Here is a 54,265-nt window from a genome sequence, read left to right on the forward strand (position 1 = left end):
TCAAGGTGCGGGGTCTTCTCGGCGGGCGCGTTTCCGCGGCCGCCCTCACGGCGGTTGTCGCGGCGACCACCCTCGTTGCCACCGGACCCGCCGCCACGGCGCTGTTGACCTGGCATCAGCAGCCTTCCTTTTCTCTCGTGACGGGGATTGTCAGAACTCGAGCCCGGCTTCGCGGGCAGCGTCGGCAAGCGCGGCTACCCGCCCCGCGTACCGGTTGCCACCGCGGTCGAAGACGACCTTGGAGATGCCAGCGGCCTTGGCCCGCTCGGCGAGCAGGGTGCCGACCTTGCCGGCCAGGGCGCTCTTGTCGCCCTCCGTGCCGCGCACCGAGGCGTCCAGGGTCGAGGCCGACGCCAGGGTGTGCCCCTTGGTGTCGTCCACGATCTGGGCGACGATGTGCCGCAGCGAGCGGGTGACGACCAGGCGCGGACGCTCGGGGGTGCCGTTGACGCTCTTGCGGACCCGGAAGTGCCGACGCGCACGCCCGACGGCACGCTTGGCGGCGACGCCGCGGCGGCGCTTGAGCAGCGTGGCGCTCACTTCTTACCTGCCTTTCCGGCCTTACGTCGGATGACCTCGCCCTGGTACTTGACACCCTTGCCCTTGTAGGGCTCCGGCGGGCGAATCTTCCGGATGTTGGCGGCGACCTCACCGACCTGCTGCTTGTCGATGCCGGCCACGTGGAACAGCGTCGGCTTCTCCACCGTGAAGGTGATGCCGTCCGGCGCGGGGACCACGACCGGGTGCGAGAACCCGAGCGCGAACTCGAGGTCCTTGCCCTTGGCGGTGACCCGGTAACCGGTGCCGGAGATCTCCAGGCTCTTGCGGTAGCCCTCGGTGACTCCGACGATCATGTTGGCGACCAGGGTACGGCTCAGGCCGTGCAGTTCCTTGGCCTTGCGCTCGTCGTTCGGGCGGTTGACGCTCAGCTGCCCGTCCTCGGCCCGCTCGATGGAGATCGGCTCGGCCAGAGTGTGCGACAGCTCGCCCTTGGGGCCCTTGACCTTGACGGTCCGGCCGTCGATCGTCACGTCGACGCCGGATGGTACCGGGATCGACTTACGTCCAATACGCGACATTTCTACCTGTCTCCCGTTACCAGACGAAGGCGAGGACTTCCCCGCCAACGCTCCGCTTGCGGGCCTGCCGGTCGGTGAGCAGCCCCTGGGACGTCGAAATGATCGCCACGCCCAGCCCGCCGAGCACCCGCGGGAGCCCGTCCGACTTGGCGTACACCCGCAGACCGGGCTTGGAGACGCGCTTGATGCCGGCCAGGCTCCGCTCCCGGTTCTGGCCGTACTTCAGCTCGACGACCAGTCGCTTGCCGACGGCACCCTCTTCGGGCTCCTCGACCGACCAGGTGGCGATGTAACCCTCGGTCTTGAGGACCTCGGCGATGTTCGCCTTGATCTTCGAGTAGGGCATCGTCACCCGGTCGTGATACGCCTGGTTGGCGTTACGCAGACGCGTGAGCATGTCTGCGATCGGGTCGGTCATCGTCATGAAACTCGTCAACCTTTCTCGCCGGGGTTCCCGCGGCTTCGTCAGCGCAGGCCTACGGCGAAGAGACAGTCCAGCTAACGCGCGGGGCGCGCCGGGCTATTACCAGGAAGCCTTGGACACGCCGGGCAGCTCACCGCGGTGGGCCATCTCCCGGATGCACACCCGGCAGAGCCCGAACTTGCGGTAGACCGCCTTGGGACGCCCGCACCGCTGGCAGCGGGTGTACGCGCGAACCGAGAACTTCGGCTTCGCGGCCGCCTTGAGGATCAGCGCCTTCTTGGCCATCTCAGTTCTCCTTGAACGGGAAGCCCAGGAGCTTGAGCAGCGCCCGGCCCTCGTCGTCGGTCGTGGCGGTCGTGACCACCGTGATGTCCATGCCCCGCTGGCGATCGATCTTGTCCTGGTCGATCTCGTGGAACACCGACTGCTCGGTCAGACCGAACGTGTAGTTGCCGTGCCCGTCGAGCTTGCGCCCGTCGAGGCCGCGGAAGTCACGGATACGCGGCAGCGCGATGGACAGCAGCCGGTCCAGGAACTCCCACATCCGGTCGCCGCGCAGGGTGACCTTCGCGCCGATCGGCATTCCCTCCCGCAGCTTGAACTGCGCGATGGACTTCTTCGCCCGCCGGACCAGCGGCTTCTGGCCGGTGATCGTGGCCAGGTCGCGGACCGCGCCGTCGATGAGCTTGGCGTCGCGAGCAGCCTCGCCGACACCCATGTTCACGACGATCTTCACCAGCCGCGGCACCTGCATCGGGTTGCCGTAGTCGTACTGCTCGCGCAGCTTGGCCACGATCTCGTTGCGGTACCGCTCCTTGAGTCGCGGCATGGTCTTGGTTTCGGTAGCCGTGGTCATCACAGGTCCTTACCGGTGCTACGCGCGATGCGGACCTTCTGGCCATTCTCGTCGATGCGGTAACCGACGCGGGTCGGCTTACCGTCGGAGTCCAGGACCATCACGTTCGACACGTGGATCGGGGCCTCCTGGGTGACGATGCCACCGGTCTTGGCGCCACGCTGAGTGGTGCTGATGCGGGTGTGCTTCTTGATCCGGTTCACGCCCTCGACCAGGACCTTGTCCTGCCGCGGGTAGGCCGCGATGACCTTGCCCTTGGCACCCTTGTCCTTGCCGGCGATGACGACGACCGTGTCGCCCTTCTTGACCTTCACGGTCACAACACCTCCGGCGCGAGAGAGATGATCTTCATGAACCGCTTGTCCCGCAGCTCACGACCGACCGGGCCGAAAATGCGGGTGCCCCGCGGGTCCCCACCGTCCTTGATGATGACGGCGGCGTTCTCGTCGAAGCGGATGTACGAACCGTCCGGCCGGCGCTTCTCCTTGGCCGTACGCACGACGACCGCCTTGACGACGTCGCCCTTCTTCACACCAGCACCGGGGATCGCGTCCTTGACGGTGGCGACGATGACGTCGCCGATGCTCGCGTAGCGCCGACCGGAGCCACCGAGAACTCGGATGCACAGGATCTCCCGGGCACCCGTGTTGTCGGCGACGCGCAGTCGCGACTCCTGCTGAATCACGTCTATCTCCTATGTCTGCCGGTTCTCCGGCCGCCGGAGCGGCCGGAGCCTGGCGGAACCTGCGCCCGACCGATCCGGCCGAGCTCGAGCCTTCGCTACTTGGCCTTCTCGAGGATCTCCACGAGCCGCCACCGCTTGGTGGCGGACAGCGGACGGGTCTCCATGATCAGGACCCGGTCGCCGATGCCCGCAGAGTTCTGCTCGTCGTGGACCTTGAGCTTGCTGGTCCGGCGCATGATCTTGCCGTACAGCGCGTGCTTGACACGGTCCTCGACCTCGACCACGACGGTCTTGTCCATCTTGTCGCTGACCACCAGGCCCTCGCGGACCTTACGGCGTCCCCGCACGAGCTCCGCGCCCGCGGTCGTCGTGTTCTCGCTCATGAAGCCACCTCAGTCGGCGCGGCCGAGAGCCCCAGCTCACGCTCACGCATGATCGTGTAGATCCGGGCGATCTCCCGACGGATGACCTGCAGCCGCCGGTTGTTGTCCAGCTGCCCGGTTGCGGCCTGCACGCGGAGGTTGAACAGCTCCGCCTTGGCCTCACGCAGCTTCGTGACCAGCTCCTCCTCGGAGAGCTCACGCAGCTCGGAGGGCTTGACGCCCGCTGCCATCAGGATTCACCCACTTCGCGCGTCACAATCCGGCACTTCATCGGGAGCTTGTGGATCGCGCGACGCATCGCCTCTCGCGCAATCTGCTCGTTCGGGAAGGACATCTCGAAGAGAACCCGTCCCGGCTTGACGTTGGCGACCCACCACTCCGGCGAGCCCTTACCGGAACCCATCCGGGTTTCGGCCGGCTTCTTGGTGAGGGACTGGTCCGGGAAAATGGTGATCCAGACCTTGCCGCCACGCTTGATGTGGCGGGTCATCGCGATACGCGCCGACTCGATCTGCCGGTTGGTCACGTACGCCGGCTCGAGAGCCTGGATCCCGAACTCGCCGAACACCACCCGGTTGCCGCCCTTGGACGCGCCGCTACGGTCCGGGTGGTGCGGCTTGCGGAAGCCCTTCGGGGGCTTGCGCGGCATCAGCATCTGTCAGCCCTCCTGCTGCGTTTCTGCCGCGGCGGCGACGGCGGACGTGTCCACCGGCTCGCCACTCGGCGTCTCGGCCTGCTGCGCGACGGTCGTCGCGGCAGCCCGGCCGGCCTCGGTGCCACCGGAGGTCGTACCGGACGAGCCGGAGCGACCACGACGCGGCCGCTCGGGGCGGTCACCGCGATCCCGGCGCGGGCGCGACGGCGCCTCGGCCGGAGTCTCCCGACCCGGCACCGCGTCACCCTTGTAGATCCAGACCTTCACGCCGATGCGGCCGAAGGTGGTACGGGCCTCGAAGAAGCCGTACTCGATGTTGGCCCGCAGCGTGTGCAGCGGAACCCGACCCTCGCGGTAGAACTCCGTGCGGCTCATCTCGGCGCCGCCGAGGCGACCCGAGACCTGCACCCGGATGCCCTTGCACATCGGGTTCTTCATCGCCGACTGCATCGCCTTGCGCATCGCCCGACGGAAGCTGACCCGGCTCGAGAGCTGCTCGGCCACGCCCTGGGCAACCAGCTGCGCGTCCGACTCGGGGTTCTTCACCTCGATGATGTTCAGCTGCACCTGCTTGCCGGTGAGCTTCTCCAGCTCGCCGCGGATCCGGTCGGCCTCCGCACCCTTACGGCCGATGACGATGCCCGGCCGGGCGGTGTGGATGTCGACGCGGACCCGGTCGCGGGTGCGCTCGATGTCGACCTTGGAAATGCCGGCGCGCTCCAGGCCCTTGGACATCATCCGGCGGATCTTGACATCCTCGCCGATGTAGTCCTTGTAGAGCTTGTCCGCGAACCAGCGGGACTTCCAGTCGGTCGAGATGCCGAGGCGGAACCCGTGCGGGTGAACCTTCTGACCCATTACTCGGCGCCCTCCGTGTTGCTCTGCGTCTCGGCCGGTGCGTTCTGCGCCGCCGGTGCCGCCTTCTTCGCCGACTTCTTCGGCGCGGCCGGCGCCACCGCCTCGACCGCCACCGTGATGTGGCAGGTGCGCTTACGGATCCGGTACGCCCGGCCCTGCGCCCGCGGCTGGAACCGCTTCATGGTCGGGCCCTCGTCCACGAACGCCTCGCTGACGAGCAACGCGTCGGGGTCCAGCCGCTCGTTGTTCTCCGCGTTGGCGATCGCACTCGCGAGCACCTTGTACACCTGCTCGCTCGCAGCCTGCGGCGCGAACTGCAGCACCGTGAGAGCCTCCTTCGCGGGCAGGCCGCGGACGAGGTTGACCACCCGGCGCGCCTTCATCGGCGAGATGCGCACGTATCGCGCAACCGCCCGCGCGCCCGGAAGCACCGGAGCGTCGCCCTTTCCTGGCATCGCTGTAACCCCTTGATCCTCTATCCGTATGCCCGCGGCGTCAGCGCCGGCGGCTCTTCCGGTCGTCCTTCTCGTGACCCTTGAACGTGCGGGTCAGCGCGAACTCGCCGAGCTTGTGCCCGACCATCGCCTCGGTCACGAACACCGGGACGTGCTTACGTCCGTCGTGCACCGCGATCGTGTGCCCGAGCATCTCCGGGATGATCGTCGAGCGCCGCGACCAGGTCTTGATGACGTTCTTCGAGCCCTTTTCGTTCTGCGTCTCCACCTTCTTGAGCAGGTGGTCGTCGATGAACGGGCCCTTCTTCAGGCTGCGAGGCATGTCTTATCTCCCTCAGCCGCGCTTACGCGTGGCGTAGCGACGGCGGACGATCAGCCGGTCACTCGGCTGGCCCTTACGACGGGTGCGGCCCTCGGGCTTACCCTGCGGGTTGACCGGGTGGCGACCACCGGAGGTCTTGCCCTCGCCACCACCGTGCGGGTGGTCGACCGGGTTCATGGCCACACCACGGACGGTCGGGCGCTTGCCCTTCCACCGCATCCGGCCGGCCTTACCCCAGTTGATGTTCGACTGGTCGGCGTTGCCGATCTCGCCGATGCTGGCCCGGCACCGCACGTCCACGCGCCGGATCTCACCCGACGGCATACGCAGGGTGGCGTACACGCCCTCCCGGCCGAGCAGCTGGATGCCGACGCCGGCCGAGCGGGCCAGCTTGGCCCCGCCACCCGGACGCAGCTCCACGTTGTGGATGGTGGTACCGACCGGGATGTTGCGCAGCGGCAGGTTGTTGCCCGGCTTGATGTCGGCGCCCGGACCGGACTCGACCCGGTCGCCCTGCTTCAGGTCCTTCGGCGCGATGATGTACCGCTTCTCGCCGTCGGCGTAGTGCAGCAGCGCGATGCGCGCGGTGCGGTTCGGGTCGTACTCGATGTGCGCGACCTTGGCCGGCACGCCGTCCTTGTCGACCCGCTTGAAGTCGATGATCCGGTACTGCCGCTTGTGGCCGCCGCCCTGGTGCCGGGCGGTGATCCGCCCGTGGGCGTTACGCCCACCCTTCTTCGGCAGCGGTGCCAGCAGCGACTTCTCAGGCGTCGACCGGGTGATCTCGGCGAAGTCGGCGACGCTGGAGCCACGCCGGCCCGGCGTCGTCGGCTTGTACTTACGGATAGCCATTGTCTACACCCCTCAGCTGACCGGGCCGCCGAAGGCGTCGATACGGTCGCCCTCAGCCAGCTTCACCATCGCGCGCTTGGTGTTCTTGCGCTTGCCGAACCCGGTGCGGGTCCGCTTGCGCTTGCCCTCGCGGTTGAGCGTGTTGACCGTCAGGACACGGACGTTGAAGATCTGCTCGATAGCGATCTTGATCGCGGTCTTGTTCGCGTCCGGGTGCACCAGGAAGGTGTACCAGTTCCGGTTCAGCTCGCTGTAGCTCTTCTCCGAGACGACCGGCGCGACGATGATGTCGCGCGGGTCGGCGATCGTGCTCACTTGCCACCCTCCTCGGTGGTCTCGGCGGGAACGCCCAGGAACTCGTCCAGGGCCTCCTTGGTGAAGACCACGTCGTCGGCCACCAACACGTCGTACGTGTTGAGCTGACCGGCCTCGATCAGGTGCACCCGCGGCTCGTTGCGCAGCGACACCCAGTTCAGCTCGTCGACGCTGCTCAGCACGACCAGCACCCGACGGGCCTGGGTCACCTTCGTGAGCGCGGCCAGAGCGGCCTTGGTCGACGGCTTCTCGCCCGAGACGAACGCCTCGACGACGTGCACCTGCCCGGCGCGGGCCCGGTCCGAGAGGGCGCCACGCAGCGCGGCAGCCTTCATCTTCTTCGGGGTCCGCTGGCTGTAGTCGCGCGGCACGGGGCCGTGCACGACGCCACCGCCGGCGAACTGCGGCGCGCGGATCGAGCCCTGCCGGGCCCGACCGGTGCCCTTCTGCTTGTAGGGCTTCTTGCCGCCGCCGGCGACCTCGCCCCGGGTCTTGGTCTTGTGCGTGCCCTGCCGGGCCGCGGCCAGCTGTGCCACCACGACCTGGTGCATCAGCGGCACGTTGGCCTGCACGTCGAAGATGTCGCCGGGCAGCTCGACCGAGCCGGTCTTGGTGCCTTCGGAGTTCAAGACGTCAACGGTGGTCACTTGGCCGCACCGCCCTTCTTCGCCTTCGTCTTGGCCGCGGTGCGGACCAGGACCAGCGCGCCCTTGGGGCCGGGAATGGCGCCGCGGACGAGCAGGAGGTTGTTCTCGGTGTCGACCGCCTGGACGGTCAGGTTCTGCACGGTGTAGCGCACGCCGCCCATGCGACCCGCCATCCGGGTGCCCTTGAAGACCCGGCCCGGGGTGGCGCAGGCGCCGATGGAGCCCGGCGAGCGGTGCTTGCGCTCGACACCGTGGCTGGCGCGCAGACCGTGGAAGCCGTGCCGCTTCATCGGGCCGGCGTAGCCCTTGCCCTTGGTCTTGCCGGTGACGTCGATCGAGATGCCGGCCGGGAACTCCTCGACCGTGATCTCCTGACCGAGCGAGTAGTCGGCGGCGTCGGAGGTGCGCAGCTCGACGATGTGCCGGCGCGGCGCCACGTCAGCCTTCGCGTAGTGCCCACGCAGCGGCTTCTTGGCCTTGCGCGGGTCGATCGTGCCGTACGCCAGCTGGACCGCGGAGTAACCGTCCTTGTCGGCGTCACGAACCTGGCTGATGACGCACGGGCCGGCCTGAACCACGGTCACCGGAACAACCTTGTTGTTGTCCCAGACCTGGGTCATGCCGAGCTTCGCGCCCAGGATCCCCTTAACTTGCCTGTCCATGTGTCCGGTCCCTACAGCTTGATCTCGATGTCGACGCCAGCCGGCAGGTCGAGGCGCATGAGCGAGTCGACCGTCTTCGGGGTCGGGTCGATGATGTCGATCAGCCGCTTGTGCGTACGCATCTCGAAGTGCTCGCGCGAGTCCTTGTACTTGTGCGGCGAGCGGATGACGCAGAAACGGTTGATCTCCGTGGGCAGCGGCACCGGGCCCGCGACCTGCGCCCCGGTACGCGTCACCGTCTCGACGATCTTCCGCGCCGAGGAGTCGACGACCTCGTGGTCATAGGCCTTGAGCCGGATGCGGATCTTCTGTCCCGCCATGGTGGCTTCTGTTCCTTCTCTCGATGCCGCTGTGTTGCGGGTGTCCTGTACCGGCTGGTACAGACCCTCTTCGCCCACCCCCGCGGTCGGGCGTGTCGCGTTCTGTGGCCCAGCTCTGCCCCGACCTTCCGGAGCGATCCTGACCGCGGTGGGTCGAGGCGCCGATCGCACTACCGCGACCTGAACGCCGCGCGAGGGTGGTTGACGGGTGAACCGCCAACCACCCCACGCCCGACTGTCCTGCCTACCCGGAGGTTCGACGTGAATCGAACGCGGGCAGCGAACTGTCGTTACGCAACCTGACTAGTATGCCGCACGACCGGCGGCGGGTCTAATCGGGGTTACCCAGCTCACTTGATGATCTTGGTGACGCGACCAGCGCCGACCGTACGGCCACCCTCCCGGATCGCGAACTTGAGGTTTTCCTCCATCGCGATGGGCTGGATCAGCTTCACGGTCATCGTGGTGTTGTCGCCAGGCATGACCATCTCGGTGCCCTCGGGGAGGGTGACGACACCGGTGACGTCCGTGGTCCGGAAGTAGAACTGCGGACGGTAGTTCTGGAAGAACGGAGTGTGCCGGCCACCCTCCTCCTTGGAGAGGATGTAGACGGTCGCCTCGAACTCGGTGTGCGGGGTCGTGGTGCCCGGCTTGATGACCACCATGCCGCGCTCGACGTCCTCGCGCTTGATGCCACGCAGCAGCAGACCGACGTTCTCACCCGCGCGGGCCTCGTCGAGCAGCTTGCGGAACATCTCGATGCCGGTGCAGACCGTCTTCTGCGACTTCTCGCGGATACCGACGATCTCCACCTCCTCGTTCGGCTTGAGGATGCCGCGCTCCGCGCGACCGGTGACGACGGTGCCACGACCGGTGATCGTGAAGACGTCCTCGATCGGCATCAGGAACGGCTTCTCGGTCTCGCGCTCCGGCTGCGGGATCGCGGTGTCGACAGCGTTCATCAGCTCCAGCAGGCGACCGGTCCACTCCGGGTCACCCTCGAGGGCCTTGAGCGCCGAGACACGCACGACCGGCAGGTCGTCGCCCGGGTACTCCTGCGACGAGAGCAGCTCGCGAACCTCGAGCTCGACGAGCTCCAGCAGCTCCTCGTCGTCGACCATGTCGCTCTTGTTCAGCGCCACGACGATGTACGGCACGCCGACCTGGCGGGCCAGCAGCACGTGCTCGCGGGTCTGCGGCATCGGGCCGTCGGTCGCGGCGACCACCAGGATCGCGCCGTCCATCTGGGCGGCACCGGTGATCATGTTCTTGATGTAGTCGGCGTGACCGGGGCAGTCGACGTGCGCGTAGTGCCGCGCCTCGGTCTGGTACTCGACGTGCGCGATCGAGATCGTGATGCCGCGGGCCTTCTCCTCCGGCGCCTTGTCGATCTCGTCGAACGGGGTGTACGGGTTCAGGTCCGGGTACTGGTCGTGCAGGACCTTCGTGATGGCCGCCGTCAGCGTCGTCTTACCGTGGTCGATGTGACCAATGGTGCCGATGTTGACGTGCGGCTTAGTCCGCTCGAACTTCGCCTTCGCCACTGGTGTCCTCCTGTGGACTTCTTGGTTCGTTCGCCCCGGTACGCCACGAGTGGCGCTTAGGACTCTGTCGACAGCCTTTCCGGCCTGACGGCCGGGAAGCTTTTGTGGGTTCTGCGGCGATGAAGCCTACAGGCCCGGAATTCACCCAATCCGACCGAGGTGGTCGCGGTCGGGGAAACCTCCCGCGACCACCGTCGGATCAACTCAGGCGGACGTCACTCACCCGTCGCCTTGGCGATGATCTCCTTGGCCACCGAGGCCGGAACCTCGGCGTAGGAGTCGAACTGCATGCTGTAGCTAGCCCGGCCCTGGGTCTTCGACCGCAGGTCGCCGACGTAGCCGAACATCTCCGACAGCGGCACCAGAGCCCGGACGACGCGGGCGCCGCTGCGCTCCTCCATCGCCTGGATGATGCCACGGCGGGAGTTGAGGTCGCCGATGACGTCACCCATGTTCTCCTCAGGAGTGGTGACCTCAACAGCCATCATCGGCTCGAGCAGCGCGGGATCGGCCTTGCGGGCCGCGTCCTTCATCACCATCGAGCCGGCGATCTTGAACGCCATTTCCGACGAGTCGACCTCGTGGTACTGGCCGTCGAGCAGCGTCAGCTTGACGCCCACCAGCGGGAAGCCGGCGAGGATGCCGTACTGCATGGCGTCCTGCGCACCCGCGTCCACCGAGGGGATGAACTCCCGGGGGATACGGCCACCGGTGACCGCGTTGGCGAACTCGTAGGTCGGCGCGTCGTTGCCCAGCGGCAGCGGCTCCAGGCTGACGATCACCCGGGCGTACTGGCCGGAACCACCGGTCTGCTTCTTGTGGGTGTACTCGACCTTCTCCACCTTGCGGCGGATGGTCTCGCGGTACGCCACCTGCGGCTTACCGATGTTCGCCTCGACGTTGAACTCGCGGCGCATCCGGTCGACCAGGATGTCCAGGTGCAGCTCGCCCATGCCGGAGATGACCGTCTGACCGGTCTGGTCGTCCAGCTTGACGCGGAAGGTCGGGTCCTCCTCGGCCAGCCGCTGGATGGCGGTGCTGAGCTTCTCCTGGTCGGCCTTGGTCTTCGGCTCGATGGCCACCTCGATGACCGGCTCCGGGAAGGTCATCGACTCCAGGATGACCGGGTTCGCCGGGTCGGCCAGGGTGTCACCGGTGGTGGTCTGCTTCAGACCCTGCACCGCGATGATGTCGCCGGCCTTCGCGGTGCTGCGCTCTTCCCGCTTGTTGGCGTGCATCTGGTAGATCTTGCCGATCCGCTCCTTGCGGTCCTTGGTGGAGTTGACCACCTGGGAGCCGGACTCGAGCGTGCCGGAGTAGATCCGCACGTAGGTGAGCTTGCCGAGGTGCTTGTCCGTCTGGATCTTGAAGGCCAGGCCGGAGAACGGCTCGGACACCGACGGCTTGCGCTGCATCGGGGTCTCGCCGTCGGTGGCCGTACCCTCGATCGCCGGAATGTCCAGCGGCGACGGCAGGTACGCGACGACCGCGTCCAGCATCGGCTGGATGCCCTTGTTCTTGAAGGCGGTACCGGTGAGGACCGGGTTGGCCTTGCCGGCGATGGTGGCCCGACGGATGGCGGCCTTGATCTCCTCGACGGAGATCTCCTCGCCCTCCAGGTACTTCTCCATCACCGCGTCGTCGACGTCGGCCAGGGTCTCCATCAGCTTCTCGCGCCACTCGGCGGCGGAGTCGGCCAGCTCGGCCGGGATCTCCTCGACCGCGTAGTCCTCACCCTTCTGGGTCTCGCCACGCCAGGTGAGGGCGCGCATCTCGACCAGGTCGACCACGCCGATGAAGTCGCTCTCGGCGCCGATCGGGATCTGAAGCACCAGCGGAGTGGCGTTCAGCCGGTCGATCATCATCTGCACGCAGCGGAAGAAGTCCGCGCCGGTGCGGTCGAGCTTGTTGACGAAACACATCCGGGGGACGTTGTACTTGTCCGCCTGACGCCAGACGTTCTCCGTCTGCGGCTCCACGCCGGCCACACCGTCGTAGACCGCGACCGCACCATCCAGCACCCGAAGCGACCGCTCCACCTCGACGGTGAAGTCGACGTGGCCGGGCGTGTCGATGATCTGGATCGTGTGGCCCTTCCACTCGCACTTCGTGGCGGCGGAAGTGATGGTGATACCGCGCTCCTGCTCCTGCTCCATCCAGTCCATGACGGCGCCGCCCTCATGAACCTCACCGATCTTGTACGTGATACCGGTGTAGAACAGGATTCGCTCGGTGGTAGTGGTCTTACCGGCATCGATGTGCGCCATGATGCCGATGTTGCGTACGTTGGCGAGCGCGTCTGCGGCGGCCACTTCAATCCCTACTTATCGTCGTCTCGACACAACTGGTGGCGGCCCCGGCGCCGATCGGGCGCCGGGACCTCAGGTGTTACCAGCGGTAGTGCGCGAAGGCCTTGTTGGACTCCGCCATCTTGTGGGTGTCCTCACGCCGCTTGACGGCGGCACCGAGGCCGTTGCTCGCGTCCAGCAGCTCGTTCATCAGCCGCTCGACCATGGTCTTCTCGCGCCGGGCGCGGGAGTAGGTGACCAGCCAGCGCAGCCCCAGGGTGGTCGCCCGGGCCGGACGGACCTCGACCGGAACCTGGTAGGTCGCGCCACCGACACGGCGGCTGCGGACCTCGAGGGTCGGCTTGACGTTGTCCATCGCGCGCTTGAGCGTGACGACCGGGTCGGTGCCGCTCTTCTCGCGGCAGCCCTCCAGGGCGGCGTAGACGATGCGCTCGGCGAGCTGACGCTTGCCGCGAAGCAGGATCTTGTTTACCAGCTGGGTGACCAGCGGCGAGTTGTACACCGGGTCAGCGACCAGCGGCTTACGCGGGGCAGGTCCCTTACGCGGCATGTCAGCTCTTCTCCTTCTTCGCGCCGTAACGGCTGCGCGCCTGCTTGCGGTTGCGGACACCCTGGGTGTCCAGCGAGCCGCGGACGATCTTGTAACGCACGCCGGGGAGGTCCTTCACACGGCCACCGCGGACGAGCACGATCGAGTGCTCCTGCAGGTTGTGCCCGACGCCTGGGATGTAGGCGGTCACCTCGACCTGGCTGCTGAGCTTGACACGAGCAACCTTGCGCAGCGCCGAGTTCGGCTTCTTCGGGGTGGTGGTGTACACGCGGGTGCACACGCCGCGCCGCTGGGGGGAACCCTTCAGCGCCGGGGTCTTGGTCTTGGTGGTCTTCGCCTGGCGGCCCTTTCGGACCAGCTGTTGGATCGTGGGCACCGGGTTTCTCCGCTCCCTTCGGCCGCTGTCGCGACCGCGCCGTCTGCCGTAGCCGACCTGATGACCGGCTCTCCTACATTCCGACCAGGGCCACCTCGCGGAGGTCCCGGCACCCGCGGTCGGGCGTGTCGCCCGCCCACGGTCCCGGTTCCGCACGCTTGTGAGCGCAGCCCCGGGGGTCTGTCACCGGCACACGGGACCGTGCGCCGGATCTTTGGCTCATTCGTGGCGCCTTCCGGAAACCGGAGGCCGGATCCAGCGCACGCACGATTTGCCCGGGCTGGCCCGGGCACAAGGGGAAAGAGTACCTACCACAGCCGCGCAGGTCAAAACGGGAGACCTGCCGAACTTCTCACCGCTCGGCAACCGGCTCCGTCGCTCCACCCGCCCGTGATGGGCACCTACGGATACAAGTGTACCGGCTCCACCGGAAACCACCCGCCGAGCCCCCGAGCCGGGGCCGGCAGTCTGACGCGCCGCATCAGCCGCTGTGATCAGGCATCCTGCTCAGGCCAGCGTCAGCAGGAGGGCCAGGCCCACGCCGAGCAGGCTCAACAGCAACCCGACGCCGCCGCAGCTGATCCCGGCGATTGCGAGACCACGGCCGGTGAAGCGCACCGCCGGCGCCGGTGCCGGCCGCCGGATCTGCCGTACGCCCAGCAGGCCGGCCACCAGGGCGCCGGCCCCGGTGAGGCCGCCGAGGGTGGCGAAGGACCCGGCCGCCCAGACACCGTTCAGCCCACCGCCCACCGAACCCACGCAGATGACCAGGAACGACACCAGGATGGAGATGACGCCCGCGACCAGGGAGCCGACCGCCAGGCCCGAGGTGACCGGCGGCACATCCAGGTGCACCATCGCGAACGGAGTGCCCGGTACGGGCTCCACCCGACTCGGCGGTCGGGGCCGCTCCTGCGGCGGCGGGACCGGGCCACCACCACCGTGCCCCGGGCCGGGCCCCCACCCCCCGGGTGCCCCCACACCCGGCCCACCCGACGGCCCGGACGGCACAGCCCCGAACGGCGCCCCGGACGGACCGGATCCGAACGACGGCGCGGAGGGGGCAGGCCCGAACGGCGGCCCAGAGGGTGCCGACCCGAACGGCGGTGCGGAGGGTGCGGACCCGAACGGAGGCGCGGACGGTACGGGTCCGTACGGGGCAGCTGGAGACGGCGGGTACCCGGCGGAGAAGTCTGCCCCGGTCGGTCCCGGTGGTGCCCACCTGTCCGGTTCCGGTGCACCGGCCTCCGAGTGCCCGGCGGTGGGCTGAGCGGGTTCGCCGCTCTCGGGACGCGCCGGTTCCGTCACGGGAATCCTCCTCATCGGCCGCGTCCACCGCCGCGCGGCAGACACCGTCAGGCTACCGTCGCCGGTCAGCCCACCGGCCTGCGGCGCGAGAGCGAGCTCAGTCCACGTTCGGCGCGAAGTCGTGCCCGTAGGGTGCCTCGGCGAGCCGAATCACGCCGATCACCAACGCGACGACCACGCTGACCGCGACCAACCCCAGGCCCGTCCAGGCCAGGGTCTCGCCCCGCCGCAGCCAGGCCGCGCCGGTCAGAAACCCCCCTGAGGCGTACGCCTCGCGGCGCGCCTGCCGGGCCAACTGGAGCGCCACCGTGGCCGGTACCACTCCCCCGATGAACAGTCCGGTCAGCGCACCCATCAGCCCGAGCGCGAAGACAGCCCGCGCCTTCGTGGCCCGGACCGGGTCCGGGTCGAACGGGTGCCGGGGCGGCCCGGGCGGTGAAGCGACCGGCATCGGTCCGGCGGCGGTCGTCATGCCTCCATCATGCCCCGCCCATGGCGGATCGGTAGGAGCATGACCGCCGCCACCGACGACGAGGCCCCCGGCGGGTTGCCGGGGGCCTCGTCGTCAGAGCGAACAACTCAGCGGTACGACCCGAAGTCGAAGTCGTCCAGCGGAACCGCCTGGCCGCTGGCCGGCCCGAAACCGTAGTCGGTCTCCGGGTAGCCGGTCATCGAGTAGACCTTGGCCTTCGCCTCCTCGGTCGGCTCGACCCGGACGTTGCGGTACTTGCTGATGCCGGTACCGGCCGGGATGAGCTTACCGATGATCACGTTCTCCTTGAGACCGATCAGCGAGTCGCTGCGGGCGTGGATCGCCGCGTCGGTCAGCACCCGGGTGGTCTCCTGGAAGGAGGCCGCCGAGAGCCAGGAGTCGGTGGCCAGCGAGGCCTTGGTGATACCCATCAGCACCGGACGGCCAGCCGCGGGCTCGCCGCCCTCGGAGACGAGTCGGCGGTTCTCCGACTCGAACAGCGCCCGGTCGACGAGCACACCCGGCAGGAACTCGGTCGAGCCGGAGTCGATGACCGTCACCCGCTTGAGCATCTGGCGGATGATGATCTCGATGTGCTTGTCGTGGATGAGCACACCCTGCGAGCGGTAGACCTCCTGGACCTCCTGGGTCAGGTGGACCTGGACCGCCCGCGGGCCGAGGATGCGCAGCAGCTCGTGCGGGTCGATGGTGCCCTCGGTGAGCTTCTCGCCGACCTCGACGTGGTCGCCGTCGTGCGCCCGCAGCCGGACCCGCTTCGAGATCTTGTCGTACACGATCTCGTCGCTGCCGTCGTCCGGGATGACGACGATCTTGCGCGACCGCTCGCCGTCCTCGATCCGGATCCGGCCCGGGGTGTCGGCGATCGGCGCCTTGCCCTTCGGGATCCGGGCCTCGAAGATCTCCTGGACACGGGGCAGACCCTGGGTGATGTCCTCACCCGCGACACCACCGGTGTGGAAGGTACGCATCGTCAGCTGCGTACCCGGCTCACCGATCGACTGGGCGGCGATGATGCCGACCGCCTCGCCGACGTCCACGATCTTGCCGGTCGGCAGCGAACGGCCGTAGCACGCACCGCAGACGCCCAGCTTCGACTCGCAGGTGAGCACGCTGCGCACCCGGACGGTCTCCACCCCGGCGGCGACGATCTTGTCGACCAGGATCGAGTTGATGTCCGAGCCCCGCTCGGCGACGACGGTGCCGTCCGGCCCCTTGATGTCGTCGGCCAAAGTACGGGCGTGCACGCTGGTCTCCGCGTGCTCGTGCACCACGAGCCGGCCGTCGAGCTGCTGACCGATCTGCATCGGGATGGCCCGGTCGGTGCCGCAGTCCTCCTCGCGGATGATGACGTCCTGCGAGACGTCCACCAGACGACGGGTCAGGTAACCCGAGTCGGCGGTACGCAGGGCGGTGTCCGCGAGACCCTTACGGGCACCGTGCGTGGAGATGAAGTACTCCAGCACGGACAGACCCTCCCGGTAGCTGGCCTTGATCGGCCGCGGGATGATCTCACCCTTCGGGTTGGCCACCAGACCACGGATCGCCGCGATCTGCCGGAGCTGGAGCAGGTTACCGCGAGCACCCGAGTTGATCATCTTCCACAGCGGGTTCTCCTGCGGCAGCGCGGTGTCCATCTCCTTGGCGACCTCGTTGGTCGCCTTGGTCCAGATCTCGATGAGCTCGCCGCGACGCTCCTCGGCGGTCATCAGACCACGCTGGTACTGCTTGTCGATCCGGTCGGCTTCCTTCTCGTACTTCTCCAGGATCTCCCGCTTGCGCGGCGGAGCGATGACGTCCTCCATGCCGATGGTCACGCCGGACCAGGTGGCCCAGTGGAAACCGGCCTCCTTGAGCCCGTCGAGGGTGGCCGCCAGGGCCACCTTCGGGAACCGCTCGGCGAGGTCGTTGACGATCGCGGAGAGCTGACCCTTGCGGATCTCGTAGTTCACGTACCGGTAGCCCTGCGGCAGGGTCTCGTTGAACAGCACCCGGCCGAGCGTGGTCTCCACGGTCAGCGGCTCACCCTGGGTCCAGCCCTCGGGCGCGGTCCACGGCTGCGCGCCGGCACCGTTGTCGACCTCGACCACACCCTGGAGCCGGATCTTGACCGGCGCCTGCAGGTGCAGCTCGCCGTTGTCGTACGCCATCCGCGCCTCGGCGTCCGAGCTGAACGCCCGGCCCTCGCCACGCTCACCGGTGGTGAGGTGGGTCAGGTGGTACAGGCCGATGACCATGTCCTGGGTGGGCATGGTGACCGGCTTGCCGTCGGCCGGCTTGAGGATGTTGTTCGACGACAGCATCAGGATCCGCGCCTCGGCCTGGGCCTCGGCGGACAGCGGCACGTGCACCGCCATCTGGTCACCGTCGAAGTCAGCGTTGAACGCGGTGCAGACCAGCGGGTGGATCTGGATGGCCTTGCCCTCGACCAGCTGCGGCTCGAAGGCCTGGATGCCCAGGCGGTGCAGGGTCGGCGCCCGGTTGAGCAGCACCGGGTGCTCGCCGATGACCTCTTCCAGCACGTCCCACACGACCGGCCGCTGCCGCTCGACCATCCGCTTGGCGGACTTGATGTTCTGCGCGTGGTTGAGGTCGACCAGCCGCTTCATCACGAACGGCTTGAACAGCTCCAGCGCCATCTGCTTGGGCAGGCCGCACTGGTGCAGCTTGAGCTTCGGGCCGACCACGATGACCGAACGGCCGGAGTAGTCGACGCGCTTGCCCAGCAGGTTCTGGCGGAACCGACCCTGCTTACCCTTGAGCATGTCGGACAGCGACTTCAGCGGACGGTTACCCGGGCCGGTGACCGGCCGGCCCCGACGGCCGTTGTCGAACAGCGCGTCGACGGCCTCCTGGAGCATCCGCTTCTCGTTGTTGACGATGATCTCGGGCGCGCCGAGGTCGATCAGCCGCTTGAGCCGGTTGTTCCGGTTGATCACCCGGCGGTAGAGGTCGTTCAGGTCGCTGGTCGCGAACCGGCCACCGTCGAGCTGCACCATCGGACGCAGGTCCGGCGGGATCACCGGTACGCAGTCCAGCACCATGCCGAGCGGCGAGTTCCGGGTGTTCTGGAACGCCGCCACGACCTTCAGCCGCTTGAGCGCCCGGATCTTCCGCTGGCCCTTGCCGGTACGGATGGTCTCCCGCAGGCTCTCCGCCTCGGCGTCGAGGTCCATGTTCTGCACCAGGGCCTTGATCGCCTCGGCGCCCATGCCACCGGTGAAGTACTCGCCGAACCGGTCGCGCAGCTCGCGGTAGAGCAGCTCGTCGGTGACCAGCTGCTTCGGCTCCAGCTTGCGGAAGGTGTCCAGCACCTCGTCCAGGCGGTCGATCTCGCGCTGGGCCCGGTCGCGGATCTGGCGCATCTCGCGCTCTCCGCCTTCCTTGACCTTGCGCCGGACGTCCGCCTTCGCGCCCTCGGCCTCCAGCTCGGCCAGGTCGGCCTCGAGCTTGGCGGCCCGCTTCTCGATCTCCGAGTCGCGGCTGTTCTCCGACTGCCGCTTCTCGGCCAGGATCTCGTTCTCGATGGTCGAGAGGTCACGGTGACGCGACTCGGCGTCCACGCTCGTCACGACGTACGAGGCGAAGTAAATGATCTTTTCGAGGTCCTTTGGGGCGAGGTCCAGCAGGTAGCCCAGCCGGCTCGGCACGCCCTTGAAGTACCAGATGTGGGTCACCGGGGCGGCCAGCTCGATGTGGCCCATCCGCTCCCGGCGGACCTTCGAGCGGGTCACCTCGACGCCGCAGCGCTCACAGATGATGCCCTTGAAGCGGACCCGCTTGTACTTACCGCAGTAGCACTCCCAGTCCCGCTGCGGACCGAAGATCTTCTCGCAGAAGAGACCGTCCTTCTCCGGCTTGAGGGTACGGTAGTTGATCGTCTCGGGCTTCTTGACCTCGCCGTGCGACCACTGACGGATGTCGTCCGCGGTCGCCAGCCCAATTCGCAACTCGTCGAAAAAGTTGACGTCGAGCACGTTCAATTCCCTCACACGTCGCTTGTTGCGTCAGCAGCTCACCGGGTTCGGCTTCGGGGCGGGGCGACCCTCGCAGGGATCAACCTGACCGCCTGGAGTGGGTTGCCCCGCCCCGAAGCCCCAACGTCACACTTCCTCGACCGAGCTCGGCTCACGCCGGGAAAGGTCGATGCCCAGTTCCTCCGCAGCCCGGAACACCTCGTCGTCGGTCTCGCGCATCTCCAGGGCCACGCCGTCGCTGGAGAGCACCTCAACGTTGAGGCACAGCGACTGCAGCTCCTTGAGCAGCACCTTGAACGACTCCGGAATGCCCGGCTCGGGGATGTTCTCGCCCTTGACGATGGCCTCGTAGACCTTCACTCGGCCGAGGACGTCGTCGGACTTGATCGTCAGCAGCTCCTGCAGGGCGTACGCGGCTCCGTACGCCTGCATGGCCCAGCACTCCATCTCACCGAAACGCTGGCCACCGAACTGCGCCTTACCACCCAGCGGCTGCTGCGTGATCATCGAGTACGGGCCGGTCGACCGAGCGTGGATCTTGTCGTCGACCAGGTGGTTGAGCTTCAGGATGTAGATGTAACCGACGGCGATCGGGTCGGGCAACGGCTCGCCGGAGCGGCCGTCGAACAGCTGCGCCTTTCCGGTGGCACCGATCAGCTGCTTGCCGTCCCGGTTGGGCAGGGTCGACGCGAGCAGACCGGAGATCTCCTCCTCGCGGGCACCGTCGAAGACCGGAGTGGCCACGTTGGTGTCCGGCTCCGAGGAGTCCGCGCCGATGCTCTGCAGCTGGCGCTTCCACTCGGCGTCGTCGCCCTCGACCTTCCAACCGGTCTTGGCCACCCAGCCCAGGTGGGTCTCCAGCACCTGGCCGATGTTCATTCGGCTCGGCACACCCAGCGGGTTGAGCACGATGTCGACCGGGGTGCCATCCTCCAGGAACGGCATGTCCTCGACCGGCAGGATCTTGGAGATGACGCCCTTGTTGCCGTGCCGGCCGGCGAGCTTGTCACCGTCCTGGATCTTCCGCTTCTGGGCGACGTAGACCCGGACCAGCTCGTTGACGCCCGGCGGCAACTCGTCGCCGTCCTCGCGGGAGAAGGTACGCACACCGATGACCGTGCCGGTCTCGCCGTGCGGCACCTTCAGCGAGGTGTCCCGGACCTCACGCGCCTTCTCACCGAAGATCGCGCGCAGCAGCCGCTCCTCCGGGGTCAGCTCGGTCTCACCCTTCGGGGTGACCTTGCCGACCAGGATGTCGCCGGGGACGACCTCGGCACCGATCCGGATGATCCCGCGCTCGTCGAGGTCGGCGAGCATCTCCTCGCTGACGTTCGGGATGTCGCGGGTGATCTCCTCCGGGCCGAGCTTGGTGTCCCGGGCGTCGACCTCGTGCTCCTCGATGTGGATCGAGGTGAGCACGTCCTGCTGCACGAGGCGCTGCGACAGGATGATCGCGTCCTCGTAGTTGTGGCCCTCCCAGCACATGAACGCCACGAGCAGGTTGCGCCCGAGCGCCATCTCGCCTTCGTCGGTGCACGGACCGTCGGCGATGACCTGGCCGGCCTCGACCCGGTCGCCCTCGAAGACCACCGGCTTCTGGTTGACGCAGGAGCCGGCGTTGGAGCGGCGGAACTTGTGCAGCAGGTACGTCCGGCGGTGGCCGTCGTCCTGGTGGACGGTGATGTAGTCGGCGCAGAGGTCCTCGACCACGCCACCGACCTCGGCCACGACCACGTCACCGGCGTCGACGGCGGCACGGTACTCCATGCCGGTGCCGACGAGCGGGGACTCGGCCTTGACCAGCGGCACCGCCTGGCGCTGCATGTTCGCGCCCATCAGGGCACGGTTGGCGTCGTCGTGCTCGAGGAACGGGATCATCGCGGTCGCGACCGAGGTCATCTGCCGCGGTGACACGTCCATGTAGTCCACGGCGCCCGGCGCGACGTCTTCGGTCTCGCCGCCCTTACGACGGACCAGGACGCGGTCCTCGGCGAACGTGCCGTCGGCCCGCAGCGGCGCGTTGGCCTGCGCCTTGACGAACCGGTCCTCCTCGTCCGCGGTCAGGTAGTCGATCTGGTCGGTGACCCGACCGTCGATGACCTTCCGGTACGGCGTCTCGATGAAGCCGAACGGGTTGACCCGGGCGAAGGTGGACAGGGCGCCGATCAGGCCGATGTTCGGGCCTTCCGGCGTCTCGATCGGGCACATCCGGCCGTAGTGGGACGGGTGCACGTCGCGGACCTCGAAGCCGGCCCGCTCCCGGGACAGACCACCCGGGCCGAGCGCGCTCAGCCGGCGCCGGTGGGTCAGGCCCGCCAGCGGGTTGGTCTGGTCCATGAACTGGGACAGCTGCGAGGTGCCGAAGAACTCCCGGATCGCGGCCACCACCGGGCGGATGTTGATCAGGGTCTGCGGCGTGATCGCCTCGACGTCCTGAGTCGTCATCCGCTCGCGGACCACCCGCTCCATCCGGGACAGGCCGACCCGAACCTGGTTCTGGATCAGCTCACCCACGGTACGCAGCCGCCGGTTGCCGAAGTGGTCGATGTCGTCGGCCTCGTAGCCCTCCTCACCGGCGTGCAGCCGGCAGAGGTACTCCACGGTGGCGACGATGTCGTCCTCGGTCAGCGTGCCGGTGGTGATCGGCACGTCCACTTCGAGCTTCTTGTTGAACTTGTACCGACCGACCTTGGCTACGTCGTACCGCTTCGGGTTGAAGAAGAGGTTGTCGAGCAGGGTCTGGGCGTTCTCGCGGGTCGGCGGCTCGCCAGGGCGCAGCTTCCGGTAGATGTCGAGTAGCGCCTCGTCCTGGCCGGCGATGTGGTCCTTCTCGAGCGTGGTCATCATCAGCTCGGACCAGCCGAACTTCTCACGGATCCGCTCGGCGGACCACCCGATGGCCTTCAGCAGCACCGTGACGGCCTGCCGACGCTTGCGGTCGATGCGGACACCGACCGTGTCGCGCTTGTCGATGTCGAACTCCAGCCAGGCACCCCGACTCGGGATGACCTTCACGCTGGAGAGGTCGCGGTCGGAGGTCTTGTCCGGCTGCTTGTCGAAGTAGACGCCCGGCGAACGGACGAGCTGGCTGACCACCACCCGCTCGGTGCCGTTGATGATGAAGGTGCCCTTCGGCGTCATCATCGGGAAGTCACCCATGAACACCGTCTGGCTCTTGATCTCGCCGGTGGTGTTGTTGGTGAACTCCGCGGTCACGAACAGTGGCGCGCAGTAGGTGAGGTCCTTCTCCTTGCACTCCTCGATCGAGGCCTTGACCTCGTCGAAGCGCGGTGCCGAGAAGGAAAGCGACATGGTGCCGGAAAAGTCCTCAATGGGACTGATCTCGTCGAGGATTTCCGCGAGACCCGAGCGTGCGTGCGGGTCGTCCGCCGACCGGCCCTGCCAAGCCTCGTTGCCGACGAGCCAGTCGAAGGACTCGTTCTGAATGGCGAGGAGGTTGGGGACCTCGAGGTGTTCGGTGATCCGGCCGAAGGAAACTCGGCGGGGAGCGAATGCGCTCGACGTACGACTGGTCTTCGCAGGGCGGGAAGCTGCCAAGATGCGTCCTTCCGAGGACCGGTGCTGCAGAACGGCTGGTACGCGTGCACTCCAATGGCCCCACCAGAAAATATCCATAACCGGACATTTCCGAGCAGGGGTCAAGTCGGAAGGCAGCGCAAACTAGCAGTGTAGCCGAGAGGCTAACCGCTGTCCAGCCCATCCCGCAGGACGTTGCGGATCTGGCCGCGGGACCCTGTGAACCGGGTCGTACCGGGCCGCTCGGAACGCAACGTTCCTGCCGGGCCGCTCGGGTGTCGGCGGCAGTGGCGCTGCCGTGATCTACCCACGCGGTGGCCGTCGCAAGCGCGGAAGGTCTTGCTATGCCAGCGTGCCTGTCAGCCCATGGTTGCGTCAAGGGCCGAGATTGCCATCCGCTGCTCTTTCCCTACCGACGGGACGGCCGTCTGACGTGCCCACGGCTCCCCACGCCGGTTCCACGCCTGCTCATGCCCGCTGCGCCCGCGTCCACCTGCACTGCGGGCGGCGATCCGTCAGATCGGATCGCCGCCCGCCGCGACATGGTGTGCCCCGGCTCACGTGAGCCGGGGCGGCCAGGTGGTGCTCAGGTCACTTGAGGGTGACCTTGGCGCCCTCACCCTCCAGCTTGGCCTTGGCCTTGTCCGCGGTCTCCTTGTTGACCTTCTCCAGGACAGCCTTGGGGGCCGACTCGACCAGGTCCTTGGCCTCCTTGAGGCCCAGGCCGGTCAGCTCACGCACGACCTTGATGACCTGGATCTTCTTGCCACCGTCGGCGTCGAGGACGACGTCGAACTCGTCCTTCTCCGGCTCGGCCTCGGCAGCAGCGCCACCGGCGGCCGGACCCGCCATCATCATCGCGGCCGGGGCGGCGGCGGTGACCTCGAAGGTCTCCTCGAACTGCTTCACGAACTCGGAGAGCTCGATCAGCGTCATCTCCTTGAACGCGTCGAGCAGCTCTTCGGTGCTGAGCTTCGCCATGTCTGGCGTCCTTTCCTAAAAGGTTTAACTAAGAACGTGGGTGCGCCGTACGACCTCAGGCCGCCTCGGCGCCTTCCTTCTCGCGCTTGTCCTGCAGGGCGGCCGCCAGACGGGCGGTCTTCGACAGCGGGGCCTGGAACAGGGCCGCAGCCTTGCTCAGGTTGCCCTTCATCGCGCCGGCCAGCTTGGCCAGCAGCACCTCGCGGGACTCCAGGTCGGCGAGCTTCGTGACCTCGGCCGCAGAAATGGCCTTGCCCTCGAAGACACCGCCCTTGATGACGAGCTTCGGGTTGGCCTTCGCGAAGTCGCGAAGCCCCTTCGCCGCCTCGACGACGTCGCCCGAAACGAAAGTCAGCGCGGTAGGACCGGTGAACAGCTCGTCGAGGCCGGAGATGCCCGCGTCCGCCGCAGCACGCTTGGCCAGCGTGTTCTTGGCAACCGTGTAGCTGGTCTCCTTACCGAGCGAGCGCCGCAGCTGGGTGAGCTGGGAAACCGTCAGGCCGCGGTACTCGGTCAGCACGGTGGCACCCGCGCTGCGGAAGCTTTCGGTCAGCTCAGCAACAGCCGTGGCCTTGTCGGCCCGGATCGGCTTGTCCGCCATGTCCCTCCTCTCTCGTTGCTCGAGGCTGGTCGCCAGCACAGGCGGGTGCCTGCGACTGGAGCGAGGGCATCGCAAGAACAGAAAAGCCCCGGCGCAGGGCGCACGGGGCGAGATGGGCAACGCTCACCGTAGTCGGCGGACCACGGGATGCTGCCGATTTTCGCTTGCCGCCCTGCGCGGGTCGCCCGTCTTCGCGGAACCTTCGACCGTGCCGGAGCACGGTGACCAGCGGTCTCTGGGTGGAACTTCACGCACGACGAAGTCGCGCGACGTCAACAGACTACGCGACCCCACCCGCAGTCGCCAAATCGCCCCCCGCCTGTGCGACGAGGGCCGCTGGCTGGCGTCGCCGTATCGCCGAAACGGCGGGGTCAGCCGCCACGGGACACCACCGTTTCGACGTAGCGGAGTCGATCACCGCGCTGACCACCACGCGCGGGCGCCGGCGACGACGGAAGGGCCCCGCCACGTACGCGGCGGGGCCCTTCCGGTGCGTCGTGCTCAGCTGTCGGCCGAGCCTTCCTGCAGGTTCTTCACCAGGTTCGGGTCGACCGGGACACCCGGGCCCATGGTGGTGGTCAGGGTGACCTTCTTGAGGTACTTGCCCTTCGCCGCGGACGGCTTGGCCCGCAGCACCTCGTCCAGCACGGCCGCGTAGTTGTCGACCAGCTGGGCCTCGCTGAAGGAGGCCTTGCCGATGATCAGGTGGAGGTTCGAGTGCTTGTCCACCCGGAAGGTGATCTTGCCGCCCTTGATGTCGGCCACCGCCTTGGTGACGTCCATGGTCACCGTGCCGGTCTTCGGGTTCGGCATCAGGCCGCGCGGGCCCAGGATCCGCGCGATCCGGCCGATCTTGGCCATCTGGTCCGGCGTGGCGATGGCCGCGTCGAAGTCCAGCCAACCACCCTGAATCCGAGCGACCAGCTCGTCGGTGCCCACCTCGTCGGCACCGGCGGCGACGGCCTCCTCGGCCTTCGCGCCGGCGGCGAACACGATCACGCGGGCGGTCTTACCGGTGCCGTGCGGCAGGTTGACCGTGCCGCGGACCATCTGGTCCGCCTTGCGGGGGTCGACGCCGAGGCGCATGGCGACCTCGACCGTGGCGTCGAACTTGGTGGCGGTGGTCTCCTTGGCCAGCTTCACGGCCTCGGCGGGGGTGTAGAGCTTCGACCGGTCGATGACCTCGGCGGCCTTGCGGTAGCTCTTGCTGCGCTGCATTTCTGTCTACTCCTGTGGTTTCTGGCGGGCCGCGATGCTCGCGCGCCCTCCCACGATCCGTACGGGTCGGTGGTGGCCGAGGTCAGTCGGTGACGTTGAGGCCCATCGACCGGGCGGTGCCGGCGATGATCTTCTCAGCCTGGTCGAGGTCGTTGGCGTTGAGGTCAGCCATCTTCTTCTCAGCGATCTCCCGCACCTGGGCGCGGGACACCGAGCCGACCTTCTCCTTGTGCGGGACGCCCGAGCCCTTCTGCACACCGGCGGCCTTGATCAGCAGCCGGGCGGCGGGCGGGGTCTTCAGCACGAAGGTGAAGGACCGGTCCTCGTACACGCTGATCTCGGCGGGGACGATGTCGCCCCGCTGCGACTCGGTCTGCGCGTTGTAGGACTTGCAGAACTCCATGATGTTCACGCCGTGCTGACCGAGCGCGGGGCCGACCGGCGGCGCCGGAGTGGCCTGGCCCGCCGGCAGCTGAAGCGTGAACGTCTTGACGAGCTTCTTCTTCGGAGGCATGTCTCTTCCTGGGGCTTGGAACTGGGAATGGTTCGCACCGACACCACCACCGGGGCGCGCACGGTCAGCGCGGGACGGTAGCAGCGACGTTCTAGGGTAGCGCAGGCCGGGACCGGCGCACCCACGGAGGTTGACCGGCGGGGCGAAGCGGACAGAAAACAACCGCTGGCAACGGCCCGGAAGCCGTCACCAGCGGTCGTTGAATCAGATCTTGGCGACCTGGTTGAAGTTCAGCTCCACCGGCGTCTCGCGGCCGAAGATCGACACCAGCACCTTGAGCTTCTGCTGGTCGGCGTTGATCTCGCTGATCGTGGCCGGCAGCGAGGCGAAGGCACCGTCGGTGACGGTGACCGAGTCGCCGACCTCGAAGTCGAGGACCTTGATCTCCGGCTTGGCCTTCTTCTGCTCGGTCTCCACCGCCGGCGCCAGCCACTTGAGCACCTCGTCGAGGCTCAGCGGCGCCGGGCGGTCGGCCCGGTCCGTGGCCCCGACGAAGCCGGTGACGCCCGGCGTGTTGCGTACGCAGGAGTACGACTCGGCGGTCAACTCCATCCGGACCAGGATGTAGCCGGGGAAGACCTTGGCCTGCACCTGGGACCGCTTGCCGTTCTTGACCTCGACCTCTTCCCGGGTCGGCACCTCGACCTGGTAGATGTAGTCCTCCATGTCGAGGGACGTGATCCGGGTTTCGAGGTTGGTCTTGACCTTGTTCTCGTAACCGGCGTACGAGTGCACCACGTACCAGTCGCCGGGCGCGTAGCGCAGCTTCTGGCGCAGCTCGGCGACCGGGTCGTAGTCCTCGTCGGGCGCGGGCTCGGTCATCGCGAACTCCGGCTCGCTGGCGGCCTCGACCGACTCGTCGCCAGCCGCCGTCGCCACCGTGGACTGCTCGTCCGGGGTCTCGGCGGTCTCGTCGTACTCAGGCACGCTCGCTCACTTCCGTCACTATCGGCACAGTCAGCCGGTCAGCTGGGGTTGCCGAAGACCCACAGCACGCCCTTCGCGAAAGCGAAGTCAAGGAGGGCGACGATCGCCAGCATCATCGACACGAACGCGATCACCACGCCCGTGTAGGTCAGCAACTCCTTGCGGGTCGGCCAGATGACCTTACGCAGTTCCGCCACGACCTCGCGGATGAAACGCGCGATGCGGCCGAACAGGCCCACCTTCTCGCCATCGGCACGCGTCTTCGACCGGCTGTCAGCGGATTCCGCCTTCGCTCGCTCCCGGGTGGCGGTGCCGCCCCGGGTTACCGGCTCGTCCGCGTCGGTGGCGTCGTCGTCGGCGCCGTCACTGACGACCTCGTCGTTCAGGCGCTCGTCGTCGGCGTCCTCGCCGCGCCGCTTGTTGTCGGCCACTTCGCCCTCCGTCGCGGGATATCGGGGTCGCACGCGGTTCGCGTGCGCGGCGTTTGGTCACGCCAGCCGGACCCAACCGTCCCGGGACGGGCCGCGGCCGGCGGATCAGCCGGAAGGCCCGATGCCTCGGAACCTCCCCGCCGATGCCACCACCACGGGCCGGACGCCACCTTTCGGTGGCGCGACCCACGGAACGGTCAGGCCTGAGGCGCAGGGGTGACAGGACTTGAACCTGCAGCCTGCGGTTTTGGAGACCGCTGCTCTGCCAATTGAGCTACACCCCTATGCGGCAACGCTCGTCCCTCCCGGTCACACGACCAGGCAGGAGTCACTTGCCCCACGGCGGACCAGTGTACGGGTACGGACCCGAGTTTCCCAACCGGTCTGGCCATCGCGCCCTTCGGTGCAGGTCAGCCCGCTGTTCGTACGGTGGCACGCGCCATCGACAGCACCTTGTCCCCCTGACAGGTGGCGGTGATGTCGAGCCTGGTCAGACCGTCCTCGGTCACCTCGCGGACCACCGCGGTCACCACGATCTCGGTGCCGGAATCGTCGTCGGGAACCACCACCGGCCGGGTGAACCGGACCCCGTAGTCGACGACCGCGTCGGGCGCGCCGGCCCAGGTGGTGACCGCGCGACCGACCAGCGCCATGGTGAACATGCCGTGCGCGATCACCCCGGGCAGGCCGACCTTGGTGGCCAACCGGTCGCTCCAGTGGATCGTGTTGAAGTCGCCCGAGGCGCCCGCGTAGCGGATCAGGTCCGCCCGGGTCACCCGGAACGTCTGGGTGGGCAGTTCCATCTCAGGCCTCCCCGCGTACGACGAGCTTCATCCAGGCGGTGACCACCGGCTCGCCGGCGGTCGTGGTGACCTCGGTCCGGCTGGTCACGAAGACGTGCCCCCCGCGGCCGGTGATCTCCTCGATGGCGTTGACACAGACCAACTCGTCGCCGGCCACCACCGGACGGGTGTACGCGAACCGCTGGTCGCCGTGGACGACCCGGGTGTAGTCGATGGCGAGGTCCGGATCCTCGATCATCTGCTGGTTGGCCGCCATGGTGAGCACGATCGGGAAGGTCGGTGGCGCGACCACGTCCGGGTGGCCCAGCGCACGGGCGGCTTCCGGGTCGTGGTAGGCGGCATCGGTGGCCCCGATAGCGCGCGCGAACTCACGAATCTTTTCGCGGCCCACCTGATAGGGGGCGGTCGGCGGATAAGTCCGGCCGACGAAGGACTGGTCCAGGGACATGCCGCCGAACCTACACGCAGACCAAGATCGCCGATCCACGCGGTCTGGGGGCGGCGGAAAGCCGCGCCCGCCGCGTGAACCGGCGATCGTGATGGTTCAAAAGGGTGCCGGGCGTGGCCCGGCGACGCTCAGCGCGTCTCGCGGTGAACGGTGTGCCGACCGTCCCGGGGGCAGAACTTCTTCAGCTCGATGCGGTCCGGGTCGTTACGGCGGTTCTTGCGCGTGATGTAGTTGCGCTCCTTGCACTCCACACACGCCAAAGTGATCTTCGGCCGGACATCGGTCGCCTTCGCCACGGCGGAGTGCCTTCCTCGCTAACGGATACAACTACGGCGTCAAAGCCTACGTGCCGCCGGGGCGGACACGCAAAGCGGGCGCCTGTGGCGCCCGTCCCACTGACCACCGGGTTCACCCCGGCGGCGGAGAGTAGCGGTGGCCGGACTTGAACCGGCGACACAGCGATTATGAGCCGCTTGCTCTGCCATCTGAGCTACACCGCCGTGGTGGGCCCAGCCGGACCCTCTGAGCCCCCTTACGGAATCGAACCGTAGACCTTCTCCTTACCATGGAGACGCTCTGCCGACTGAGCTAAGGGGGCCTGCGCGATCACTCGGTGGCCGCGCAGAGGTAAGAGTACACGGCCATCCCCTGCTGGTGAAATCGGATCCCCGGTGCCGGCGTACGCGCAGCTCAGGGCACTGCGCGCAGGCGCGGAAGCTCCCGGTTGGAGATCGAGTCGGGGTCAACCTGGGCGCCGAACCAGGCCTCCAGCCGCTCGTACGGCAGGGGCCGGCTGAACAGGAATCCCTGCCCGATCTCGCAGCCGATGTCCTGGAGCAGCTCCAGGGTCAGCTCGCTCTCCACCCCTTCGGCCACCACGGTCAGGCCGAACTGCTGGGAGAGGGTGACCACGGCGTTGACGATAGCCAGGTCCCCCGGGTCGGTCGCCATGCCCTGCACGAAGGAGCGGTCCACCTTCACCTCGTGCACGGGGAGCCGGCGCAGGTGGGCCAGCGACGAGCTGCCGGTGCCGAAGTCGTCCACCGACAGCCGTACGCCCAGATCACGCAGTCGACGCAGGCTCGGGATCGGCCGGTCGGTGCCGTCGAGGACCCCGGCCTCCTCGATCTCCAGCGTCAGCAACTGCGGCGGGACGTCGTACTCCGCCAGGAGTTCGCGGACCTGCTCGGGGAAGTGTTCGTCGTTGAGCGTACGCGCGGACAGATTGACCGCGACGGCGAGCGACTGGCCGCCGTGCGCCCAGTCGCGGCTGTGCCGCAGCCCTTCCCGGAGCACGAACTCGGTGAGCCGACCGAGCTGGCCGGTGTGCTCGGCGACCGCGACGAAGTCCGCCGGGGCGACCGTGCCGTGCGTCGGATGCTCCCAGCGGGCCAGGCACTCCACCCCGACGAGTCGGCGGTCCCGCAGCGTCACCTTGGGCTGGTAGTAGATCTCCAGCTCGCCGTTGTCGAGGGCGCTGCGCAGGTCACCGGCGAGGCCGAGGCGGCGCAGCGAACGCGACTCCAGCGCCGGGTTGTACAGCTGCACGCTGCCCGGTACCGACTTCGCGGCGGTCGCCGCCACGTCGACCCGTTGCAGCAGGGTCGCCGGGTCACTGCCATGATCCGGGTGTACGACGACCCCGACGGCGGTGTCCACGTCGAGGGTGAGCGCGTCGAAGACCATCTCGTCGCGGATCTGCTCGCGAAGCTGGCCGGCCAACTCCACCGCCGCTTCGGCGCTCTCCAGTCGCAGGGTCACCAAGAACTCGTCGCCACCGGCCCGACCGACCAGGGCGGCCGACGGCACGCAGCCGCGCAGCCGGTTGGCGACCTCCGTCAGCACCTTGTCACCGGCGGCATGCCCCAGCGACTCGTTGACCTGACGCAGCCGGTCCACGTCGAAGAGCAGCAGCGCGACCACCTCGCCGGGGGCCCGGATCCGGACCGCCTCGGCGAGCGCGCCGAGGATCCGACGCCGGTTGGGCAGCTTGGTGAGCCCGTCGTGGTACGCGTCGTGGCGCAACCGGTCGACCAGCCGGGAGTTCTCCAGTGCGACCGCGGCGTGGGCGCTCACCGTCTGCAGGACCGGCACGTCCGCCGGGCGGAACGAGTTGACGTCGCCGAGGCGGTTCGCCACCTCCAGGGTGCCGATGACCGCCTTGCCCGACCGCAGCGGTACCACGATCACGTCCTTGGCCACCCGCCCCAACGACTCCCGCAACTCCGGGTCGGCGCCGAACCGGCTGCCGACCGCCACCGTCGCCTGGCGGGTCACTGCCGCGTCCCGCAGCGCCTGCGGGGTGAGCGCCGAGTCGAGCAGACCGGACTTGCCCTCCTGGGCGGTGAGCAGCACCTCCGGGTGCCGCCCCTGGGCAGGCAGCCACAGCGTCGCGTACTCGGCCTGCATGAGACTGCGGATGCGGACCAGCAGGGCGTCGATGAGGTTGCCGTCCGACCCGCTCTCGGTGATCGCCTTGGTCAGCTCGTACATCTCGGTCAGCGTGCGGTGCTGCCGGATGACCTGCGTGTACGTGTCGTAGACGAGCGCGAACGCCACGGCGAGACCGGCGAAGAGGAAGACCGCCCACGGCGTGCTCTCCAGGCCGATGATGATCAGGATGCCGACGGAGAGGTTGATCGCCACGGTGAGCGACATCGGCGGAACCGCCCGGATCAACTCCCGGCCGGACTGCCAGCCCTGCACGACGGAGATCACCGCAACCACCGCGATGAACCCGACGAGGGCGTGCGTACCGATCGCCGCGAGCAGCAACCCCCAGGTGGCGGGCCCGGCACCCTCCGGCGTCGGCAGGACCGTGTAGACCATCGTCGCCAGGGCGGTCGCCGCCGCCGCGAGGGCCACGTTGAACCAGAGCTTCGGCGGCAGCAGCTTGCGGCGCACCTGCACCACGAGCGTGGCCACGGTGTACGCCAGCACCACCGACAGCGGTGGCAGCACAAAGAGCGCGACGACGAGCGGAATCTCGGTGAACGTGGTGCCGAGCGCCTGCCGACGCACCACCACGTTGATGGTGGGGATGGCGGCAATGATCATCGCCACCGTGAGCAGCAGCGTGAGCAGCCAGTCACCCAGGGCGGGCCGAACGGTCAGGCCCAGCAGGAGTGAGAAGAGGACCGCACAGAGCGCGAGCGGAGCCGTTATCAGCCAGGCCCGTTCGGTACGTCCGCGAGAAGAGCCAGACCTCGACGGCGTCATGGCTCTCCTCGCGACGTGGGGTGCTTGAGGTGTAGAGCCCGAGTCAGGACGGGACGCGCGTCAGCGCACCAGCGTGCCCAACACCGGCATCATCCATTCGATGCCGTGGGTCCGGACCTCGAACTCGCTGGCGACGCCGACCGCGACCACCAGGCCGGAGACGAGCAGAAGGGAGCCGAGTAGCCGGCCCAGACGGTGAGCAGACATGAGCGCTCCTGGCGGGGTGACGAATGTGCGTAACGGGGCTCTCCGATGGTGCCACAGCCAGCGGGGCGGTGGAAAGCTCGCAAACCCGATGTTGGTCGGGTTGCCGCTTGACATCAGCTGCACGTGCACGGCCGCACCACATCCGACCAGGTCAAGGCCACCCCGACGACAGCCGGCCGGAAGAACACGCTATCCGCGCATACGCCACTTAGGTGGCTTAGCGGGTCTAGCGGACCAACCGCGCCACCCCTGCCGTCACTGGCCGGCAGCGTCCTATAACACCGCCGAAAGCACCCAGTCAACGCCCCCCGACGGCCGCCTCCCCGACCGCCGCCCGCACCACGACCAGAGTAGGCGCGACATACCAATTCAGTCACCCCCATGAATGGATGATTCAGCCAGTCAGTCCGCACCGAAGCCGCTGAGACGGCCGCGAACATCTGCCGACGCCCAGCAAGGACCCCTCGCCCGACGCTCGGAGCCGGCCGCCGCAGTGAAATGTCGGATCACGAACGGCACCGATCATGGTCGCCACCAACAGACCGATGGCCGGCATCGACAGCCCGACCTGCGGCTGCCCGATCGAGGGGCAGTGCGACCGCGAGCAGCAAACGGGTCAGGCACGATTAACCAGTGACCGCCACGATCACCAGCTACCGGGACCTGTTCGCCAACGTCCGCAAACGCCCGAGGATGTGGCTCATCCGCGAAGACTTCGCCTGCGTCGTGGCCTTCATCGAAGGGTGCAACCAGGCGAACGCAGGAACCTTGCTGAGCGGCTTCCAACCGTGGTTGGTGACTCAAGCCAGCGGCCTCGACAACCACGTCTGGTGGAGCATCGTCGCCCACCTGACCCATCCCACCGGGCCCAAGGCCCTCGACAACATGGACGGCGACCTCGACGCCCGTGCCGTCGAGACCCTGTTCGACCTCCTCGACGAGTTCCTGGAACTACGCGACGAGCACGACGGCCTGAACCGCATCTTCACTGCGCACGGAGAGTGACGCCGCCTCCACGACCAGAACGGTTGCAGCGCCACCGACACGCCCACCATCCCGTGGCCCAGAGCCGCCAGCCGGACCCAGCCCCCACCTCGCCCCTGAACCTACGAGTGGATATGCCAGTGACGTAAGGAACTTGCTGGCAGACCCTGTACGAATGCACGATGCCCTCGCTCGCCTCCAGGACGCCGCCGCCCTGTGGAGCGTGCACCCGAGCACGGCGGCCGACGTGATCGACACCGCCTGCGACTGCCTCGTTGTCGGTATCGACAGTCCGACCCTTCGGATCGTCGCCGGGATCTCGCCGACGAGAGGCAACGAAAGCGACGAGCTGCGGCGCTGGCTCGAAGGCGCCCTCACGGAACTCTCGCTGACCTACTACCCGGAGGGCAGCCGAGAGGGCGAAGAGGCGGCACTGCGGGTCATGGCCCGCCGGCTGCTCGCACAGACCATCGCGCCTCGCGACCTCACATCCTGGGCGTACCGATTCATCACCTGGGACGGCACTCCACTGGCAGCCGACCTGATCGCCCTCGACAACGCCTACGACTACGTCGACTCGGTCTACAACGGGCACCCGTACACCAGCACAACCAGCGCAGACCTCGACGCGGACGTCATCGCCGAAGCCCGCCGCCTCATCAACGACACCACAGCGCTGAGCTACTGAACGACGCTTCCGACTACCGCGTCAGCCCAAGCCCGGACTACCTGCTAATCCCGACCTGTCTCCCACAGACACCGACCGCCCGCGCCCGACAGAGGTGATCAACGAAAACGGCCCCCGATCAGCATCTCTGCTGGTCAGGGGCCGTTTCTGCACCTGGTGGCGGGTAGAGGATTCGAACCTCTGTAGCTTTCGCGACGGATTTACAGAGCGCCAACCGCAAGCCTCTGACCAGCCCGAACGCCTTCCAACCCTGAGACGGTGACACAGATGCGACACAGCACGCCTGTCTACTCCTCGTATCGCCGACGCCGCCAAACCATGTCCGCGCCCGAGCGGATCACTTCCGCTAGGTCGTTCGCGGAACGGACGTAGGCAACAGCAGCGCCAGCCTCTGGCGCCGTCGTGCCGTGAGCGACCTCGTTCCGAAGCCTCCGAAGCGAGTCGAGAGCACCGGCTGTCTCGTCCGAAATAGCGCCCTGCTCATGCAAAGCCCTGATCACGGGCAAGTACGACGACCCACTGCCGAATGGCCTGCGGAGGTTCGCTGGAAGGAGATCCGCCGCAATGCTCGCCATGATCTCCCCTAGCAGCGACCACGATGCCACCACCGAGTACGACGGGTTCTCGCCTGCCCGAAGTGCGATCTCCTTGAAGCCAGCTTCTAGCCGGTCAGTCTCGGCGCTACTAGGTGCCCCCGGCCCGCCCACCTCCTCATCCGCCACTGCCCTAGTTGCCTCGGCCTCAATGGCTCGATCTACCTGGCGTTCGGCTTCTCCGAACTCTGCCGCGAAGCTTCCCGCGCTAACCGAGCGAAGTTGCTCCATGCGCTTCATGATTGGCTTGCGCAGCACCAGAACTATGACCAGTACCGAGACTGGCCAAGCCAGATGACCGACAAGGGCGGCAGCGAGTTGAAACCCATCCACGGCATGCATGTTGTCGGAGGGAGTCAACTCGCGTTGTCGCTCCCCCGGTCGAGCAGCGCGGCGGCTATCTCGCCCATGCTGGTGACCACCGCCTCCGCCCCGGCAAGCCGGAAGGCGTCGACCTTCGCCGGCCGATTCGCATAACCGATCACCGCGACCCCGGCGGCCCGCGCCCCCTCGATGTCTGAGAGCGAGTCACCGATCAGTACGCACCGGGCCGGTAGCTCGCCGAGGGAGCGCACGGCTTGCGGCAACGCCGACCTCGCCGGACGTGGCCTACCCGCCCGGTTCCTGGCGGGATACCGGGCGGTGGACACGGCCCCGGTGCCTGAGCAGGTAACCACCGGGTACCGGCACCGGGTCCACGACCTGGCCGCCATCCTCGCCGAGTGGGAAGACCCCGCCGTCGTCACCCTCACCGAGGAAGCCGGACGGGTCCGGCGGGCCGCCGCCGAGCAGGTCGAGACGGAGCTACGCTGAGACGACGGGTTACTGCCTACTCTCCTCGTCCGCAGTATCGGCCCCCTCGTGGTTGGCAGCGTCAGGCTCCCAAGCGGGATCCTCGCTGTCGTCCAGAGGTACGTCGTCTGGCCTCGCTGTCATGGCGTCACCTACCCCCAGAACTGTGGTGAAGAGAGTGGTGCTGACGGCGGACCAGGGGAGCCGTCTATCGCGGCGATAGATCTTTACATCCCATTTCTGAGCCAACGCATATTCAACGGATCGCTCAATTCGGCCAACAGTACTGTTTGCGGCCTGCCTGCGAGTGACGCCGCCGCGTTGGAAGTAGGCTGCGCTGTCCTTTGTGGCTCTCCAGATGAAGTTATATACCGCACCGAGCGCGAACGATTCAAGCGCCTCTGCAAGGACATCACGTGTCCGATCCCCCGGAGAGAATTCGAAATTGTATTCCTCCATGCATAGCTCTAGGTAGGCGAGGGCTTCTTCGAGCATCACTCGATCCCATTCGCTCGCCCATCCCATCTGCCAGGCGTCCGGCCAGGGGCGGGCCAACGCGCCCTTGATTCCCTTGACCAGAGTTGCGTTTACGGAGCCGGTTGGACCTTGGCCTCGCGCGGTCCATCGGACGCGATCGACGTAAACCCCGGGTTGTTCATCGCCCTCGCTATCGACGACCCAGCCGAACGCCTTTGGTGGGGTTGAAGGATGGACGTAGATCTTTCCGGAATTCCAAAGTTCTGTCAGTCTGCTGCGGCCATCCTTAGGGCGGGCAGAGAAGGGGCTGCTCCCGCTCCAGGAGTCGAGTGGTATGGAGCACGTGTAGTTCTCGTCCATAGGGTTCCGAAAGAGCGCTAAGAGGGTGACCACCTCTCGGAGGCTTAGTTGTTCGATCTCTAGCGGATCCAGATCTCTGTACCCAAAACGGGCATTGACCTCATCGACAAGTCGTTGCTGGCGTTCGGCTGCGGCTAGCTTTTCTGCCTCTTCCTTCGCCGAGCGGCATTTTTTGCACACAACGTGGGTGAACGCAGCAGATCGCCGGTTCTGATCGAACTCGCTACGGCTCGCTGCAATCATCGCGATTCCGCAATTTTCGCAAGGCGTCTCAGGGTCGCGTGCTATAGCGATCTCTCGAAGTCTTTGCGTGAGGGTGATCTGCGAAATTCCGGCGCTAGCAGTTACCTCTCTAACGGGACGTTTCCAACTGCCGTCGGCATCTACTTCCCAATAGCTCCTGGCGATATCCCTGTCGGTCGGATCCTCGCTGAGGAAATCAAGTTCAACAGCAAGGCGAGTCTCGTCGGCGGTCACTGGACCACCTTACGAGAGTCGGCACCTGCAAGGAAGGTGCGACCGTTCATCTCTATGCGTACCGATCGCCGGGCAGCAGGTCAGACGATATCTGGGCTTGTGTGATCACCTGCCCAGGACCGATGAAGCGGCGGGCAACCAGGAGTCCCGCTTCGTGCGCCTCAGTGCCCGCGTGGCTTGCCGAGGCATCCGCGATTAGCCACGGCGTAAAGTCGTGCTCGAATGCGTCAACCGCACCCTTCAAGACGCAGCTTTCGGTAGCGATACCGCAGAAGTAGAACTCTTCCCATCCACGCTGCTTGAATAGCGCCACCCCCTCAGGAGTGAACGGGCTATAAATCCTCTTGTCAAGCGTTACGCCCTGATCTACGTAGGGACGCAACTCGGGTACCAAATCAATGTCGGGTGAAGATTGGAGCCGTTGCCAGCCAAAGAAGCGCTCGAAGGGGCTGCCGGGATAGTTGAGGTACCGGGTGAAGAGTGTGTCGCCACCAGCTGCCTGCCAGCGGCGTACTAGGTCGATAACGACGGGAACGATGTGCAATGACTGCTCTCGCACGAAGCCGTTTTGCATGTCCGTTACGACAAGTACCGGCCGACCCGATGTCATTGGCTCAACCTCGATCCGTATCACGGAGGGTTTCGATGGCTTGGTCTAGGGCTGGCATTAGGTCACACGTCCGCAGAATTGCTCGGCGCATTGCCTGATGCTGTCCGGTCTCCCGTAGGCGGGAAACAGTGAGTCGGGAGCGTACTGCCCGAAGGTAGCGCCATCCATGTTCCGGCGGCACCTGTGGATCGCGCCCCTGCTCGACCTGTCGGGCGATCGCGTCGCTATACGCCCACATGGATTGAATCGCAAGCTCGCAGGCGATCAACTCGGCTTCCGTTAGGGAGCGCTCGGCTGAGATCGGGTGATACACGACGCCAGACCATGAGGCGTAGCCTACTGAGATTCCCCGTACGCCGAATGATTCGATGCCTACATGGTCGTACGTTTCGGATAGCAACGACTGCTCGATCAGTTCTGCATGCGACAAGTGTTCGTCATCCATGGTTCGGCCACGGTGCAGCAGCACCTTCGGTGTCGACATGATGCGTAGCGCCGTTTCTAGCAACTCAGCCGGCCACGCTGATTCAACGACCCACTGAGCGCCGAGAACATACACCGCTGACTCGTCTTCGGCAGGCGCGATTGGTGCGAGGTAATCGATTGCCCATTTGATGTTGTCGCCGTACGACACTTCCCGCCACGCTGCGAGTGCCGCGATCGTGGACAACTGGACATGCTCGACAAGGTGAAAGATTGCCGACCCGCACGGCCAGACGTAGAGGATGCAATCGCCTTCCGGGTGATCGACGGGTGCCGAGTAGCAGGTGTGCCACTGGTCCACGGCCGGAGTACAGCCAGCGCTTTCGCGTAGCCGGGCAGCGCCCTCAGCGCCGACGAACGCTGTCACGAACTTGTGGGATCGCGCCGTGAAGTGCGGCCGATCCTCGGCGCTGCCGGTCAACTCGCCGAACAGGTCGTGAGGCTTTGCGTCGTATGCCAGGCAGTAGAGCTGGCGGTATATGGGGTCGGTGACAGCTACGCGCCCGGTCTCGTGGCGGTACATCGCTTTCTCGATGGCCTCAACCGTGGGCGTCTCGCGGATGCCGCGCTGTTGGCCTACGCGGTGCAGCTCCCGCGCGGCGCGCTTGCGCGACTCCCAGCCGACCGCCTTCCGGCGGTTGACCAGCACAAGATTGGGCTTGAACTGCCGAGGGACCTCATTGGACATGGGTCGTGTCCTTCGTGTCCGTGCGTAGGACCTGCCTGGATCGCTGCCCGGCGGGCAGTCTCATTGGCAGGCGAGCAAGGTGCCGCCGCAGACGGGAGCCGAGGACAGGAGGCACCAGTGATCCGACCTAGCCGGTGGTGCCTCGGCGCGGCCTCTCGGCCTGCCACTTCCGGATGGTCTCAGGCTGCCACGCCGGAGACCGGCCGAACATCCGGTCAGGCGCGGGCGCCTGACCGCGTGAGACGTAAGAAGCCCAGGTTGCGCGACTGATCGGGGCACCTACCGACGCGAGGTAGGTGCGTACGTGGTCCGTCGTCCACCAGTCGGCGGGCAGGTCAGCGTCAGTCATCAGTACAAGCCTACGTGGTACGGGTGCTTGCGCGAATACAACGTGGCGTTGTAGCGTCACGAATACAACGCCACGTTGTATCCCGTCAGTTGGGGTCCGGGGAAGGCAGTGCGTAACAGCACTGCGCGCCTACGTCCCCCTGTGCGGTTGGTCATTGAGAACTTCAGAGCAGAAGCGCCGCGTTTGATCTGGCTTGCGGTATTCCCGCATTGATCCACACGGTGGCCGACCTCGGTAGATCCCGAGCGAGCGGGCCGAGCGGGCCGGATTTTGGCGCGCGGAACGTCTTCTGCCTCTCTGCACTCGCCCCGGGGTGGGGTGTCGCGCTGGTTCTGATGCGCTGCCTCACCCCGGGTCCCCCGTCTTGATCCCGCTTGTGGAGGTGAGCCGTCATGACCGTGAGCGTCTTCGCTGCCGTTCGAGTGACCACCAAGAACAGCGCCGTGTGGCGTACCTGCAACCGGTGCGGCCGGCTCGCCCCGCTGGCACCCAATGAGCGTCACTGCCGGTCCTGCCCGCCAGCCGTGCGCTCTCGCCGTTCTGGAAGGAACCGATCGAAGTGATTACCAACCTGTCCGCCGTCACCGCTGAGCCGACCGCCGCCGACCTGGCCGCGATCGAGTCGGAGTGGCCGCTGATCGCCGCCGAGCTGGACGTGTTGGACGCGCAGATAACCCTGCTCTACGCCGAAGACCACGGCGGCCCGACCGCCCTGGACTGGCGCAGGCTGCGTCGGGCGGAGTCCCGTGTCACGCGGGCCGCCGCCGACCTGGCGACCCGTTCCGCCGACCCGCACCGCGCGGCCTGATGTCGCGTATCCGCGCCGCGTTCCACGACCCGGACGGGACGCGGTACGGCATCCCGACGTTCTGGTGGAAGGGTGCCCCGCCGGGCTACGCCACCCGCCGTCAACTCCGCGCCGCCGGGCTGCGGCCCGCCGGTCAGCCGGTGGCCGCGCAAATCCTGTGGCGCGGCGTCGGTGGCACCCGCACCGCCTACCTGTACCGGCTGGACCTGGCCCGGCCGAAGCGCACCGCCACCCCCGCCCAGCAGCGCGCGATCGCCGCCGCCCTGACGGCCCGCCGGACCTGCCGCGTCTGCGGTGAGGTGCGGCCCTACTACATCCCGCGCTCGCTCGGCGAGTGCGTCGACTGTGCCTATCCGATGGAGGAAGCCGCATGACCCGCACCTACACCCATCCATCCGTCCTTGACGGCATCGCCGCCGGTGCGCCGTGGGCCGATCCGACCATGGACCCCGCTGACATCGACTGGACGGCACGCCGCGCCGCCGCCGCGATCCCGTTTCCGCTGGTGGATGGGCGGCCGGTCAACCCGTACGGGCCGACCGGCATCCGGTACGGCCGTAACGAACTCGGCCATTGGGGTGAGCAGCAGTGCGCCGACGCCATCGTCACCGCTGTCGACACCGAGGGCACGCGGTGGCTGTTGCTGATCGAGCGCGGTGACGGGCACGGATGGGCGTTGCCCGGCGGCTACGTCGACCCCGGCGAAAACCCCACCGCCGCCGCCTTCCGCGAGCTGGCCGAGGAAACCGGCCTGACGCTGGACGCCGCGACCACGCCGCACACCCGCTACCCGGCCCGGTACGTGCCCGACCCCCGCGCATCGGATGAGGCGTGGATGGTCACCGTCCCGATCGGCATCGACCTCGGTACCGGCCACTACCTCTTGCCCTGGGTGGAGGGCAACGACGACGCCCACCGGGCCGAATGGATCGTTGCCGACACCTACCACGACCTGACCGCCGAACTGACCGGCACCTACGGCGGCCACGTGTTCCCCGCCCACCGCGACCTCATTGCCGACATCCTCACCGACTGACCGGAGGACACCCGCGATGACTGCCCCCACGATCAACGGCACCCGCTACCCGCAACCCATCGAGAAGCTGTTGCCCGCCGCCCGCGCGCTGGACCTGCCCGAGGGGCAGGAGTTCCCGTCGCGTAACCGGTTGATGCGGGAGTTCCGCATCGGTGCGCCGAAGGCCGATGAGTTGCTGGCCCGGCTCAAGTCCGAGCACGCCGAGCGGACCCGCACCGAAACGCTTCGCTCGGCGATGGCGGACCGGGGCTCCCTGCTGGCACCCCGCACCGACACCGACGCCCCGGTGGCGCCTCGTCTGGACTACGCCGAACCGATCGGCCCGGACCCGGCACCGGTACCGGTCGTGCCCGAGCACACGCCGCCGCCCGCCGAGCCGCCGATGATCCCACCGGCCGCGCCGGTCGCCGAGGCCAGCACGGTCGGTCACCCGGACACACCCACCCCACCCGCACCGGTCAAGCCGGTTCGGCCGGTGGCCGCGTGGCCGGTGATCCTGCTCGCGTTGCCCGCGTTCGTCGCGGTGTGGTCCGGGTGGGTCGGGCTCGGCGGACTCACCGGGTTCGGGGTGGTGCACCCGCTGCCGGGTATCTGGGACAGCCTGGCCATCAACACGGCGATCACTCTGCCGATCGGTGTCGAGACGTACGGGGCGTTCGCCCTCTACGTGTGGCTGTCCGGGCGGGTGCCGCCCCGCGCGCTGCGGTTCGCCAAGTGGTCGGCACTCGGATCACTACTCGTCGGCGCACTCGGCCAGGTGGCCTATCACCTGCTGGTCGCCGCCGGGATCACGGTCGCCCCGTGGTGGATCACCACCGCCGTATCGGTGCTGCCCGTGGCCGTGCTCGGCATGGGCGCCGCCCTGGCCCACCTCGTGCGAGAGGACCACTGACCGATGACCAATCCCGCTGACCTGCCCACGGCCCGCCGCACCACCGGCCGCGTGTGGCACCTGTTCAACCTCTTGGCCCTGGCCAATCTGGTCCTGTTGTTCACCGCCGACGACACCGCCGCCCGCGTGCTGCACGCGATCGGTACCGCCGCGTTCGCGGTCGCCGCGATGGCGACCCGCCCGCCCCGGCCCGCCCGGCGTCCCTGACCCCGCCCGGCGGCACGGCCCCTGGCTACCAACCTGTGCCGTGCCGCCGGCCCATCCCTCAGTCCTTTCGGACCTCAGGAGAGAACACCCATGTTCGCAGATCCCACCGACCCCCGCGCCGCCGTGTTCGCCGCCGTGTTCGTCGCCCTCTACGCCGCACACCAGGTCGGTGACCACTGGTGCCAAACCCAAGGGCAGGCCACCGTCAAGGCGTGGCCGGGCTCCGCCGGAATGTGGGCGTGCATCGGCCACATCCTCACCTACGGCGCCACGCAGCTAGCTGCGCTCGGTGCCTTGGCCCTGGTCGCGGGGCTGCGTGTCTCGCCGGTGGCCCTGGCGGTCGGTATGGCCGTCAACCTGGTCAGCCACTACATCGCCGACCGGCGCACGCCGTTGCGGTGGCTGGCTGACCGACTCGGCAAGGACCAGGGCTGGCTGGACAACGGCGGCGGCATGTACGCCCTCGACCAGTCCTGGCACTACGGATTCCTGTTCATCACCGCCCTGATCATCACCGCCTGAGGGAGGCCAATCGTGGCGATCTCGTCCTGCTCTACCTGCGGCACCAGCAACTTCAAGCGCCTGTCGGTCGACTCCACCGGCGCGCTGGCGATCTGCGACAAGAACCACTACACGTTCGACCCCACCACCACCGATGACGGCGGTATCCAGACCGGTCAGATCACGGTCACGGGCCAGTCCGCGATCGGCAACGGCGCCGTGGCCATCGGCCGTCGCAAGAAGCGCTGACCCAGCCCGGCGGCACGGCCCACCGGCCTCGCAAACCACGGGCCGTGCCGCCGGTCCCCTACCGATCCGACAGACCCGTGGGAGGAACCCCCATCATGACTGCCCCCAATGACGATGACCGTTTCGACTGGCACGCCGCCGAGGCGGACCTGACCGCCGGGCCGGATGCCGAGGTGGTCGACCTGGACGACGCCCGCGCCCGTCGTGCTCCCCGCCCGCGCCCACCGGTCGACCCCGACACCGACGACCCGGACGACGCCGAGGATGCGGAGACGGTTGACGCGGGACCGGAGCGGGTCGGTGGTCCGGTGGACATGGCCGACGACATCCCCGCTGAGGTGGTGGCCCGACAGCAGCAGCGTCGGCCGATCCTGGCCGAGTGGGCGCGCTCGGGGCGTGCCCTACGCGCCGCTGTGAAGCATCAGAGCAAGGACGCCGGTTACGTGGTCGCGTACCACGGTGTCCGGTTGCCGAAGTACGCGGTGAAAGCCCTGGCATGGGCGCCGATCGGCGCGGTCCGCAGCATCGGCCACGCCCTACGCTGGGCGAGCGCTGAGGAAGGGAACTGGCACCTGCGGCAGGCCGCCGCGTCGCGGGGTGACGCCGATACCTGGTTGAAGCTGGACGCCCGCCGTCAGCGTCAGTCGGTGTGGCGGTGGTGGGTGCTCGCGGCCGGAACCGCGGGGACCGGTACCGGCGTGATCGTGCTCGCGGCCGGGCCGTCGTGGTGGTCGGCGGTGGTCGGTGGTGTGGTGGTGCCGTGGCTGGCGACCCGTGGTCGCCCGGCGGACCGGCCGATCACGGACTGGGTGACCGAGGGCACCCGCTACCGCAAGCTGACCGCCGACCTGGTGCGCCGCGCGCTTACGTCGCTGCAAATGCCCGCCATCAACAGCGCGGTGGCGAAAGACCCGAAGGCCATCAGCTTCCCGGTCGACATCCACCGCGACGGCCCCGGTCACCTCGCCGTGGTCGATCTGCCGTACGGGGTGGAAGCCGCCGAGGTGGTCGCCCGGCGGGGCAAGCTCGCGTCGGCGATGCGGCTGCCGCTGGATCAGGTGTGGCCGGAACCCGCCCCCGGTCACACGGGCCGTCTCGCCTTGTGGGTCGGGTATGAACCGGCGTCGCAGATGAAGCAACCCGCCTGGCCGCTCCTGGCCAGCGGCGCGAAGGTGGATGTGTTCAAGCCGTTCCCGTTCGCCACCACGCCCCGCCTCGACACCGTGAGCGTTGACCTGATGTTCCGCAACTGGCTGTTCGGCGGTCAGCCCGGTAGCGGGAAGACGTTCGCGTTGCGGGATCTGATCCTGGCCGCAGCCCTCGACCCCCGCACCGAGATCCGAGGCTACGAGTTGAAGGGCGTCGGGGACTTCGCGGTGTTGGAGCCGGTGATGGCCGAGTACGGCAACGGCTTCGATGACGACACCCTCGCCCGCTGCTTCGCCTTCATCGAGTGGCTGTACGAGGAATGCCGCCGCCGCTCCAAGCGCATCGAGCACTACGCCCGACTCGGGAAGGCCCCCGAGAACAAGGTGACCCCGGAACTGGCCTCGCTCAAAGGCTCCGGGCTTCACCCGCTGGTGGCCTGGTTCGATGAGCTGCAAGAGCTGATGACCAGCAAGTACGGCAAAGACGCCGGGGAACTGTTGGAGAAGGTCATCAAGCTGGGCCGCGCCCTTGGGGTGATCATCCTGATCGGGACGCAGATCCCCGACAAGGACAGCCTGCCGACCGGCATCACCCGCAACGTCAACTCCCGGTTCTGCCTGTCCGTGGCTGACCAGACCGCGAACGACATGATCCTCGGAACGTCGGCGTACAAGAACGGCTACCGGGCCACGGTGTTTCAGCCGGTCATCGAAGCCGGATGGGGCATCCTGCGCGGGTTCGGCCCGAAGGCGTCGGCGGTCCGGTCGTTCTACGTCGACACCACCGCCGCCGCCCGCATCGTCGCCCGCGCCGTGGCGCTGCGGCAGTCGGCCGGGACGCTGCCGAAGCCGGACGAGCAGACCCGCGACATCGTCCCGGTGGCCGACGTGCTCGGCGACCTCGCGCAGGTGTGGCCGGGGGATGAGAAGTCGGCGTGGAACGAAACGCTGTGCGGTCTGCTCGCCGAGCTGCGACCCGACGTCTACGGCGGGTGGGAAGCCGCACAGCTCACCACCGCCCTCAAACCCCACCCGTCGATCAAGGTCGCCGACGTGGGCCGCCGCGTCGACGGCAAGCCGGTCACCCGGCGCGGCATCAAGCACACCGACCTGTTGGCCGCGATCGCGGAGCGTGACCGGAAGCGGTCCGCCGGATAACCCGCCGCCAGGGTGCTAGCGCTAGCGGCCCGTGCTGCTAGCGCTAGCACCCCCGCTAGCACCCAAACCGAATCATGAGCTGCCCTCTAGCGGATAGCAGCTCACAGCCGTTCACGCCCCAAAACCGGCCCCGGAGGCTGCCGTGGACACCCTGACCAAAGCCGCTATCACCCTCACCACCATCCCCACACTGATCACGCTCGGTTACGGCCTCCTGTGCTGGGTCAGCCCGTTCACCACCTGCCGCCGCTGCGCGGGCACCGGCCAGACCACCACCCGTTTCCTACGTCGCCCGCGCGCCTGCCGCCGCTGCGACCGGGGCATGAGGTTGCGCACCGGACGGCGCGTCTACAACGTCTTCCACCGGCTACGCGCTGAGGCACACCGATGAACCGCCGCGCCGCCGGTCACACCGACTGGTGCGGCCGGGACCACCGCTGCGGACTCGGCGAACACCGATCCGACGAGATCGTGGTCGACATCGCGGGTCGGGCGAGGGCCGTGCTGGTCCGCGTGCGGACCGCCGCCGGGCGCGACCACGCCGAAATCCGTGTCCGTGTGGCGCTCGCTCCCGCCGAGCTGGCCGCACGGCGTCAGTTGGTCGGGTTGCTCGGTGACCTGCGGCAGGTGGTCACCCGCGCGGCCATCGCCGCGCGGCCTCGCCCCGGCAGGGCCGGGTGACGGCCGGGCTGCCGTCCGGCCTGGAAATCTGGCTGGTCGGCACTCCGACCGAACTGGACGCCGCCGTGACCGCGCTTGCCGCTACCGGCCGCTTCGCCCAACGCGGCACCCGACACGCGATGGCGGGCGCCGATTCCGGCCGCTATCGCCTTTATCTGCGGCTGGCCGTCGCCCCCGCCGTCCGTCGACCCGGCCGCGCACAGAGCGTCCCCACCGATCCGTCGCTACTCGACCTTTACCAGAGCTGATCGGCGCGCTTCGCGCTCTCACTACCCGGTGGCCAGCATCCGCACGGCCCCGGCCTTCCACCGCCACACCTGGAGGGAGTTTCCTCATGCCCGACTCTGCCCGGCTGGTCACCGCTGCGCTGGCTTACGCCGGTCGTGGGTGGCCGGTGTTCATGCTCGGTCGCACCAAACGGCCCGTGGCTAACTGCCCGGCCTGCCCGAAGGCGGACGAAGACCCGACCCACGACCAGGACGGCTGCCCGTGCCTGACCTGTCACGGCTTCTACGCGGCCAGCACCGACCCGGAGCGGGTGGCCGCGATGGTGGCCGCCGTCCCCAACGGACAGCTCGCGCTGCGCACGGGTGCCGCGTCGGGAACCGTCGTGGTCGACATCGACCCCGCCCACGGTGGCCGTACCACCTTGGCCGACCTGATAGGCCGGGGGCTTCTGCCGCCGACCGCGTACGTGGTCACGGGGTCGGGTGGGTGGCACCTGTTCTACCGGCACCCCGGCCGCCGGGTGCCGTGCAGCCAGGGCAAGCCCGGACAAGGACTCGGCCCCGGAGTCGACGTGAAAGCCGATGGCGGCTACGTCGTGCTGCCGCCCTCGGTGCACCCGCGCACCGGACGTCCGTACCGATGGGCGACCGGCAGGGACACGGAGGTAGGGGAGATGCCCCCCGCCCTGCTGACGGCCTGCCTACCGCCGCCAGCACCACCGGTCCCGGCCGCGACCGGCCCGACGCGCGTACGTGAGGCGGGGGGCATCTCCCATCCCGACCGCCTCTTGGCCGTGCTCCTCGACCGCGTGACCACCGCTCCCGAAGGCGTGCGCCGCACCACCCTCTACGGCGCAGCTCGGGGCGTGGCCCGGATGGTCACCGCCGGGGCTATCGATCACGCCGACGCCATCGCCGCTCTCACCGACGCGGGCCGCCGCGCCGAGCAGACCGACCGCGATATCCGCGCCGCCATCCGTGGTGGCTTCCGTGCCGAAGGAGTCGCCGCATGACACCCGCCCGTCTGCACCTCGTCAACCCCGACCACCCGCACCCCACCGACGACGGCCCGCCGGGCGGTCCGTTGTGGGACGCGCCCGTGCCACTGACCGGTGCCGCTACCGCCACCCCGCCGTTCCCGGTCGACGTGTTCCCGACCTGGCTGGCCGACATGGTGACCGGGGTGGCCCGGTTCACCGCCACCGATCCCGCGATGGCCGGAACCCTCGCCGTCGCCGCGCTGTCCGCGTGTGCGGGTGGGCGGTTGGAGGTGGAGCCGGTGGCCGGGTGGCGGGAACCGGTGAACATCTTCGCCGCCGTCATCGCCGGTCCCGGCGAGAGGAAATCGCCCGTGCATCGGGCGATGACCGCGCCCCTGTTCGCCGCACAGTCCACCCTCGCCGAGGCGATGCGACCCCGCATCGCTGAGGCCGCCGCCCTCCGCGACATCGCTGACCGGCAGGCCGAGCAGGCGAAAGCCGCCGCCGCGAAAGCCACCGACCCCGGCAAGCGCGACGACGCCGCCGCCGAGGCGGTGGCCGCCGCGATCGCCGCTGAGGCCATCACCGTCCCGACCCTGCCGAAACTCATCACCGACGACGCCACCCCGGAAGCGCTCATCAGCCTGATGGCCGCCAACGGCGGACGGATGGCCATCATCAGCGACGAAGGCGGCATCTTCGACACGCTTGCTGGCCGCTACTCGGGCGCTCCCAACCTCGACCCGTACCTGAAAGGCCACGCCGGGCAGCCGATGAGCAACGAGCGGACCACCCGCGAAGGCGCCTCCATCGACAAGCCCGCTCTCACCGTGTGCGTGATGGCGCAACCGGTGGTGCTGCGCCAGTTCGGCGGTAACGCCGGTTTGGCCGGGCGTGGCCTTCCGGCACGGTTCCTGTTCGCGCTCCCGGCGTCGATGGCCGGCTACCGGCCCGTGGACACGCCCCCCGTGTCGGAGCAGGTGGCCGCCGGGTACCGGCACCGGATACACGACCTGGCCGCCACGTTCGCCGAGTGGGAAGACCCCGCCGTGGTCGTGCTCACCGAGGACGCCGGGAAGGTGCGGCGGGCCGCCGCCGAGCAGGTGGAAGCCGAGCTACGGCCCGGCGGAAGCCTTCACGACATGCGCGAGTGGGGAAACAAGCTGTCCGGCGCGACGCTGCGGCTGGCCGGGCTGTTGCACGTCGCCCACCACCCCGCCGACGCCTGGCGACGCCCCATCGACGCTGACCGGATGGCCGACGCGGTACGCCTGGCCGAGTTCTTCGCCGCCCACTACCGGGCCGCCGTCGCCACCATCACCGCCGACGCCACCACCGAAACCGCCCGCCGCGTCCTGGCCATCGTCACCGCCAAAGGCATGACCACCTTCACCCGCCGGGAACTGCACCGACGCTGCCACCGGCAACTACCCCGCGCCGCCGACGTGACCGCCGTCCTGGACGTACTCACCGCCCACGGATGGGTCCGCACCACCGACACGGGCGGCTACGAAATCCACCCCCGCGCCGCCGACCTGGCCGCCGGGGACGGTGACAGCGGTGACACGGTGACAACCCCGCCCGCCAGCCACGTTTCCGCAGCTCACACCACCTGAACCCCTGTCACCACCCCCCGGTGACAGCCCGGTGACAGCGGTGACACCCCCGCCGACTGTCACCGCTGTCACCACCTGTCACCACCCCCCGGTGACAGCACCAAACACCCACTGACCAGCACAAACACCCGACCAGCAGTCGGACTGTCACCGTGTCACCGCCACCCGGCCCCACCCCGCCCACACCGGGACACCAGCCATCGACCGGCATCCCCGGAAACGGCCCGCTGAGAGCCACACAGACACATCAGCCCTATGCCTAAAAACAACCCTGCCCGGATCTTGCGTCTACGGCCCTCTCAGCGGGCCGCCCTACGCCCTTCTGCGGCGACACCCCCCTGTTCCTCCACAAGTGACCCGCACCGACCGAAAGGCGCTCAGCATGCGAATCAGGCTGCACGGCACACCCGCTGAAACAGCCGCAGCACTGGCCGCCATCGCCCAAGTGCTGCACATCCGCCACGTCACCCGGCCCTACCCCGACCGCCGATCCCCGATGCACCAGCGCATCTACCTCGACGCCACCCCGAGGAAGGACGCCCGCCGATGACCACCCGCCGCACCCCGACCGGCAACCTACTCACCCTCGCCGAAGTGCTGGACGAACTGCGCGTACCCCGGTCGACCTTCTTCCGCTGGAAGGCCACCGGCCGCGCACCCCGAACCATCAAGTACCCCAACGGCAGCCTGTACGTCCGCCGCCGCGACCTGGACGCCTGGCTCAACGATCACGAGGAGGCCGCTTGAGCACCTACGACGTACGCGTACACGGCATCCTCAAGAATCAACTCGCCAGGGGCTACTCCTACGTGGTCCGGTGGAAGGTGGCTGGCCGCTCGTTCCGCAAGACGTTCGTGACCCGCGCCCTGGCCGAGAGCTTCCGTTCCAAGCTGGTCGTTGCTCAGCGGGAAGGCGTCGCGTTCGATGAGGCCAGCGGCCTACCCGAACCGATGGCGCGAGCGCTCAACACCCGATCGTGGTACGACCACGCCGTGGCCTACGTTGACATGAAGTGGCCCCGTGCATCGGCCAAGCACCGCAAGGGCATCGCCGAAACGCTGGCCACCGTCACACCGGCCCTGCTCGCCACCGACCGGGGCGTGCCTAGCGACAAGGCGCTACGGGCCGCGCTCTACGGGTGGGCGTTCAACAAAACCCGCCGCGACGCGGGAGAGCCACCCGCCGACCTCGCCGCCACCGTGCGCTGGTTGAAGGCCAACACTGTCGACCTGGCCGCGCTCACCGACGCAGCGCTGGTCAGAAAGGCGCTCGACACGCTCGCCCTACGGATGGACGGCGCTCCCGCGTCGCCCAGCACGATCGCCCGAAAGCGCGCCGTCTTCTCGGGCGCCCTCAAGTACGCGGTTGAGCTGCGGCTACTCGACGCACACCCGATGTCTCTGGTGAGCTGGACCGCGCCGAAGACGGCCGATGAGGTGGACCGCCGGGCGGTGGTCAACCCCGATCAGGCGCGGGCGCTGCTCGCCGAGGTGGGCCGCGCCGTGCCCGAGTTGGAAGCGTTCTTCGGGTGCATGTACTACGCCGCCTTGCGGCCCGAAGAAGTGCTTCACCTGCGGGAAGACGAATACGAGCGACCCGCCCAACGTGGGGGGTGGGGCGTGCTGCATCTGACCGGCTCGACCGTAGCCGTGGGCCGGGACTGGGGCGACGGAGACGACACCGCCGAGGACCGAGGGCTCAAGCACCGGGCAAAGGCAGCGACCCGGGACGTACCCGTGCCGCCGCCGCTCGTGCGGCTACTCGATCACCACATCAAGGAGTACCCGCCGGGATCGAACGGGAAGCTGTTCGTCACCCGGCGCGGCCCCGGCGGACGGTACGTGCCCACCGCTGGCCAGCCGATCCCGAACAACACCTACGGGAAGGCATGGCGGGACGCGCGGGCAAAGGTGCTCACCCCTGCTCAGCAACGCTCACCGCTGGCCCGGCGACCCTACGACCTACGGCACGCCGCCGTGTCGCTCTGGCTCAACGCCGGGGTCCCGGCTACCCAGGTCGCCGAGTGGGCCGGGCACAGCGTGCACGTCCTCATGCGGGTGTATGCGAAGTGTGTCTACGGCCAGGAAGATGCCGCACGCCGACGCATCGAGGCGGCGCTAAAAGGGCGGTTATAGAACGTGTCCGGGATCACAAAAGACCCGCCGAAAACTACTCAGAGTTTCGTCAGCCCAGCCAAGTACCCTGCTGCGGTGCTGCGAAGCGAATAGCACCGCAGCAGGAGCAGTCAAGCGGCTCCGTCGTCTGACATTCGGGCAGAACGGACGACGCGCAGTGACACTCCGTTGCTGCTAAAAACGCGTTTATAACTCTCCGTACTTGCAAGAAGTGTCTGAGCACGCTGCAATCAAGGCAGCGAAGCGGCGAGTATCCCCAACGGTCACCAAAGAAGCGGCACCCGGCTGCACCCGGATGCCGCTATGACCCTCCCGCTTCAGAACGCCCCGCTGAGGACTTCAGAGTAGGAGGCCAGGTGCCGAAGCTAGCAAGACCGGCTACCCGAAGCAATGGACACCGTCAACGGAACGAGCGGCGGTGCGAGCACCCGACTGACTGGGTGAAGGTATTGCCGGGCGCGCTCACTGGACTCGCCATGGTCATCGGGGCCGTGACAGGACTCCTGCGGCTGTTTTTCTAGCCCGAGACGGCGACACGCATGCGACACGACGAGTGAGATTGAGCGACCCCCGGCGAGACCGAGCGGGACTCACACGAAAGGCCCCTGACCTGCTCTCGGGCAGGTCAGGGGCCTTTCGGTGCACCTGGTGGCGGGTAGAGGATTCGAACCTCTGTAGCTTTCGCGACGGATTTACAGTCCGCTCCCATTGGCCGCTCGGGCAACCCGCCAGGGCACACCTCCGCACCGTGGTGCGGCGGCGGAAGCAAGGATAGCGGCTCCTCCTGGCTTCGGCGCAACCGGGTACCGTCAGGGGGTCGCACCCCTGGTCATCCAGGGGCAAACGATCACAAACAGCAGGAGTATGAGCATGGCAGCGAACCCGTCGTTCGACATCGTCAGCAAGGTTGACCGCCAGGAGGTCGACAACGCCCTTCGTCAGGCGGAGAAGGAGCTTGCGACGCGGTTCGACTTCCGGGGTACGGGTGCGGAGATCTCCTGGTCGGGCGAGGAGGCGATCAGCCTCCAGGCGGAGACCGAGGAGCGGGTGCAGGCTGCGCTGGAGGTCTTCAAGGAGAAGCTGATCAAGCGGAACATCTCGCTGAAGTCGCTGGATGCCGGGGATCCTCGTTCGTCGGGCAAGGTCTTCAAGATCGACGCCAAGGTGGTGCAGGGCATCAACCAGGAGAAGGCCAAGGCGATCAGCAAGAAGATCCGTGACGAGGGGCCGAAGGGCGTACAGGCGCAGATCCAGGGCGACCAGCTGCGCGTGACAGGCAAGAAGAAGGACGACCTGCAGGCCGTCATCACGCTGCTCAAGGCGGAGGACTTCGGCGTCGCCCTCCAGTTCACCAATTACAGGTAAGAGAACTCCGGACGAAACGCAATCTCCGACCAGCCGCCTCCTGCTAGCTGGCAGGCAGAGCCGTCGTTGGCCGCCAACATCCGGCCTACGACGGCCTGGCCGCGTCCGAGTCTGCCTTCCGTACGTTGGTCGAGCGTAAGCATGGGCAACTGCTACAGGTGCTGCTTGAACCAGAAAGATCGCCTTCACACCTTTCAATCCGTACGCACGTTCGACAGAATCAATCCAACCGGCCGGGGAGTGTGGTGATGGCAGACAAGAGCTCTATCGAGTGGACCGAAGCCACGTGGAACCCGACAACTGGTTGCGACCGCATCTCGCGTGGTTGCGATCACTGCTACGCGTTGACCTTGGCGAAGCGGCTGAAGGCGATGGGGTCCGCGAAGTACCAGACGGACGGTGACCCGCGTACATCGGGACCTGGTTTCGGAGTTGCGATACACCCCAATGAGCTGACGCTGCCCCTCCGATGGCGGGAGCCGCGGGTGGTGTTCGTCAACTCAATGAGCGACCTGTTCCACGCAAAGGTGCCCCTCGACTTCGTCAAGCAGGTCTTTGAGGTAATGGCGGCCACCCCACAGCACACCTACCAGGTGCTCACCAAGCGGGCCGCGAGGCTCGCGAAGCTCGCCCCGCGCCTCACCTGGTCCACCAACATCTGGATGGGTGTGTCTGTGGAGGACGATGAGCAGACAGAGCGCATCGACCATCTCCGGCAGGTCCCGGCCACCATTCGGTTCGTCTCGGCCGAGCCGCTCCTCGGTCCGCTCGACAAACTGGACCTCGGTGGCATTGACTGGCTAATCGCCGGCGGTGAGTCCGGCCCCGGCTGCCGGCCGGTCGACCCCAATTGGGTGCGTTCCCTCCGGGACCAGTGCACCGCAGACGGAACGGCCTTTTTCTTCAAGCAGTGGGGCGGCAGAACACCAAAGGCCGGCGGGCGGGATCTCGACGGGCGCACATGGGACGAGATGCCGGCCGCACGGGAACTTACCTCGATCGGTTAGAGGTCACTCCCCGGGCAGAACACAGCCCTACGACGGACGCCGCAGCGGTTCCTTCCAGAAGTCACCCTTCCCGGTATTGGCCACGGACCTCCCGCTCAGCAGCTTTACCGCCGTGCGGACATGAGGCGTACTAGCCTCGGCCCTTCGTTAAGGGCTGTCCACAGGGTGGGCAGGAAACGAAGAAGTGCCTTCTGATCAGGGAAAATAGGGCTTGTCGAAGGTCCCATGTTCCTGTCACGGAAGGCACTTGCTGGGTGAAGGCTACCGCAACACGTCCGAAGATCATGGTGACTGGTGACGGGCGGGGCGTGGTCGGTCATGCCGGTGCCCGGCTGCTGGCTGATCTGGCCGATACGACTGGGCTGAGCAGTGCGTTCAGCGATGCTCTCGCTGGTCTGCGGCAACGGCAGGGTGGGCACTGCCCGGGCCGGATCGCCGTGGATGTGGCCGTGATGCTCGCCGATGGCGGCGAGGCCATCGCTGATCTGGCGGTGCTGCGTGACCAGTCCGCCTTGTTCGGGCCGGTCGCCTCCGACCCGACGGCATGGCGGCTGTTGTCGCAGCTGGACGAGCCGATGCTGGCGCAGCTACGTGCCGCGCGGGCCCGTGCCCGCGAGGTCGCCTGGGCTCAGCATGCCGAAGTCCGCGGCGACCTGCCGCAGGTGTGTGTGGCCGGCCGGCAGGTCGACGGCCTGGTCCTGGACATCGACGCGTCGATCGTGATCTGTCACTCCGAGAAGGAGTCGGCGACCCGCACCTGGAAGAAGACCTTCGGCTATCACCCGTTGCTGTGCTTCCTGGACAACACCGGTGAAGCCCTCGCCGGGTTGCTGCGCGAGGGCCGGGCCGGCTCGAACACCACCGCCGACCATGTCACCGTCCTGGACCAGGCCTTGGCGCAGATCCCCGACGCCTGCCGGCACGGCACCCCGATCCTGCTGCGCGCCGATTCGGCCGGCAGTAGTCACGGCTTCCTCGCCCACATCCGGGCTCTGCGGGAGCAGCACGTGGACATCCGGTTCTCCGTCGGCGCCGCGATCACTGAGCCGGTCCGCGAGGCGATCCGCGCCGCGACCGACTGGGTCCCCGCCATCGACACCAGCGGTGAACTGCGGGAACACGCCGAGGTCTGCGAGATCACCGGCCTCATCGACGCCGCCGGTTGGCCCGCAGGGACCCGGTTCCTGGTCCGCCGGGAACGCCCGCACCCCGGCGCGCAACTGTCGCTGTTCGACACCGTCGAAGGCTGGCGGCATCAGGTCGTCGCCACTGACACCCCCGCCGGCAACGGCGGAATCCAGCACCTGGAAGCCCGCCACCGCGCCCACGCCCGCGTCGAGGACCGCATCCGCACCGGCAAGGACACCGGCTTCGGCCGGTTCCCGTCCCGACACTTCGCGATCAACCAGGCCTGGCTTCAGCTGGCCCTGACCGGCATCGACCTGATCGCCTGGACCCAAACCCTGCTCCTGGACGGCGACCTCACCCGCGCCGAACCCAAGAAACTGCGCTACCGCCTGCTGCACGTCGCCGCCCGGATCACCCGCACCGCCCGCCGGACCCGCCTCGCCATCGCCACCGACTGGCCCTGGACCGAAGCCCTGACCAGCGCATTCAGCCGACTCGCCGCACTACCACGACCCGCCAGCTGACCCCGAAGCCTCACGCCTCGACCCGCAGCACGGAGGAACCCGGCCCAGCGTCGGGCCATCAGCATGCCAGCAAACCGACCGACCAACCCCGAACCAACATCATCGACCAACAGCTATGAACGACTGCCCAGATGAAAGACCGAGGCTAG

At 67.8% G+C, this 54,265-nt stretch carries 63 protein-coding genes, 4 tRNA genes and 2 pseudogenes (1 of these 69 running past the window's edge); 22 read left to right on the forward strand and 47 right to left on the reverse strand.

Annotated features, from left to right (window positions below):
• From rpsE to JMF97_RS16905, 41 genes are all read right to left on the reverse strand, one after another.
• Window positions 1–116: the beginning of a 30S ribosomal protein S5 gene (gene rpsE / locus JMF97_RS16705; RefSeq protein WP_013735940.1), read on the reverse strand. Its footprint begins 499 nt before the window's first position; only the first 116 of its 615 coding nucleotides appear in the window; the start codon lies at window positions 114–116; its stop codon lies beyond the left edge, outside the window.
• A gap of 34 nt (window positions 117–150) precedes the next feature.
• The gene (rplR, locus tag JMF97_RS16710) at window positions 151–540 is read right to left on the reverse strand and encodes a 50S ribosomal protein L18 (RefSeq protein ID WP_013735941.1); all 390 of its coding nucleotides are present in this window, start codon (window positions 538–540) and stop codon (window positions 151–153) included.
• Window positions 537–1,079 (reverse strand): 50S ribosomal protein L6, encoded by a 543-nt coding sequence (gene rplF / locus JMF97_RS16715; protein WP_203222379.1) that lies wholly within the window; start codon window positions 1,077–1,079, stop codon window positions 537–539. Before rplF ends, rplR begins: the two co-directional genes overlap by 4 nt.
• Window positions 1,080–1,095: 16 nt before the next feature.
• Window positions 1,096–1,503, reverse strand: a complete 408-nt coding sequence (gene rpsH, locus JMF97_RS16720) for a 30S ribosomal protein S8 (protein WP_007073022.1) — start codon at window positions 1,501–1,503, stop codon at window positions 1,096–1,098.
• A 99-nt stretch (window positions 1,504–1,602) separates the two neighbouring features.
• Complete coding sequence (locus tag JMF97_RS16725; RefSeq protein ID WP_007073023.1) at window positions 1,603–1,788, reverse strand: type Z 30S ribosomal protein S14; 186 nt, start codon at window positions 1,786–1,788, stop codon at window positions 1,603–1,605.
• 1 nt (window position 1,789) lies between these two features.
• Complete coding sequence (gene rplE / locus JMF97_RS16730; RefSeq protein ID WP_102658912.1) at window positions 1,790–2,359, reverse strand: 50S ribosomal protein L5; 570 nt, start codon at window positions 2,357–2,359, stop codon at window positions 1,790–1,792.
• Window positions 2,359–2,679, reverse strand: coding sequence for a 50S ribosomal protein L24 (gene rplX, locus JMF97_RS16735; RefSeq protein ID WP_013735944.1), 321 nt, complete (start codon window positions 2,677–2,679; stop codon window positions 2,359–2,361). Before rplX ends, rplE begins: the two co-directional genes overlap by 1 nt.
• Entirely contained in the window at window positions 2,676–3,044 is a 369-nt protein-coding gene (gene rplN, locus JMF97_RS16740) for a 50S ribosomal protein L14 (RefSeq protein ID WP_007073026.1), read from the reverse strand. The genes rplX and rplN overlap by 4 nt, the downstream gene beginning before the upstream one ends.
• A 95-nt stretch (window positions 3,045–3,139) precedes the next feature.
• Window positions 3,140–3,427, reverse strand: a complete 288-nt coding sequence (gene rpsQ / locus JMF97_RS16745) for a 30S ribosomal protein S17 (RefSeq protein WP_013735945.1) — start codon at window positions 3,425–3,427, stop codon at window positions 3,140–3,142.
• A complete protein-coding gene (gene rpmC / locus JMF97_RS16750) occupies window positions 3,424–3,657 on the reverse strand; it encodes a 50S ribosomal protein L29 (RefSeq protein WP_013735946.1) in 234 nt (77 codons plus the stop codon). The genes rpsQ and rpmC overlap by 4 nt, the downstream gene beginning before the upstream one ends.
• Window positions 3,657–4,082 (reverse strand): 50S ribosomal protein L16, encoded by a 426-nt coding sequence (gene rplP / locus JMF97_RS16755; protein WP_013735947.1) that lies wholly within the window; start codon window positions 4,080–4,082, stop codon window positions 3,657–3,659. The genes rpmC and rplP overlap by 1 nt, the downstream gene beginning before the upstream one ends.
• 3 nt (window positions 4,083–4,085) lie before the next feature.
• On the reverse strand, window positions 4,086–4,940 hold the full coding sequence (gene rpsC / locus JMF97_RS16760; protein WP_102658911.1) for a 30S ribosomal protein S3: 855 nt from the start codon (window positions 4,938–4,940) through the stop codon (window positions 4,086–4,088).
• Window positions 4,940–5,395, reverse strand: a complete 456-nt coding sequence (gene rplV, locus JMF97_RS16765) for a 50S ribosomal protein L22 (protein ID WP_203222380.1) — start codon at window positions 5,393–5,395, stop codon at window positions 4,940–4,942. Before rplV ends, rpsC begins: the two co-directional genes overlap by 1 nt.
• A gap of 40 nt (window positions 5,396–5,435) precedes the next feature.
• Window positions 5,436–5,717: a 30S ribosomal protein S19 gene (gene rpsS, locus JMF97_RS16770; RefSeq protein WP_013735950.1), complete on the reverse strand. Its 282-nt coding sequence runs from the start codon at window positions 5,715–5,717 to the stop codon at window positions 5,436–5,438.
• 12 nt (window positions 5,718–5,729) lie between these two features.
• The gene (gene rplB, locus JMF97_RS16775) at window positions 5,730–6,569 is read right to left on the reverse strand and encodes a 50S ribosomal protein L2 (RefSeq protein ID WP_013735951.1); all 840 of its coding nucleotides are present in this window, start codon (window positions 6,567–6,569) and stop codon (window positions 5,730–5,732) included.
• Window positions 6,570–6,581: 12 nt separating this feature from the next.
• Window positions 6,582–6,884, reverse strand: coding sequence for a 50S ribosomal protein L23 (rplW, locus tag JMF97_RS16780; RefSeq protein ID WP_102658910.1), 303 nt, complete (start codon window positions 6,882–6,884; stop codon window positions 6,582–6,584).
• Window positions 6,881–7,531: a 50S ribosomal protein L4 gene (gene rplD, locus JMF97_RS16785; protein ID WP_203222381.1), complete on the reverse strand. Its 651-nt coding sequence runs from the start codon at window positions 7,529–7,531 to the stop codon at window positions 6,881–6,883. The genes rplW and rplD overlap by 4 nt, the downstream gene beginning before the upstream one ends.
• On the reverse strand, window positions 7,528–8,193 hold the full coding sequence (rplC, locus tag JMF97_RS16790; protein ID WP_043721961.1) for a 50S ribosomal protein L3: 666 nt from the start codon (window positions 8,191–8,193) through the stop codon (window positions 7,528–7,530). Before rplC ends, rplD begins: the two co-directional genes overlap by 4 nt.
• An 11-nt stretch (window positions 8,194–8,204) precedes the next feature.
• On the reverse strand, window positions 8,205–8,513 hold the full coding sequence (gene rpsJ, locus JMF97_RS16795) for a 30S ribosomal protein S10 (RefSeq protein ID WP_007073037.1): 309 nt from the start codon (window positions 8,511–8,513) through the stop codon (window positions 8,205–8,207).
• A 350-nt stretch (window positions 8,514–8,863) separates the two neighbouring features.
• Window positions 8,864–10,057, reverse strand: coding sequence for an elongation factor Tu (gene tuf, locus JMF97_RS16800; RefSeq protein ID WP_013735955.1), 1,194 nt, complete (start codon window positions 10,055–10,057; stop codon window positions 8,864–8,866).
• Between the two features lie 215 nt (window positions 10,058–10,272).
• Window positions 10,273–12,369 (reverse strand): elongation factor G, encoded by a 2,097-nt coding sequence (gene fusA / locus JMF97_RS16805; protein ID WP_013735956.1) that lies wholly within the window; start codon window positions 12,367–12,369, stop codon window positions 10,273–10,275.
• Window positions 12,370–12,445: 76 nt separating this feature from the next.
• Window positions 12,446–12,916, reverse strand: coding sequence for a 30S ribosomal protein S7 (gene rpsG, locus JMF97_RS16810; protein ID WP_013735957.1), 471 nt, complete (start codon window positions 12,914–12,916; stop codon window positions 12,446–12,448).
• Between the two features lies 1 nt (window position 12,917).
• Entirely contained in the window at window positions 12,918–13,292 is a 375-nt protein-coding gene (rpsL, locus tag JMF97_RS16815; protein ID WP_013735958.1) for a 30S ribosomal protein S12, read from the reverse strand.
• A 507-nt stretch (window positions 13,293–13,799) separates the two neighbouring features.
• The gene (locus tag JMF97_RS16820) at window positions 13,800–14,150 is read right to left on the reverse strand and encodes a hypothetical protein (protein ID WP_238359451.1); all 351 of its coding nucleotides are present in this window, start codon (window positions 14,148–14,150) and stop codon (window positions 13,800–13,802) included.
• 547 nt (window positions 14,151–14,697) lie between these two features.
• Window positions 14,698–15,072: a hypothetical protein gene (locus tag JMF97_RS16825; RefSeq protein WP_203222382.1), complete on the reverse strand. Its 375-nt coding sequence runs from the start codon at window positions 15,070–15,072 to the stop codon at window positions 14,698–14,700.
• 107 nt (window positions 15,073–15,179) lie between these two features.
• On the reverse strand, window positions 15,180–19,067 hold the full coding sequence (locus JMF97_RS16830) for a DNA-directed RNA polymerase subunit beta' (RefSeq protein ID WP_203222460.1): 3,888 nt from the start codon (window positions 19,065–19,067) through the stop codon (window positions 15,180–15,182).
• Window positions 19,068–19,193: 126 nt separating this feature from the next.
• A complete protein-coding gene (gene rpoB, locus JMF97_RS16835) occupies window positions 19,194–22,625 on the reverse strand; it encodes a DNA-directed RNA polymerase subunit beta (RefSeq protein WP_203222383.1) in 3,432 nt (1,143 codons plus the stop codon).
• A gap of 570 nt (window positions 22,626–23,195) precedes the next feature.
• On the reverse strand, window positions 23,196–23,585 hold the full coding sequence (rplL, locus tag JMF97_RS16840; protein WP_013735963.1) for a 50S ribosomal protein L7/L12: 390 nt from the start codon (window positions 23,583–23,585) through the stop codon (window positions 23,196–23,198).
• A 55-nt stretch (window positions 23,586–23,640) separates the two neighbouring features.
• Complete coding sequence (gene rplJ, locus JMF97_RS16845; RefSeq protein WP_013735964.1) at window positions 23,641–24,186, reverse strand: 50S ribosomal protein L10; 546 nt, start codon at window positions 24,184–24,186, stop codon at window positions 23,641–23,643.
• A gap of 501 nt (window positions 24,187–24,687) precedes the next feature.
• On the reverse strand, window positions 24,688–25,404 hold the full coding sequence (gene rplA / locus JMF97_RS16850; protein ID WP_203222384.1) for a 50S ribosomal protein L1: 717 nt from the start codon (window positions 25,402–25,404) through the stop codon (window positions 24,688–24,690).
• An 82-nt stretch (window positions 25,405–25,486) separates the two neighbouring features.
• The gene (gene rplK, locus JMF97_RS16855) at window positions 25,487–25,918 is read right to left on the reverse strand and encodes a 50S ribosomal protein L11 (protein ID WP_013735966.1); all 432 of its coding nucleotides are present in this window, start codon (window positions 25,916–25,918) and stop codon (window positions 25,487–25,489) included.
• A gap of 204 nt (window positions 25,919–26,122) precedes the next feature.
• Window positions 26,123–26,845: a transcription termination/antitermination protein NusG gene (nusG, locus tag JMF97_RS16860; protein ID WP_013735967.1), complete on the reverse strand. Its 723-nt coding sequence runs from the start codon at window positions 26,843–26,845 to the stop codon at window positions 26,123–26,125.
• 38 nt (window positions 26,846–26,883) lie between these two features.
• On the reverse strand, window positions 26,884–27,276 hold the full coding sequence (secE, locus tag JMF97_RS16865) for a preprotein translocase subunit SecE (RefSeq protein ID WP_013735968.1): 393 nt from the start codon (window positions 27,274–27,276) through the stop codon (window positions 26,884–26,886).
• A gap of 211 nt (window positions 27,277–27,487) precedes the next feature.
• Window positions 27,488–27,560: transfer RNA gene (locus tag JMF97_RS16870), tRNA-Trp, on the reverse strand.
• A gap of 126 nt (window positions 27,561–27,686) precedes the next feature.
• A complete protein-coding gene (locus tag JMF97_RS16875) occupies window positions 27,687–28,079 on the reverse strand; it encodes a MaoC/PaaZ C-terminal domain-containing protein (protein WP_203222385.1) in 393 nt (130 codons plus the stop codon).
• 1 nt (window position 28,080) lies between these two features.
• The gene (locus JMF97_RS16880) at window positions 28,081–28,527 is read right to left on the reverse strand and encodes a MaoC family dehydratase N-terminal domain-containing protein (RefSeq protein ID WP_102658895.1); all 447 of its coding nucleotides are present in this window, start codon (window positions 28,525–28,527) and stop codon (window positions 28,081–28,083) included.
• Between the two features lie 128 nt (window positions 28,528–28,655).
• Window positions 28,656–28,823 (reverse strand): 50S ribosomal protein L33, encoded by a 168-nt coding sequence (gene rpmG / locus JMF97_RS16885; RefSeq protein ID WP_007073056.1) that lies wholly within the window; start codon window positions 28,821–28,823, stop codon window positions 28,656–28,658.
• 131 nt (window positions 28,824–28,954) lie between these two features.
• A tRNA-Met gene (locus JMF97_RS16890) sits at window positions 28,955–29,027 on the reverse strand.
• A gap of 25 nt (window positions 29,028–29,052) precedes the next feature.
• Window positions 29,053–29,125: transfer RNA gene (locus tag JMF97_RS16895), tRNA-Thr, on the reverse strand.
• A gap of 92 nt (window positions 29,126–29,217) precedes the next feature.
• A complete protein-coding gene (locus JMF97_RS16900) occupies window positions 29,218–31,746 on the reverse strand; it encodes a putative bifunctional diguanylate cyclase/phosphodiesterase (RefSeq protein ID WP_203222386.1) in 2,529 nt (842 codons plus the stop codon).
• A gap of 60 nt (window positions 31,747–31,806) precedes the next feature.
• Window positions 31,807–31,953 (reverse strand): hypothetical protein, encoded by a 147-nt coding sequence (locus tag JMF97_RS16905; RefSeq protein WP_203222387.1) that lies wholly within the window; start codon window positions 31,951–31,953, stop codon window positions 31,807–31,809.
• A gap of 633 nt (window positions 31,954–32,586) precedes the next feature.
• On the opposite strand from JMF97_RS16905, the gene JMF97_RS16910 reads away from it, so the two are divergent.
• A complete protein-coding gene (locus JMF97_RS16910) occupies window positions 32,587–32,958 on the forward strand; it encodes a hypothetical protein (RefSeq protein WP_203222388.1) in 372 nt (123 codons plus the stop codon).
• Window positions 32,959–33,112: 154 nt separating this feature from the next.
• On the forward strand, window positions 33,113–33,625 hold the full coding sequence (locus tag JMF97_RS16915; RefSeq protein ID WP_203222389.1) for a hypothetical protein: 513 nt from the start codon (window positions 33,113–33,115) through the stop codon (window positions 33,623–33,625).
• 287 nt (window positions 33,626–33,912) lie between these two features.
• Here JMF97_RS16915 and JMF97_RS16920 read toward each other — a convergent pair whose 3' ends face one another.
• Together JMF97_RS16920 and JMF97_RS16925 are read right to left on the reverse strand one after the other, a co-directional pair.
• The gene (locus JMF97_RS16920; protein ID WP_203222390.1) at window positions 33,913–34,449 is read right to left on the reverse strand and encodes a hypothetical protein; all 537 of its coding nucleotides are present in this window, start codon (window positions 34,447–34,449) and stop codon (window positions 33,913–33,915) included.
• A gap of 125 nt (window positions 34,450–34,574) precedes the next feature.
• A pseudogene (locus JMF97_RS16925) lies at window positions 34,575–34,802 on the reverse strand (HAD family hydrolase); the annotation flags it as partial.
• Between JMF97_RS16925 and JMF97_RS16930 the strand changes: the two are divergent.
• Window positions 34,801–35,028 (forward strand): annotated as a pseudogene (locus tag JMF97_RS16930) (DUF3987 domain-containing protein); the annotation flags it as partial. The pseudogenes JMF97_RS16925 and JMF97_RS16930 overlap by 2 nt on opposite strands.
• 12 nt (window positions 35,029–35,040) lie before the next feature.
• Here the strand turns inward: JMF97_RS16930 and JMF97_RS16935 are convergent.
• Genes JMF97_RS16935 through JMF97_RS16945 form a run of 3 tightly spaced genes read right to left on the reverse strand, consistent with a single transcriptional unit; the run spans window position 35,041 to window position 38,105 of the window.
• Window positions 35,041–36,324, reverse strand: coding sequence for a hypothetical protein (locus JMF97_RS16935; protein ID WP_203222391.1), 1,284 nt, complete (start codon window positions 36,322–36,324; stop codon window positions 35,041–35,043).
• Between the two features lie 52 nt (window positions 36,325–36,376).
• Window positions 36,377–36,934, reverse strand: coding sequence for a cysteine hydrolase family protein (locus tag JMF97_RS16940; protein WP_203222392.1), 558 nt, complete (start codon window positions 36,932–36,934; stop codon window positions 36,377–36,379).
• A 4-nt stretch (window positions 36,935–36,938) separates the two neighbouring features.
• Entirely contained in the window at window positions 36,939–38,105 is a 1,167-nt protein-coding gene (locus tag JMF97_RS16945) for a hypothetical protein (RefSeq protein WP_203222393.1), read from the reverse strand.
• Between the two features lie 908 nt (window positions 38,106–39,013).
• Between JMF97_RS16945 and JMF97_RS16950 the strand changes: the two genes are divergently transcribed.
• The 16 genes from JMF97_RS16950 to JMF97_RS17025 all read left to right on the forward strand — a co-directional run bounded on the left by JMF97_RS16950 (window position 39,014) and on the right by JMF97_RS17025 (window position 50,092).
• Window positions 39,014–39,262, forward strand: coding sequence for a DUF6284 family protein (locus JMF97_RS16950; protein WP_203222394.1), 249 nt, complete (start codon window positions 39,014–39,016; stop codon window positions 39,260–39,262).
• Window positions 39,262–39,636 (forward strand): RRQRL motif-containing zinc-binding protein, encoded by a 375-nt coding sequence (locus JMF97_RS16955; protein ID WP_203222395.1) that lies wholly within the window; start codon window positions 39,262–39,264, stop codon window positions 39,634–39,636. Before JMF97_RS16950 ends, JMF97_RS16955 begins: the two co-directional genes overlap by 1 nt.
• Window positions 39,633–40,298 (forward strand): NUDIX domain-containing protein, encoded by a 666-nt coding sequence (locus tag JMF97_RS16960; RefSeq protein ID WP_203222396.1) that lies wholly within the window; start codon window positions 39,633–39,635, stop codon window positions 40,296–40,298. The genes JMF97_RS16955 and JMF97_RS16960 overlap by 4 nt, the downstream gene beginning before the upstream one ends.
• Window positions 40,299–40,314: 16 nt before the next feature.
• Complete coding sequence (locus JMF97_RS16965) at window positions 40,315–41,190, forward strand: ABC transporter permease (RefSeq protein ID WP_203222397.1); 876 nt, start codon at window positions 40,315–40,317, stop codon at window positions 41,188–41,190.
• A 3-nt stretch (window positions 41,191–41,193) separates the two neighbouring features.
• A complete protein-coding gene (locus JMF97_RS16970) occupies window positions 41,194–41,397 on the forward strand; it encodes a hypothetical protein (protein ID WP_203222398.1) in 204 nt (67 codons plus the stop codon).
• A gap of 90 nt (window positions 41,398–41,487) precedes the next feature.
• Window positions 41,488–41,919: a DUF3307 domain-containing protein gene (locus tag JMF97_RS16975; RefSeq protein WP_203222399.1), complete on the forward strand. Its 432-nt coding sequence runs from the start codon at window positions 41,488–41,490 to the stop codon at window positions 41,917–41,919.
• 12 nt (window positions 41,920–41,931) lie between these two features.
• Window positions 41,932–42,147, forward strand: coding sequence for a hypothetical protein (locus JMF97_RS16980; RefSeq protein WP_203222400.1), 216 nt, complete (start codon window positions 41,932–41,934; stop codon window positions 42,145–42,147).
• A gap of 95 nt (window positions 42,148–42,242) precedes the next feature.
• Window positions 42,243–44,453, forward strand: a complete 2,211-nt coding sequence (locus JMF97_RS16985; protein ID WP_203222401.1) for a P-loop NTPase family protein — start codon at window positions 42,243–42,245, stop codon at window positions 44,451–44,453.
• 142 nt (window positions 44,454–44,595) lie between these two features.
• Window positions 44,596–44,844, forward strand: a complete 249-nt coding sequence (locus tag JMF97_RS16990) for a hypothetical protein (RefSeq protein ID WP_203222402.1) — start codon at window positions 44,596–44,598, stop codon at window positions 44,842–44,844.
• Window positions 44,841–45,134, forward strand: coding sequence for a hypothetical protein (locus tag JMF97_RS16995; RefSeq protein ID WP_203222403.1), 294 nt, complete (start codon window positions 44,841–44,843; stop codon window positions 45,132–45,134). The genes JMF97_RS16990 and JMF97_RS16995 overlap by 4 nt, the downstream gene beginning before the upstream one ends.
• On the forward strand, window positions 45,131–45,382 hold the full coding sequence (locus JMF97_RS17000) for a hypothetical protein (protein WP_203222404.1): 252 nt from the start codon (window positions 45,131–45,133) through the stop codon (window positions 45,380–45,382). Before JMF97_RS16995 ends, JMF97_RS17000 begins: the two co-directional genes overlap by 4 nt.
• Window positions 45,383–45,468: 86 nt before the next feature.
• On the forward strand, window positions 45,469–46,374 hold the full coding sequence (locus JMF97_RS17005) for a bifunctional DNA primase/polymerase (RefSeq protein ID WP_203222405.1): 906 nt from the start codon (window positions 45,469–45,471) through the stop codon (window positions 46,372–46,374).
• The gene (locus JMF97_RS17010; protein ID WP_203222406.1) at window positions 46,371–47,957 is read left to right on the forward strand and encodes a YfjI family protein; all 1,587 of its coding nucleotides are present in this window, start codon (window positions 46,371–46,373) and stop codon (window positions 47,955–47,957) included. The genes JMF97_RS17005 and JMF97_RS17010 overlap by 4 nt, the downstream gene beginning before the upstream one ends.
• A 382-nt stretch (window positions 47,958–48,339) precedes the next feature.
• Window positions 48,340–48,507, forward strand: coding sequence for a hypothetical protein (locus JMF97_RS17015; protein ID WP_203222407.1), 168 nt, complete (start codon window positions 48,340–48,342; stop codon window positions 48,505–48,507).
• Window positions 48,504–48,704, forward strand: a complete 201-nt coding sequence (locus tag JMF97_RS17020; protein WP_203222408.1) for a helix-turn-helix transcriptional regulator — start codon at window positions 48,504–48,506, stop codon at window positions 48,702–48,704. The genes JMF97_RS17015 and JMF97_RS17020 overlap by 4 nt, the downstream gene beginning before the upstream one ends.
• Window positions 48,701–50,092: a tyrosine-type recombinase/integrase gene (locus JMF97_RS17025; RefSeq protein ID WP_203222409.1), complete on the forward strand. Its 1,392-nt coding sequence runs from the start codon at window positions 48,701–48,703 to the stop codon at window positions 50,090–50,092. The genes JMF97_RS17020 and JMF97_RS17025 overlap by 4 nt, the downstream gene beginning before the upstream one ends.
• A gap of 646 nt (window positions 50,093–50,738) precedes the next feature.
• On the opposite strand, the gene JMF97_RS17030 is transcribed toward JMF97_RS17025, so the two are convergent.
• Window positions 50,739–50,822 (reverse strand) — tRNA-Tyr (locus JMF97_RS17030).
• 140 nt (window positions 50,823–50,962) lie between these two features.
• On the opposite strand from JMF97_RS17030, the gene JMF97_RS17035 reads away from it, so the two are divergent.
• The 3 genes from JMF97_RS17035 to JMF97_RS17045 all read left to right on the forward strand — a co-directional run bounded on the left by JMF97_RS17035 (window position 50,963) and on the right by JMF97_RS17045 (window position 54,116).
• Entirely contained in the window at window positions 50,963–51,457 is a 495-nt protein-coding gene (locus JMF97_RS17035) for a YajQ family cyclic di-GMP-binding protein (protein WP_203222410.1), read from the forward strand.
• A 248-nt stretch (window positions 51,458–51,705) separates the two neighbouring features.
• A complete protein-coding gene (locus JMF97_RS17040) occupies window positions 51,706–52,464 on the forward strand; it encodes a DUF5131 family protein (protein ID WP_203222411.1) in 759 nt (252 codons plus the stop codon).
• A gap of 254 nt (window positions 52,465–52,718) precedes the next feature.
• Window positions 52,719–54,116 carry an IS1380 family transposase gene (locus JMF97_RS17045; protein WP_102659786.1) on the forward strand — a complete coding sequence of 466 codons (1,398 nt, stop codon included), beginning with the start codon at window positions 52,719–52,721 and terminating at the stop codon, window positions 54,114–54,116.
• Window positions 54,117–54,265: the final 149 nt, after the last annotated feature.

This window comes from Micromonospora fiedleri (genome assembly GCF_016774385.1).
Taxonomy (GTDB): domain Bacteria; phylum Actinomycetota; class Actinomycetes; order Mycobacteriales; family Micromonosporaceae; genus Micromonospora; species Micromonospora gifhornensis.

Excerpts from the sequence above, each read along its gene's own strand:
- rpsQ (WP_013735945.1), bottom strand. The coding sequence starts at position 3,427 with ATGAGCGAGAACACGACGACCGCGGGCGCGGAGCTCGTGCGGGGACGC.
- rplK (WP_013735966.1), bottom strand. The coding sequence starts at position 25,918 with ATGCCTCCGAAGAAGAAGCTCGTCAAGACGTTCACGCTTCAGCTGCCG.
- JMF97_RS16725 (WP_007073023.1), bottom strand. The coding sequence starts at position 1,788 with ATGGCCAAGAAGGCGCTGATCCTCAAGGCGGCCGCGAAGCCGAAGTTC.
- JMF97_RS17040 (WP_203222411.1), top strand. The coding sequence starts at position 51,706 with ATGGCAGACAAGAGCTCTATCGAGTGGACCGAAGCCACGTGGAACCCG.
- rplP (WP_013735947.1), bottom strand. The coding sequence starts at position 4,082 with ATGCTGATGCCGCGCAAGCCCCCGAAGGGCTTCCGCAAGCCGCACCAC.
- JMF97_RS16965 (WP_203222397.1), top strand. The coding sequence starts at position 40,315 with ATGACTGCCCCCACGATCAACGGCACCCGCTACCCGCAACCCATCGAG.
- JMF97_RS16945 (WP_203222393.1), bottom strand. The coding sequence starts at position 38,105 with ATGTCCAATGAGGTCCCTCGGCAGTTCAAGCCCAATCTTGTGCTGGTC.
- rplJ (WP_013735964.1), bottom strand. The coding sequence starts at position 24,186 with ATGGCGGACAAGCCGATCCGGGCCGACAAGGCCACGGCTGTTGCTGAG.
- rplA (WP_203222384.1), bottom strand. The coding sequence starts at position 25,404 with ATGCAGCGCAGCAAGAGCTACCGCAAGGCCGCCGAGGTCATCGACCGG.
- rplB (WP_013735951.1), bottom strand. The coding sequence starts at position 6,569 with ATGGCTATCCGTAAGTACAAGCCGACGACGCCGGGCCGGCGTGGCTCC.
- JMF97_RS16820 (WP_238359451.1), bottom strand. The coding sequence starts at position 14,150 with ATGGTGCACCTGGATGTGCCGCCGGTCACCTCGGGCCTGGCGGTCGGC.
- JMF97_RS16875 (WP_203222385.1), bottom strand. The coding sequence starts at position 28,079 with ATGGAACTGCCCACCCAGACGTTCCGGGTGACCCGGGCGGACCTGATC.
- JMF97_RS16960 (WP_203222396.1), top strand. The coding sequence starts at position 39,633 with ATGACCCGCACCTACACCCATCCATCCGTCCTTGACGGCATCGCCGCC.
- JMF97_RS16970 (WP_203222398.1), top strand. The coding sequence starts at position 41,194 with ATGACCAATCCCGCTGACCTGCCCACGGCCCGCCGCACCACCGGCCGC.
- rpsJ (WP_007073037.1), bottom strand. The coding sequence starts at position 8,513 with ATGGCGGGACAGAAGATCCGCATCCGGCTCAAGGCCTATGACCACGAG.
- JMF97_RS17035 (WP_203222410.1), top strand. The coding sequence starts at position 50,963 with ATGGCAGCGAACCCGTCGTTCGACATCGTCAGCAAGGTTGACCGCCAG.
- rplE (WP_102658912.1), bottom strand. The coding sequence starts at position 2,359 with ATGACCACGGCTACCGAAACCAAGACCATGCCGCGACTCAAGGAGCGG.
- JMF97_RS17020 (WP_203222408.1), top strand. The coding sequence starts at position 48,504 with ATGACCACCCGCCGCACCCCGACCGGCAACCTACTCACCCTCGCCGAA.
- JMF97_RS16985 (WP_203222401.1), top strand. The coding sequence starts at position 42,243 with ATGACTGCCCCCAATGACGATGACCGTTTCGACTGGCACGCCGCCGAG.
- rpsG (WP_013735957.1), bottom strand. The coding sequence starts at position 12,916 with ATGCCGCGTAAGGGACCTGCCCCGCGTAAGCCGCTGGTCGCTGACCCG.
- rpsC (WP_102658911.1), bottom strand. The coding sequence starts at position 4,940 with ATGGGTCAGAAGGTTCACCCGCACGGGTTCCGCCTCGGCATCTCGACC.
- rplL (WP_013735963.1), bottom strand. The coding sequence starts at position 23,585 with ATGGCGAAGCTCAGCACCGAAGAGCTGCTCGACGCGTTCAAGGAGATG.
- JMF97_RS16880 (WP_102658895.1), bottom strand. The coding sequence starts at position 28,527 with ATGTCCCTGGACCAGTCCTTCGTCGGCCGGACTTATCCGCCGACCGCC.
- JMF97_RS16955 (WP_203222395.1), top strand. The coding sequence starts at position 39,262 with ATGTCGCGTATCCGCGCCGCGTTCCACGACCCGGACGGGACGCGGTAC.
- rpmC (WP_013735946.1), bottom strand. The coding sequence starts at position 3,657 with ATGGCAGCGGGCGTCAAGCCCTCCGAGCTGCGTGAGCTCTCCGAGGAG.
- JMF97_RS17010 (WP_203222406.1), top strand. The coding sequence starts at position 46,371 with ATGACACCCGCCCGTCTGCACCTCGTCAACCCCGACCACCCGCACCCC.
- JMF97_RS16940 (WP_203222392.1), bottom strand. The coding sequence starts at position 36,934 with ATGACATCGGGTCGGCCGGTACTTGTCGTAACGGACATGCAAAACGGC.
- rpsH (WP_007073022.1), bottom strand. The coding sequence starts at position 1,503 with ATGACGATGACCGACCCGATCGCAGACATGCTCACGCGTCTGCGTAAC.
- JMF97_RS16920 (WP_203222390.1), bottom strand. The coding sequence starts at position 34,449 with ATGGAGCAACTTCGCTCGGTTAGCGCGGGAAGCTTCGCGGCAGAGTTC.
- JMF97_RS16975 (WP_203222399.1), top strand. The coding sequence starts at position 41,488 with ATGTTCGCAGATCCCACCGACCCCCGCGCCGCCGTGTTCGCCGCCGTG.
- JMF97_RS16900 (WP_203222386.1), bottom strand. The coding sequence starts at position 31,746 with ATGACGCCGTCGAGGTCTGGCTCTTCTCGCGGACGTACCGAACGGGCC.
- rplF (WP_203222379.1), bottom strand. The coding sequence starts at position 1,079 with ATGTCGCGTATTGGACGTAAGTCGATCCCGGTACCATCCGGCGTCGAC.
- JMF97_RS17005 (WP_203222405.1), top strand. The coding sequence starts at position 45,469 with ATGCCCGACTCTGCCCGGCTGGTCACCGCTGCGCTGGCTTACGCCGGT.
- JMF97_RS16905 (WP_203222387.1), bottom strand. The coding sequence starts at position 31,953 with ATGTCTGCTCACCGTCTGGGCCGGCTACTCGGCTCCCTTCTGCTCGTC.
- JMF97_RS16915 (WP_203222389.1), top strand. The coding sequence starts at position 33,113 with ATGCACGATGCCCTCGCTCGCCTCCAGGACGCCGCCGCCCTGTGGAGC.
- JMF97_RS17015 (WP_203222407.1), top strand. The coding sequence starts at position 48,340 with ATGCGAATCAGGCTGCACGGCACACCCGCTGAAACAGCCGCAGCACTG.
- rpsS (WP_013735950.1), bottom strand. The coding sequence starts at position 5,717 with ATGCCTCGCAGCCTGAAGAAGGGCCCGTTCATCGACGACCACCTGCTC.
- JMF97_RS16995 (WP_203222403.1), top strand. The coding sequence starts at position 44,841 with ATGAACCGCCGCGCCGCCGGTCACACCGACTGGTGCGGCCGGGACCAC.
- JMF97_RS16825 (WP_203222382.1), bottom strand. The coding sequence starts at position 15,072 with ATGACGACCGCCGCCGGACCGATGCCGGTCGCTTCACCGCCCGGGCCG.
- rplV (WP_203222380.1), bottom strand. The coding sequence starts at position 5,395 with ATGCCAGGAAAGGGCGACGCTCCGGTGCTTCCGGGCGCGCGGGCGGTT.
- rplC (WP_043721961.1), bottom strand. The coding sequence starts at position 8,193 with ATGGACAGGCAAGTTAAGGGGATCCTGGGCGCGAAGCTCGGCATGACC.